This window comes from Desulfoconvexum algidum, assembly GCF_055382125.1.
In genome coordinates this window covers 5,590,827-5,648,497 of record NZ_AP042394.1, presented here as the reverse complement: position 1 = coordinate 5,648,497, position 57,671 = coordinate 5,590,827, and the positions used below count along the sequence as shown (strand labels likewise).

The following is a 57,671-nucleotide window of genomic DNA, read 5'->3' as shown; positions in this document are numbered from 1 at the left end:
CCAACAAAAAAAGGAGACTTTTATGCCGTCCAAGTCTTATCTGAACCAGGCCATTATTTCGCACTTTTTAGAGCTCAAGGCAGATTCACACCCGGATAAAGAGGTGTTGATCTTTGAAAATGGCGAAAATGATGATGACCGGTTAACCTATCAAGATATTTATGAACGCTCCAATAAAATCGCGGGTGCCTTCCTCAAAGCAGGCCTTGAAAAAGGAGATGCCTATGCCGTGTTCATGCGCAACCATGCTGAATTTGTTTTGTCCATGGTGGCGGGCCCGGTCATTGGCGTTATCATGGTTCCCATTGACCCGAGAAGCCGGGGAGATCGTCTGCGGTTTTTATTAAGTAATTCAAATGCGAAAGCCGTGGTCGTATCTGCTGAATTTTTACCCTGGCTGGAAGAGGTTCTTCCCGATACCCCCGACGTTAAGACTGTTTTTGTGGTTAAAAAACCCTTCCATGAGGCAACCGATCAAATTAACCACCCCTTTTTAAACGAAGTTCTGGAACAAGATTCCTGTGACACGGTCAAACAGCAGATCATGGATGTTCGTCATCCCATGCAGATCATATACACCTCCGGGACAACCGGGGATCCCAAAGGTGTCATGATTCGCAACAACCGGTTTGGCATGTTCACCATTGTGACCCGGCTGGTGTGGAAATACAAACCCTCTGATATCCTTTATACAGGTCTTTCCCTTACCCATGGGAATGCCCAGGCCGTAACCCTTTTTCCGGCATTGGGAACCGGCGTCCCCGCCGTGATCAGCCCCAAATTTACCAAAAGCCGGATCTGGGATATCTGCAGGGAATACGGGTGTACCAGCTTTTCCCTTCTGGGTGGCATGATGGCGGGGATTTTTAACGAGCCCCCAAAAGAGACAGATGGGGATAATCCGGTGAAAACGGTCATCAGTGCCGGCACCCCCAAAGCGATCTGGGAGGATTTTGAAAACCGGTATAAGGTAAATATTCTGGAATGGTATGGCGCAGTGGAAGGCGGATTTGCCTATAAACCCCCGGGAAAAGGCCCCATCGGCTCTTTTGGAAAACCCCTGCCTGGATTAATGGAATTTAAGATAGTGGATGGGGATGACAATGAAGTTGAAACGGGTGAAACCGGTGAAATGATTGTCAAAATGATCAAAGGAGAGACCAAGGTAGATTACCTGGGGAACAAGGAAGCGTCCGAAGAAAAAACAAAGGGCGGCTGGTTAAGGACGGGAGACGCGGTTACAAAAGATGAAAACGGCTGGTATTTTTTTAAACATAGGATCGGCTCTGAACTTCGTCGTGCCGGCGATTTTATTCAGCCGGATCATATTGAACGGATTATCGGAGAGCATCCCGATGTCAGCGAAGTCTGTGTTTATGGAATCCCTGCCGCATCCGGTGCGCCCGGAGAAAGTGATCTTGTCGCGGCCATCGCGCCATTTGATGGAAAAACCCTGGATCCCGGTATGATCTTTGAAAAATGCAGACAAGATCTTGAGCCGAACTCAGTCCCGTCTTATCTACAAATCACAGCGGTTATCCCGAAAACAATTTCGGAAAAAGCATTGGACCGACTCTTAAAAGCAGCTTTTTCGCCAACGGATGAAAATGTCTTTCCCTTGACCAATTATTAATCATTTTTCTCAAAGGAGCCACCATGAAAGGGTATACGGATTTAAATATAGAACTGACCTCCGAACAGATCGCCATAAAAGAAGAAACCCGGCGGTTTGCAAAAGAAGTGCTGCGCCCTGCAAGCCTTGAATTGGATAAGATGGATGATCCCCAAAAAATGATGGACAGTCCCCTTTTCAAACAGGTGTTTAAAAAAGGATATGAACTGGGATACCATACCGTGTTTTTACCTGATTCCTGGGGAGGGCTGGGGTCCGATCCCCTGGAGACCCATATTATTTTTGAAGAACTGGGCTGGGGCAGTATGGATTTTGCCGTGGGCATAGGGGTCTCGTGTTTCCCTTCTTTTTTTGCCTCAATGGTACCAAGTGACCGCCTGGCCGATGAAATCATCACCCCCTTTTGTGAGAACAAGGATGGATCCATAATCGGGTGCTGGGGAATCACTGAACCTGATCATGGAACCGATACCCTATCGCCGTTCACGCCGGGATTTTCCAACCCCAAGATTTCAGGTCAGGCCACTGCCACACGGGATGGGGATGAATACATTATCCAGGGCCAGAAAGCGGCATGGGTTTCCAATGCGACCATTGCCACCCATTGTCTTCTCTATCCCACCATTGATGCTTCCATGGGTATGGCCGGTGGCGGGATCTGTATTGTTCCCCTGGATCTGCCCGGGGTAAAAAGAGGAAAACCCTTGGATAAACTGGGCCAGCGTGCCCTTAACCAGGGAGAACTTTTTTTTGACAATGTCAGGATTCCTGCTGAATATATGCTCGTGGATGAAGAAAGTTATGAAGCCATGCTGGACATCACCTTGTCCACGGCCAACGCCGCAATTGCCGCCATGTCCGTGGGACTTGCACGGGCGGCCTACGAAGAGGCCCTGGCCTATGCAAAACAGCGGGTCCAGGGAGGAAAAGCCTTGTTTGAGCACCAGATGATCAAACATAAATTGTTCAATATGTTCACAAAAATTGAAGCCGCCCGATCCCTTTCCCGCGCTGCCATGATTTACAACTACAACAACACGCCGCCGATGATCGAGTATTCCATTGCATCAAAAGTATTCTGCACGGATGTGGCCTTTGAAGTTGCCAATGCAGCGGTTCAGATTTTTGGTGGAAACGGAATGAGCCGGGAATATCCCGTTGAAAAATTTTTAAGGGATGCCAGGGCCTGCCTGATTGAAGATGGGGCCAACGACAGTTTAATGATTACCGCAGCTTATCATCTTTAATTTACCGCATTTAACTCATAGCAAAGGATAAATCAATGAATGAGGTTTATATTATCGGTCTTGGTATGATCCGGTTCAATAAATATCTGGACAGGGATGTCAGGGATATGGCCCATGAGGTCACCCGGCTGGCGCTTGAAGATGCTCAAATTGACAAAGCAGCCCTGGAATCCGCTTTTTTTTCAAACACATTCTGGGGCTTTTTTGGGAACCAGCATTCCATAAGAGGCCAGGTTGTTTTGCGGTCCATGGGCATTGATAAAATTCCCGTAACCAATGTTGAAAACGCCTGTGCCAGTGGTTCCACCGCCCTTCACATGGCCTATACCAGTATAAGGGCGGGCCTGCATGATGTGGTACTGGCCTTGGGATCGGAGAAGATTTCCAATCCAAACAAAGCCATGTCTCTGGGGGCCTATGCCTCGTGCATGGATGTGGGCAATTTTGAAGCCCACCTTGCCATGCTGGACAAGGTAAACAAAAGCTTAACAATCAAAATCCCCGAAGACCAGACATCTCCTGGAAAAGACAGGAGTGTCTTTATGGACGCCTATGCCATGGGGGCAAGATGGCACATGAGTAGGTATGGGTCCACCCAGCGACAATTGGCTGCCATCTGCTCCAAAAACCATTTTCATGCCTCTTTGAATCCCTTGTCCCAATACCAGCAGCCCATGACCATTGAAGAGGTCATGGCAGACAAGCCTGTGGCCTACCCCTTGACAAGATCCATGTGTTCACCCGTGGGGGACGGGGCTGCAGCTGTTATTGTCTGTTCAAAAAAATATCTGAAAACACTGACGGGTGCAAGACCCCTTAGAATAAGGGCATCTATACTGGGGAGTGGAACCGACAGGGATCTTGACGGAATCGATATCGGAGAACGCCTGGCAAACCAGGCCTATGAGATGGCAGGCGTGGGGCCTAAAGACATCCACCTTGCCGAGCTTCATGATGCCACTGCCTATGGAGAGCTTCACCAGACCGAAGCCATGGGATTTTGTCCCCATGGAGAAGGGGGCCCCCATGCAGAATCTGGTGCCACCATATTGGGGGGGGCACAGCCGATAAACACCAGTGGCGGATTGGAATGCCGCGGTCATCCCATTGGCGCCTCGGGTCTTGCCCAGATTTATGAAATCGGGGAACAGCTCAGGGGCAATGCCGGTAAACGCCAGGTTCAAGAAGCCCGTCTGGGGTTGGCCGAGAACGGCGGCGGCAATATCGGGGTTGAAGAAGCGGCCATGTGTATCCATATCCTTGAAAAAGTTTAACAGGGAAACGCCCATGAAAAATATATTTATCACCGGGGTGTCCGGATATATCGGCAGCAAAATTGCCCGGGCATTGTCCACCCATGAAAGGGTCAACACCATTACCGGGATTGATATACGAGAACCGAGGACGGCAATTAAAAATCTTACCTTTATCCGGCAGGATGTCCGGGAATCGGTTCTTGATACTTTAAAAACCCATGATATCGATACGATCATTCATGCTGCCTATGTTCTTCCGCCGGGCCATGACACCAAACGAATCGAGGATATCAATATTTCAGGAACCCAAAATATTTTATCGTGTTCCAAAAGAATGGGTATAGCGCGGCTCTTGTATACCAGTTCAACAACCGCCTATGGATTCCATCCGGACAACGACAACCCCTTGACAGAGACCTCTGTGTTAAGGGGGAATGATGATTTTATTTATAGTAAGAACAAAAAAGAGATTGAGGCTATTTTTAAAGCGTTTATTCAGGAAAATAAAGAGATCTGTGTCACCATTCTCCGGCCCTGCTATGTTGCAGGGCCGGGACTTGACAACCCGCTGTCAACCCATTTAAAAAAACGGTTTGTTCCGCTTCCCCAAAACAGCTGCCCGTTCCAGTTTGTCCATGAAGAGGATTTGATCCGTATCATGATCCTGTGTCTTGAAAATAATCTGGCGGGCATTTTCAATGTCACCGGGCAAGGGACGATTTCCTTTGATGAAATGGTCAGACGTCTTGGAAATACACCCATCTTTCTTCCGGATTTTTTAATCCGGATGTTTAATGGGCTGGCCTGGCATCTTCGGTTGAAATTTTTGACTGAGTTTCCCAACTCCGGCCTGAATCTGATGAAATACCCTTGGATCGCAACCTCTGAAAAACTTATCAAAGAAACCGATTTTCAGTTTAAATACACGACAAAAAGCGCATTTGAAGATTTTGCAAACTATATTTTGAATGCTCAAAACAGCAGATAAAAGGAGACAAATGAAAAAAGCCATCATGATCACTGGCGCTGCCAGCGGCATCGGCCGGGCCACTGCTCTTTATTTTGCTTCAAAAAACTGGTTTGTAGGCCTCTTTGATCTCAATGTTAAGGGACTTGAAACCCTTTCAAAAACCATAGGAGATGATAATTGTTGTTTTTTGCACATGGATGTCACCTCTGTTGAAAGCGTTGGCGCCTGTGCAGATTTCATGGCCGAGAAAACAGGCCATAAACTTGATTTATTATTCAATTGCGCCGGTGTCTTGTTCATGGGCCCCAATGCGTCCATTGATATTTTACTTCAAAAAAAAACCGTGGACATCAATCTGTTCGGTATTTTAAATTGTATTGATGCCTGCCTGCCCCTGGTCAAACAAACCAAAGATTCGGTTATCGTCAACATGTCCTCGGCATCGGCCGTATACGGCACACCGGAACTGGCTGTCTACTCGGCAACCAAGCATGCGGTACGGGGGCTGACCGAAGCCTTAAACATAGAGCTTGCACCAAAAGGGATTCATGTCTGTGATATCATGGCACCCTATGTCAGCACGCCAATGATTCTTGATGCCAAAATCAAAGCCACCAGCGTATCCCGACTGAAAGTATCGATGACACCTGAACAGGTGGCCGCAATCGTTTTTCAGGCCTATGGCCAAAAAAAAATCCATTGGCATGCGGGGGGGCTGTTAAAATTGCTGATCGGTGTGACAACCCTATTGCCGTTTGCAAAACGTTTCTTGATCAAAACCCTTGCCTTTTCAGATAAATAAACGGTAAAGGGGGTCTCATCATGGTGTCTCTCGGCTGTGACGCCGACAAACATTTTATTGGCCCCCTCAATGTAGTGGCTCAGGTTGTGGGCCGGGGCCACGATGTGTTCAATGCCGGCATCCCTGAGAGCGCGGACCGTTTGACGGGTCCTTTCCGGATTGTGTTCAAGGATGAAGCCTATGGATCTTTATCATTGGAATACCAGGCAATTTTAGATGCCGCCTGCACCCAGGTCAACAATTGGACAACCCAGGGGGAATTCCTTTTCGCTTCATCATAAAGGGCTGTATCCCCCTGGGGTTTATCTTGTTTTTTTCCCAGGGAATTTCCATGTTTATTCGTAATCTGCACATCGTCCTGGGTGTCCCCAATGAAAATCAAGAGGGTGAAAACCAGGAGGGTGAAAATTGATGGGATCCATGAAAAATGTGGTTCTAATTGCAGTTCCCCTATTTGTATTCATGGGGGTGACCCTTGAAAAATCAGGACTGGCCGAAGAATTGCTGGAAACAATGGGAATGTTGTTCCAAAAAATCAGGGGAGGCCTGGCCCTTTTGATTCGGTGAAATGGTTTTATTGGGAACCTCGCAATATTTAAATTTAAACCCACCGGTTTTAAATTGGTGGTTGGTTAGTAAAAGTAATTAAAGGTTTAAACATATTATGTTTCTTATTTTCCATCATCCAGAATACTTTTTCCATTTCGTCAAACTTGAAGTGGTGGCTGGTCATTTTAGTAGGATCCACGCGATCGGTTTGGATTAGCCTTAATAAACGGCTCATTCGGTCACTACCACCGGTGCAAAGTGAGGTTTTTATATTTTTTTCAGCCAGTCCTGCTCCCCATTCTAAGCGTGGAATTTTAAGGTACTCTCCTTCCCTATGATATCCTATGTTGGCGATTGTGCCGCCGGGGCGAGTCACTTTAATACAATTTTCAAAAGAAGCCTGGGTACCCATGGTTTCCATGACTGAATCCACGCCGTCACCATTGGTGAGCCTTAGAATCTCTTTCACGACATCCGTTTCATTGAAATTAATGAGGACATCTGCTCCATATTCTTTTGAGAGCTCCAAGCGTTTGGGGGCATTGTCTACGGCGATGATCAAACCCGCACCTAAAAGCCGGGCACCCGCAATAGCCATCTGTCCCACCGGATTGAGGCCGAACACAACGGCTGAGCTGCCAAGGATAATATCGGCATCTTCCGCGCCTTGGAAACCTTCGGACATAATGGATGTGGCGTAACATGCAGCTTCGTCGGACACACCATCAGGAATCAAGGCTAAATTGGTATCGGCATCATTAACATGAAAGTATTCTGCAAAATTTCCATCTTTAATAGTTGAATACTCCCAGCTGCCAAGGAACTCCTTGCATTGGGATGAAAAGCCTCTCTGACAATTGTTGCACCTATAACATGGGGTGATCGCAGCAGCTGCAATTCTATCGCCTGGTTTAACAAATGTTACAGCACTTCCCACTTGATGGACTATACCGCACGCTTCATGTCCTAATGTTAGATCTGTTCTATCTCCACAAGCACCTTTTATGGTGTTTAAATCGGAAAAGCACACCAGTGCGGCTGTTGTTTTAATGATGGCATCGTTCGGGCCGGGGTCTGTGGGAACAGGTTTTTCAATAATTCCAGCTTCGCCAATCTTTTTCATTACGAAAGCTTTCATTGTTTTTGACATAAAGACGTTCCTTTTATCTACTGGTTAGTGTTTTGGATGCTACTATATATAATGGGGAGAGTATTGTAAATCCAGGAAGGCAACCCTTTCCATAAAAGGGGAGTGTACTTTATTCGGAAGTATCTCTATAGGTTTTCATTCTAATCGGATAAAAGGCTATTCATTTTTCTCATTCGGAAATAATTTTCATCAAACCCCATTTCACAAAGGTATGCGTACAGTTCAGGGCAGATTCCTTTTGTCAAAAGCATTTGCAGATAAATCAGATCGTCAATAGGATATTCTCCCGTGTATAGAGGGGGAGGGGAGTCCGACAACCAATAATCATCCGTGATAAGGCCCTGTTTTTTTGACAGTTTGTACTGATCAGTGCCTGGCAGGATTGTGGTAATTCCTATGATGGGTAGTGCGGTTGGGCGGATTTCGAGAATGAGATTTATGGTTTCGGAGATGGTTTCAGGATTTTCTCCCGGGTTGCCGACCATCAAAAAACAGCAAGGCTCTATTCCCGCCTCGTGGGTTATCTTAAAAGCCGTTTGCACCTGGTTTACCGTAAATCCCTTGTTAATTGATTTTAATATTTTGGGGCTGCCGGACTCCACTCCGTAATAGACCCTGTAACATCCAGCCTTTCTCATCCAGGAAAGCATTTCTTCATTTACGCAGTCAACTCTTGTTTCGGCCATCCAGACAAAATTCAGTCGGCGGTTTAGAATTTCATGGCAAATGGCGATTGTCCTGTCGTGATTGAGCGTAAACAAATCATCGGAAAAATATATATGCCTCACTCCGAGTGTATGAATCAGCGTTTCAACTTCATCAACCACATTTTCAGGAGATCTGAATGCCCACTTTCCACCGAAAAAATGATGTACTGAACAAAATTTGCATTGAAACGGGCATCCCCGGGATGTAATAACGTGTGTTCCAGGCAAATCACTGTATTGGGGTGGTATTTCGGGAGAGTTGTATTCGTTTATATCAAACGCATCATATGCAGGAAATTTTAATTCATCAAGGCTCTTAACACGGGATCGTGGTAAAGTATGATAAATTTGACCGTTCTTTTTGTAAGCAATCCCTTTGATTTGATCAAGATTTCTTTTTTCAGCCAAACATCCTGCCAGTTCGACTATCGTTACCTCTCCTTCGCCCAGGACAACAATATCTACGCCTTCGTTCATGAGAATCTGTTCGGGGAAAAACGTGGCATGGGGGCCACCCATAACCACTGTAACGTCCGGGTTAATCCGCTTGGCCAGGGCTGCGACCTTGAGCGCTTCAATTCGACCAAACGTAAAGCAAGAGATTCCGATTACGTCCGGTGAAATATCTGAAATCAGTCGTTCAACTTGGTTCCACTCATAGTCGTGGAGATCCTTGAGTTCTACATCGAAACCGCCTGCACGTAATGAAGTTGCCAGGTATGCGATCCCAAGCGGAACCCATGTCTTCGAAGGCTTTAAGTCTGCCTCCAAAGACATGGGGTTCATTATACGTGCCGCTGGTGGTGTGAAAAGGGATATTTTCATATTAGGCAGGCAGTTTAAATGCTCTGGTTTCAAAGTTTTTTATAACATCGGACATTCCAAGTTTTTCTAAGGTTGAGCGTTTGGGAAGGCCTGTCTGTGTATCCCAGCCAAAAAGCTTATAGTACTCAACCTTTGTTTCTTCAAATAATTTTTTACTCAACGGAGGATGAGGCTCAGCTGCCGGTGGATGGGGAGCTAACAATCTGGTTTCAGAAGGTATAAAAAAATGATCCGGAAGTTGATCATGCTCTTTTCTCAGGTTGACCGCCTTACCACCTCCCCACTCCATCGCGGTTATAAGCCTGTGCAAGTTCCAGATTCTGGCAGCCCTTTTATCCAGATCTTCCTGGGTCGTCTTTTCACCAGTGACCAATTCGAAGAGCTGATGCTCCACCGATACGTCGCCGGCATATCCTCTGTCCTTGCGTCCACTGGTCATGATGGGAAATGCCCAGTCACAGACAGGGATGCTGTCCTTAATGCAGGCCCTGTCATGAATAAATTTGGCAAGGACGGCATTTGCATGAGCAGATTTTTTTCCGTTCCATGTGAGTGAAAGATTGCGTGCCCGAAATATATCGCTGAGACCATTGTCAGCCACTTCATCTCCCCATATTTTTTTCCCAATGGGCAGTGCCTGCTCAAATGAAAGTCCTGTCCATTCCAACAGGTTTGTCATGGAATGCCTGTTGGGGTCTCTGTTTTCCATTGCAAAATTGACCGCCCAATAGTAACCATACGTCCTGGGATCATAGTGAGCAGACATGCCTCTGCCACCATTGCCGCCAACAACTCCGCCCATGATACCTTCCATGTTTTCGAAATCTTGAACCTTGACCGCAATTTTTTTCATGCCAAGTTCGTTTAATTTGGCGTGGATGATGTCCACGGCTCTGCGGAAACCCTCAGCCAAGCTGTCACCCAAAAAGCTCTGACGATAGACGATCATATTTATAAGGGTTTCCAGCCCGGCCGCATTCAGTTTGCCCTTGGGCGGATAGTGACCCTCTTCCAGGCCAGCCTGGAGTTTTGAGCTAACCAGATCCTTGTCGCGCATGTGCTGAAGAATACTTTTGCCATCAACAACCGTATCCTGCAGGTACCAGACAAACTGGATCATGGGGAACATTTCAAATGTATCTACACCCAGTTTATTTGCCAGTTGATTGGCAAGAAAGGTGGCCTTATCAGTGTTGCCCATCCACGAATAGAACCACTGGGTGCAACTGACTGCACCCGCACCCATTCCTTTAATATTCATGTAGGAATAACACCCCTGGGGACAGGCGTAACAAGATTGTGATTTGATGTGGTATTCATTCAGCCACGGCGCACAGCTCTTGGTTTGATCGAAACGCAATGCCTGGCTGTTAATATCAGAGGGATCAATGTGCTTTTCAGTCCAGCTCAAGGCTCCCGTGGACAGCGGTGTAGAGCCAAGCGGCCCCGGCTGGAATTTGCGGACACTTTTTACATACTGGATGAGTTCTTTTTTCTGTGCAACTTTTACCCCGTTTGTTCCTCTTATTGAAATAGCCTTGAGGTTTTTGGAACCCATGACTGCACCGAATCCACCCTGACCTGCTGCATTGCCGATTCGGTGAAGAATTGGAGCAATTCTGACAAGGTTTTCACCAGAAGGTCCGATCACTGCAATTTGGACCTTTTCGTCTTTCAACTCTTCTTTTATTTTATCCTGTGCCTCGAAGGTATCAAGCCCCCACAGGGAATTGGCGTCTTTTATTTCAACTTTATCATCGTTAACAGATATATAAACCGGTTTTTCAGCCTTTCCCTGGACGATGATGGCATCATAACCCGCAAACTTGAGTTCTGCGCCCCAGTAACCGCCAAAACCGCTTCTGGTAACCAGAGGTTTTTTCGATTCGGGTGCATATACATGCGGAGAAATTGATATAACCTCGGATCGTCCCGAGCATGGTGCTATGCTGCCGACCATTGGGCCAGCAGCAAATATGATCCTGTTTTCCGGGCTAAATGGTTCGGCTGTGGGCGCCTCGTCGAAAATAACCTTGAAGCCAATGCCGATACCACCTGTATAATCAATATATTTAGATGTTTCTTCCTTGGTAATAATGCCACTATCCAAATCTACTCTTAATATTTTTCCAGTCCAACCGTTCATATTAGAATTCCTTTTTATCTAAGCTCTATATACTTGATCGCATTAGCAGGGCAAAATTCAACACATTGAGGATCTCCACCACAAAGATCGCATTTAGAGTATTTGTCTGTGCTTTTATTGTATACGATCATATCCCAGGGACATGCTGCCAGGCATTCTCCACAACCTACGCATTTGTCTGGGTTGATGATTCTTGCACCGGTTTTTTTATCGATGACAAGGGCATCATACTCGCAAGCCAGGTAGCAGTCCGCCATGTTGCATTGTTTGCATACATCCGGCATCACGGCAATCATGGCCAGTGTTTTATAGGGATCATATGTAGTTTTAATTCTGCTTAGCGCAGGGTTACATTCCCCGTCATGGGTCAGGGAACAGATGATTTCACATGTCCTGCAACCTACGCATTGAGTTGGATCTATGGTCAGCCACGCTTTGGAGTTTGGTAATTCTTCAGGCGTGATTCCCCGGTTATAATGTTTCGGATTGAAATTTTTTGGCGCTGCGATAGCCATGCCGACGGCCATGGATCCTGCAGCAGCCTGTACGCCGAAAAACTTAAGCATCGTTCTCCGACTAATTTTTCTATCTTTCCTTGGCAAAGTTTCTTCTTCGTGTTCTAACTCTGTTGTTTTTTTGCCTAACACATTTTTTAGTTTCTCCGTGAATTTTTTTTTCACAAGTTACCTCCCGTTCTGATAAATATTTTTGTCGAATCTAAAAACAAAATTCGACTCATTTTTTGGAACTACCGGAAATAAAAAATGGACCCTGCAGATAGATATATCGTGAGGGGGGTCTTTGTATATCCGGGAAGGTACTCATTTATTTAAAAAGGGGTTTGTACTTTATTCGGGAGTATTTCCCTATTTTAAACAAGGGGAAAATCCCGCGAAACGCTTAAAAAACAAAAAGAATAATAAAGGTTTACAGGACGCAATTTTGGAAAAGGGATGGAATTGTGTTAAAAAACAATTAGCGGCTTGATCATATTGTCCTCTTTGGTCCCCATCATCTCAAATGCCTTATCCAGTTCGTGGAATTTAAATTTATGGGTTGTCAGTTTTGTCGGATCAATCCGTTTCATCTCGATCAGTTTTAATAATCGTTGCATTCTATCCCTTCCGCCGGGACAGAGTACGCTGCGAATTGTAAGCGCCTTCATTTCAACGCTGCGAGGGGTATTGAGGACGTCAATTGTGGGACCGTCGCTATGAATGCCCAAATTGACAATGTTGCCACCGGAGCGAGTAACACGAACACAGGAATCTAAAGCCATTTGTGATCCAATCGCTTCCAGTGATGCGTCCACGCCGATGCCGTTGGTAATATCCAGGATTTCTTCATCCGGATCGACTTCCGTAAAATTGAGGGTGATATCGGCACCGAAAAATTTTGAGAGCTCCAGCCGATTAGGCCGCTTATCCACGGCAATGATGGTTGCTGCTCCTAAAAGACGGGCGGCCGCAGTGGCCATAAGTCCCACCGGACCTTGAGCAAAGATAGCAACGCTTCCGCCAATGGGAATTCTGGCCTCCTCAATACCTTTAAAGCCGATTGACATCATATCTGTGGTATAGCATGCAGCCTCATCTGAAACCGAATCGGGAATAAGGGCTAAATTAGCATCCGCATCATTAACATGAAAATATTCTGCAAAGCTTCCGTCTTTTGAGTGAGACATTTTCCAACCGCCCATCAATCCATTGCATTGCGATGTGTGCCCTCTTTGACAAGCATGGCAACGAAAACAGGGTGTGGTGGCATTGACAGCCACCCGCTGACCCTTTTCCAGCGTTCTGACGGCGGTGCCTACTTCGTGGACGATTCCCACGGCCTCGTGGCCCAGTGTGATATTGGGCAGTGTTCCTAATGTTCCGGCCACTAAATGGCAATCTGTAGTGCAGACCAATGCAACTGTCGTTTTTATAATCGCGTCATTGGGTCCCGGCACCGGGATCGGTTTTTCCATAAATCCCGTTCCACCGAGTCCAAACATCACAAAGGCCTTCATAGTTTGGATGTTCGTATTTGCACTCACTCAGATTGACTCCGTTCTAATTAATATTAATTATTCCTAATTTGGCAGCGTATTTTACCAGATCAACGAGGCTGTCCATTTCTAATTTTTCCATTATTTTTGTACGGTGGTTTTCTACGGTTTTTGGGCTGATGAATAGCTTGGGACCAATTTCCTTGGATGAGAGTCCTTTGGCCACAAGCCGCATGACCTCCTGCTCCCGGCGGGTCAGCCGGTCATAGTGTCCTTCCGATAAAGAAGGACGTTTATCTTTTTGTTCCAATATGAATTGAACAATCTCGTCCAAAGCCTGGTAATCGAAAAAATAGTTTCCCCGGGTGACGGTATCTAATGCACCCAGCAGCTTGTCGGGTGTGGTGTCTTTCAGGAGATATCCACAAGCGCCGGCCTGAATTGCGGCAATTATATAATCCATTTTGGAATGCATACTTATCACGACAACCTTTACTTTGGGAAGTTGCTCTATAAGTAATCGCGTTCCCTCTATCCCATTGATACCGGGCATGGCGATATCCATCACCACAAGATCAGGCTTAAGTTCAAGTGCTTTTGCAAGTGCCTCTTCAATCATTCCGGCTTCCCCAACTACCTTGAATGATGGGCTCTGTTCAATCAAGCCTTTCAAGCCTTCCCGAAATAAGGTGTGATCATCTACCAGGAGAATCCTTTGAGTCTGGTCGGAATAGTTCGTTTTCATTCTACTAATTCCCATAATAGGGGATATCGAAAATAAGGGTCGTACTGACCTTTTCCTTGGATTCGATATTCATTTGTCCGTTTAATAACGCGACCCGCTCTTTCATACTCCAAATCCCCATGCATCCTTTTTCGGTTACTGTTTCTGTCAACTTGTCCGTATCAAATCCTATGCCGTTGTCTTCGATACGTAGAATAATATTAGGATAGGAATAGACCATCCGAATATTAGCCATCGTGGCCTGTGCATGTTTTGCAATGTTGTTCAGGCTTTCCTGTACGAGGCGATAAATCGCAATTTTTATATCAAAATTAAGATCCAGAGAGTCGATTCCCGCAGTCGTAAAATCAACCTTAAAACCATAAATTTGTGAAATATTTTTGCACAAGTTGTGAGTTGTTTTTGATATTCCTAACGTTTCAAGACCGGTAGGATGAATATTAAAAACCATCTTACGAACATCCGCAAAAATTTTCTGCAGGGAATCCAGAAGTTCCGAAGTTTCCACGGAAAATTTTTCATCCGGCAGCGCCTGTTTTAAAAAACTCGACAACTGAATATTGAACGAATATAGATTCTGAGCCAGTTCATCGTGTAGATTCCTGGCGATACGGCTCCGTTCGACTTCCTGCGCCCTGATGAGTTTTTGAGAGAGTTTTTGAATTCGTTTCTCGGTTTTTTTCCGCGTTGATATATTTCGGATATAGCTGATGGTGCCCGGCACTTGATTGTCGGCATCCACAAAAAGTGAACTTGAAATTAACAAAGGGACAACCGACCCGTCTGGAATACGGGCCTCTATTTCATAATTGGATGCCGGGGCATGCTCCAATATAATTTTAAACATATCGGCATCCTGATGGGGATGGTTTTTCATAATATCGCTGATAAAACGCCCAATCAACTCCTGGCGTTTTTCATGAAACAATAATTCGGCACCCCTGTTGACCAGAGTGATAACACCTTTATCATTCGTAACGATGATGGCATCGATGCAGCTTTCAAGGATACTTTCCAGGTAGCCTTTTGAACCGATGAGATCCTTCATTTCGGTTACATCACGCACGATACCCTCAATTGCTTTGGGTGTGCCATTCCCATCGCACATAACAACCCAACGATCATGCATCCATCTGACACTTCCATCACCCGCTATATATCGATATTCTATTTCACTTCCTTTTGTTTGGTGTGATAAAGCGGCTTTAATTCTCTCCTTAAGTTTGAATCGATCTTCAGGCAGTATTTTTGTTATGACCGAGTCAGTGGTCACGATATCCTTACAGGGGTGTCCAAACATTTTTATAAAGGAAGGATTTGTATATACATATTTGTTTATAGAAAGATTTAGTGTGTATATGCCGTCCTGGGTCCGATTGGAAAGGCTGTAAAATCTCTGTTTTGTTTCTTTTAGTGCTTCGTTCTTTTCTTTGTATAGCTGATATTCTCTTGCCAGAACATCATATTTATTTTGTAGCTCATCGTGGGATGTTTTTCGGTACATTGATTAGCTCGTTGGATAGGTTGGTTTGAAGAAAAATGTATTCGATGTTTTGTTATTTTTCATTTTTTCACATTCAATGGTAAGGACGCCTGTTTTTTTATAATCGCTATTTGATTTTATCCATTTGTTAAGGAACCATCTTATATAAAATAATAAGTTATTTTTTGTCAACAGTATAAAAAACATTGAGCAAAATAAGGGTATGGATCAGTTTAAATATTTTGTCCAGCTGAACAGCTCGAGCCTGTCAGACAGGGTAGGTCCCTTTTTGTATTTCACCGGTTTCAGTGATAATGTGATCAATAAGTTCCAGATCCACAAGGTCGTGGGAATGAGTGGTCATATTAAAATTCATATTGGCACTATAGGTTTGTTCCTGCTCCTCATAGATCTCCTGGTGGGTTGAATCCCTGTGGGAATAGTGCAGGCTGTTGGCAAACAAATGCACACAAATCTTATTGAGATGACAGAGGCTTACGGTTCCTGCTGTACCGGTCGGGGCCACTATCTTATGATCAGAGGTGATGGTCAGGGCGCCGACAAACATTTTATTGGCCCCCTCAATGTAGTGGCTCAGGTTTTGGGCCGGGGCCACGATGTGTTCAATGCCGGCATCCCTGAGAGCGCGGACCGTTTGACGGGTCCTTTCTGGATTGTGTTCAAGGATGATGACTTTGAAGCACCGGTTTAATTTCTTCTTGGCCTGGACAAGAATGGTTGTCACCACGGAACTGGCTGAGTGGACAATGATCACATCTTTGTCGTTAATGTAATTCAGGCCGTTTTCCGTTACCCGGGCAGCATTGCTCTGGAACAGTTCGATCTTTTTTTGAAGGATCTCAATGGTTTTTTGCCGACGTGTTTCCAGGTCCATATCAGACGTAAGGCTTTCCTGCATTTCATTTTCAAATTGTTCCAGAAGATGCATCAGGGGAATAATATTGGGCTGGGAATTTTTTAAGGCATTGGCAAGTTCAAAATAAAGGGGCAGTGTTTCTTTCTTGGTACATTTTAATTGCCGTATGGATTCAATAAAACTGTTTAAGGACAAAATTGTCATTGTGGCAATGCCGTGAACGTTGCCAAGCTCTCTGAGCAGTTTGTACATGGTTTTATTGTTTTTATTAATCATAGGGATAACCATAAATAGGATGTAAGGAACACTGACGCTATGATCAGTGTAATGATTGTAATTGTCGCACTTGCTTTCATGAACTCAAGAAAACTGATATGCACATTTGCCTGTTTGGCCATGCCAACGGAGACAATATTGGCAGACGCTCCGATCATGGTCAGGTTGCCTCCGAAACATGCTCCCAGTGCCAGCGCCCACCATAGGATGTTGTTGGGAATGGGCGTTGCTTCCAGCATGAGCCTTACAATGGGAATCATGGTGATGGTAAAGGGAATGTTGTCAAGAAATCCTGAAACAATCCCAGAGACCCAGAGCACTGTCAACACCATTACATAGGGATTATCTCCGATTTTCAGGAAGATGTTTTGGGCCAGCCATTCAATGACACCCTTGTGCTCCAGGACACCGACCAGGATAAAGAGTCCGGCAAAAAACAGCAGGGTGCTCCATTCCACCTCCTCCATCATCTGTTCAACATTCACTCCGGAGATGGTAAAAAGGATCATGGCCATGAAAACCGCCACCACACCCGGCGACATTTTGGTGATGGTCTGGGTAACAAAGAGCAGAATGGCTATGGCCAGGCAGGAGAGGCCCTTGACCATGATTTTTTTGTCAATTTTGGTATTGAGAAATTCGATCCGGATTTTTTCAAGGAGCAGCTGAACACTGAAAAGCTTGGCCAGGTTGCTGTCAATGGGTTTAAATTTTTCCCGGTTGGTTAACCATATATATAACAAGGTGACGATAAGTGAGATGATGACAGGTATGGTCAGGTTGACAATGAACTGGTTAAAGGTCAATCCAACCTTGGAACCGATAATGATATTGGGGGGATCTCCGATCAGGGTGGCTGTTCCGCCGATATTGGAGATGATGGCCTGGCTGATGACATAAATCTTGGGATCCAGCCCCATTCCCCTTGTCAGCTCAATAATGATGGGAATGATGATGAGTACGGTGGTGACATTATCCAGAAATGCCGACAATACGGCAGTAACAATGGAAAAAAGAATCAAAATTTTAATCGGACTGCCCTTGGTCAGGGACGCAATCTTAACGGAAATAATGGAAAAAAGGCCTGATTTCCTGAGTACGGCAACAATGGACATCATTCCCAGCAGCAGCATGATGGTCTCAAAATCGATCAACGCTGCAGCTTCATGCTCAGGCACAACATGGAGTATCAACAATACCATGACCCCCAGGAGTGCTGATACAGCTTTGTTGACCAGTTCAAGGGTTATTGCCACATAAACAATTAAAAATACAACTATAGGTATTAACGCGCCTTCCATAGACCGGTCCTTTATTTTAAAACGCTCACTCGGTCCTGGTTTTGGCTTCAGGTGGGGAGAAAAGCAGTTATGATTACGGGGTTATTTAGCAGGTATAAAAAGAGTCCCCTTCGTTAAACAGTTAGCCTTTTTCCTTATTTTTATAAATAGGCAAGATCAAAATTAAAAAACGATTTATTCTACAAAAAAAACAGTGTTGTTGCAACGCCAAAATTTAATAGTTCACATGAAACTGACAATGAGTTCATGCGTGGTGGATGGTTTTGTAATCAAGGGTAAGCTGACTTTTTCTGGTAGGTATCCTTTATGTAGTCGACAAATCGTTGTTCCGGGGAAAATCCGAGCAGGGTCTGTCCATTGGAGACAAAATTTGAGTAGGGGTTGAAATCATAAAAACACGGTCTCCCGGTTTTGGTGTCCATGAGATATTCGACACCGCCAAGATCGGCATTGGCACTTTGTATGATGGATATAACCTGTGCAACAATTGTTTCATCGGCTTCAAAGGTCTGAATACGGGCTTCCTGGTTGAGGGCACAATGGTCAAAGGATGCAGCTTTAGCCTCCGGCGCCCGGGTGACGGAGCAGCCGTCTGCAGCACAATAGTTAAAGGTATGGGCCATCATTTTTTGTTTAATGCTATAAAAAAGACGGTTACCCAGAATTTCAATCCGGTAAACATATCCATCGGAATGGATGTATTCTTGAACCAGACCTGTGCCGTCAATACCCAAATCAACCTTGCCTGATTTAACAGCGGTTTCCAATTCATTATAGCTGTCATATCTGGCAATTCCGCTTCCGGAACCACCGATATTGGGTTTGATAATGAGAGGGAACCCAATTGATTCAGCGGCTTTCAGAATATCTTGGGCCTGATAGACGGCAACTGCCTGGGGGCAATGGAGTCCCAGTTTTGAGAACAGGCCGTTTTGAAGCGCTTTGGAGGCACCGGCAAAGTGAGCCTGACTACCGTTGACAATGGTGACCCCCATGGTCTCCAGCCAGTTCAGGTAATGGAGCGTGTGGAAAACAACCGATGGATTTCTTCCCGAAGACGGCATCATATTAACACGATTGACAGCGAAATCAAAATTGGGACGCTCTATATCCGGGCGGAAAGAAAGGTCTGCAACATTGATCAATTTCAAATCAATACCATTGGATCTAAATGTTTCAATCAAGGCATCCGACCAGGTCGGATGTTCATATAAAAGCGCTATACTCATAAGATTCCTTTTTGTTTTATTTGGCTGTTTTCCAGGTCATTCCCTTAAACTCCAGAAGAATTCTGAAAAGACAATTTAAAAATGTATCGTTATCACAACCGTTAACCAATATCAATTATGATGGTCCGGCCCTTGTTCTTTAATGGCGTTCGGGTTATTTTATAGTTCATCACCTTTAATGCAAGGCTGAAAAAACAAGCGACCGCCTAAATCCGATGGGAGACAACATGTGATTGATTCAATTTTTGTAAAACAAAAAGCTATGAAACTGGGCGCTGATATTTGCAATATCGCTGCGGTGGACAGATTTAAAGACGCACCCAAAGGATTTCATCCCCAAGATATTTATCCTGAATGCCAGTCTGTCGTGGTCTTTTTATCGCATTTTCCTTTAAGCTCTCTTGAATGCAAGTCATTAGCACCCTATACCTTTATCAGAAATATGATGGTAAAAAAAATTGAAGACATCACCTTTAGGCTCTGTGATGAACTTGAACAGGCAGGCGCGCCTGCCAATCCAATTCCCTGTGATGAGCCCTATGAATACTGGGATGATGAAAAAAAACATGGAAGAGGTATTTTATCTTTAAAACATGCTGGAATGTTGGCAGGCCTTGGAACAATCGGTAAGAACACATTGCTGATCAATAAACAGTTCGGAAATATGATGTGGATCGGTGCCGTGCTTACTTCAATAAAGCTTGAATCTGATCCAATGGTCGGTTATGAAGGATGTATTGACGGGTGCACACAATGCCTTGATGCCTGCCCGTGTGGCGCCCTTGATGGTACAACAATCATACAGAAGTCGTGCCGAGACGCCTCTTTTTCATGGTCCCCCGGCGGTGGTGCCATGTATGAGTGCAATGCCTGTCGAACCATCTGCCCAAACTGCACGGGTATTTTATAAGTCAGATGAGTCGCAAATGGGTGGGGCGATCCTGCTGGTGGTAGGAAAGGACTTCAGTAATTTTTTGAATGGTCTGTTCAAATTCTTCCTTATATTTGATAATTATTAATATAGGAAGATTCTAAATACAACCCGTCAAAGGAGGTGCCCTATGGAAATTTACAACCCAGAACAAGCATTGTTAAATGCCCGAAGAGAATTTGGAGAACACGGCGGTGTTGCCCCGTCCATTTCACGATCCGCCACATTCACGGTCATGCATCCTGGGACCATGCCGGAAATTTTCAGCGGTTTGAAAGGGCCGGAACAAGGCGGATGTTTTCTGTACAGCCGCCAATTTAATCCGACAGTGGATGTATTGTCACGGTACCTGGCCGCCATGGAAGGAACACAATCGGCCATTTGCACGGCCAGCGGGATGTCCGCGATATCCTGTGCCGTCATGCAGATCTGTAAAAGCGGGGATCACATTGTGGCCAGTGAAAGTATTTATGGGGGAACCCATGCCCTGTTTGAATCCCTTTTGCCCCAGATGAAAATCAAGACCACTTTTGTAGATATTACAAATCTTGAAGCCGTCAAGGCAGCCATCACCAAAGAAACAAAAATCATTTACACGGAAACCATGGGCAACCCGACCCTCAAGATTGCAGATATCCCGGCCCTCAAAAAAGAAGCACTCAAACACAATATCAAGCTGGTGGTAGACAATACGTTTTCACCCTTAATTTTCACGCCGAAGATTCTGGGGGCTGATGTGGTGGTGTATTCACTGACCAAGTATATCAACGGGGCCAGTGACCTGATCGCCGGCGCCATCTGTGGAGACCAGTCCTTTATTCAGGAGTTGATGGACCTTCATACCGGCCGGGTCATGCTGCTGGGGCCGACCATGGATCCTCGTGTGGCGTTTGACGTGCTTCAAAGGATCCCCCATTTGCCCATCCGGATGCGGGAACACAGTCGCAGAGGGCTGGCCATGGCTGAAATGCTTAAAAAAATGAAGGTGAAGGTTTCCTATCCGGGCCTGCCCGACCACCCCCAATATGAAAAAGCCAAGGAACTGGGGAATGACGGATACGGTGCAGGCGGTATTCTGGCCATTGACTGCGAGACGAGGGAGAAGGCCGAAGAACTCATGGAAGTCCTGCAGAATGAAGAATCTTTCGGCATGATCGCAGTGTCACTGGGGTATTTTGATACCCTGATCAGTTGTTCCGGTTCTTCAACCTCTTCGGAAATTGACATCGAAGACCAGCAAAAAATGGGATTATCTCCAGGGTTACTCAGGATCGCTTTGGGATATACGGGTGATCTGGAAACCCGTATGGAGCAGCTGAAAAGGGCCGTAAAAAAAGTTTTAAAGCGTTAAACCAGGCCGTGAATGATGGCTTTGGTTAAATCACGCCACTTTTTTGTCCATGGCCATCATCTGTTTAAAATTGGTTTCCAGGGGTACCTGGCAGGTCTAACCTGCCAGGGGTTTGGCCGCCTGGCCCATATTGCCGGACCTTTCGTTTTATGATCAGGGCTTTTGGCTTTCGCCTTCCAATTCCTCATCACGGAGCACTCGCCGCAGGATTTTGCCCACATTGGACATGGGAATTTCATCCCTGAATTCGATTTGGCGCGGTCGTTTGTACCCGGCCAGGTTTTCTTTGCAGAATGCCATGATTTCTTGTTCAGTTGCAGTTTCTCCCTCTTTAAGCTTAAGGTAGGCCTTGACCTGTTCTCCGCTTTTTTCGTGGGGGATACCGATGACGGCAGCCAGTTCCACCTTGGGGTGGGTAAACAGGATGTCTTCCACATCTCTTGGGTAGACATTGAAGCCCCCCACCAGGATCATATCTTTTTTCCGGTCTGTGATTACCACATACCCGTCCTCGTCTATGTGTCCGATATCGCCGGTGAGAAAATACCGGTTTCCGTCAATGAAGACAAAAGCGGTTTCATTGGCATCGGGCCGGTTCCAATATCCTTTCATGACCTGGGGGCCGCAGCCGGCAAGCTCACCGTCTTCTCCCCGGGGCATTTCTATTGTGGGGTCGTCAATATTCAGGATTTTCATGTCTGTTTCAGGCAGGGGAAAGCCGATGGAGCCGATTTTACGGGTGTCGGTGAAGGTGGGGTTGGCTGTCAGCGCCGGCGATGTTTCTGTCAGCCCATAGGCCTCAAAAATAATGGCACCGGTTTTGTCTTCAAAATCCCGGCAGACTTCAGGGGGAAGCGGGGCACCTCCTGAGATACATCCCATGAAAGAAGAAAGATCATATTTTTTTAAATCAGGGTGGTTGGCAAAGGCCACAAAGATGGTGGGAACCGCTGACATAAAGGTGGTCCGATATTTTTGCACGGACTGGAGTACTTCTGTAAATGGGGGGGTGCCAGCTCTTGGATCTGGAATACATACGATTTTGGCTCCGAGACGGCAGGCCACCAGCATGGCGCCGGTGAGGCCGAAACTGTGGTACCAGGGCAAAACACCCAGGATGCAGTGAAAATCGCCTTCTCGAAGGGTTTCGGGTTTCCCGCCCGGTTCCTGGATCAACCGGCACCATTCAAGGGAGGCCATGGTATTGTAAGTGAAATTGGTATGAACCAGCTCTGCACCCTTGGGAAGCCCTGTGGTCCCGCCCGTATACAGCATGATGGCGGTATCATTTTCAGGATCAATGGAAACATCCGGCGGATTGGGGGAGGCAGCGGCTACCACATCGTCAAGCATCAGGTGGCCGGGTTCAATGGTGTCCGCTTTGGGGATTTTGCCCAGAAGCCCGCCGATAAACCCTTTGAGCTTGGGCAGGTATGATTTGATATTGCAGACCACAACCGTTTCCACCCCGGTTCCCTTGACAGCCCCGGCAGTGCTTTTATAAAATTGGGGATGATCCATGCAAAAGACCATTTTGGCCTGGGAGTCATTGAGCTGGTGGTTGAGTTCCGGAGCGGTGTAAATGGGGTTGCAGTTGACCGCGATGGCGCCGGCTTTTAGGATGCCGAATAAAATTTCAGGAAACTGGGGCAGATTGGGCAGAAAGATCGCCACCTTATCTCCTTTTTTAATGCCCTTGCCAGCCAGAAAATTGGCAATCCGGTCTGCTGTATCCTTGACCTGGGCATATGTTTTGGATTTCCCTGCAAAAATGGTAAATACGTTGTCAGGATATTTTCGGGCAGAGTCGTCCAGAAATTGAAACAGGGGGAATTTGTAATCTTGTATGGTGCGGGATACGCCTTCGGGCCAAAACGGGGTTTGCCATTCCTGTAGGGTCATTGTTCCTCCTGGTATTAGATGTTGTTTATATTACGCCTCTTTTTTGTGCCATGGTCATCATCTGTTCAAGGCTGCTTTTTGGGGGGACCTGGTAGGTCTGTTCATCTTTTTGCTCAAGGACAATGGCCTCGGTGGGGCAGGTGGTGACGCAGAGACCGCAGCCGATACATCTGTCTCTATTCACCACAGCATGCACATCTTCATTGATGAAGATCGCATCCATCTGGCACCTTTCCAGGCAGGTTTCACACCCGGTACAAAGCGCCTCGTCCACCCTAGCATAATGGTTGGAAAAAACCAATTCCGCCGGTTTGGGATGACCCTTGAGAGAGGTTAACGGGCCGCAGCAGTCCCCGCAGCAATTGCACATGCCGCTGGGGTTCTGTGAGGTGGCCGGCTGGGTGATAAGTCCCGCGTCATGGGCCATGGTCAGGATTTCTCCGGCCTCTTTAATATCTATTTTGCGTCCCATGTCATGGTCCAGGTAGTATTGCCCCATGGACCCGAGCATGAAACAAACTTCGATCGGCTTTTCACAGGCGTTGCCGATGAGCCTGGCAGATTTCCGGCAGGAGCAGTCTGAGATAACGATGGGATCGGATTTTTCCAGAATTTGGATGGCATCTTCATAGGCTGCCACCTGGGTCCGGGTCTCCAATGATTTATGGACCGGAATCACCCGTAAAAAATCAGCCAGGGAAGAGGACAGGGCATCCTTGAACTCCTCATCCATATATTGGCGGACCATGGCGGCCAGTTCCCGGTCCATTTTGTTGATCTGAAATTCGAAAAGCCCGTGTACAAAGGGAATCGCTCCGTACCGGATCAGATCCCCTTTTTTAAGGGAAAAGAGCAGCCCTCTTTGGGCCATATCCGCCAGGATGCCGGATGTTTCCTCCGGGGATTTTCCAACTCTTGAAGAGACTTTATCGGGGGTTTCAAGCATGGGGCTCAGTTGAAGGAACATTTTGGCATCATCAATTGAAAACAATTTTTCCAGGATTTTGATTTCAATACCGGATTCAGTCTTTGGAAATCCCATTGAATACTGATCCAGCCTTTCTTGTAGTGTTCTGAAAATCGGGTTGCTCATTTTTTATCCTCCGGTATCAAATTGAAGACCCTCCCTGGGCCCTCTCTGTAATTTATGCCATTTCTTTGCTTGCGGCTGCGATGGCCATCCTTTCCTTTGCCATGCGGACACTCATCTCAATGGCATTGTCCGGGACATCCGGGAACACCGCATTTTCGACCATGGTGATGGCGTTCTGGGGGCAGGTTCCCACACACAGACCGCAGCCGATACAGCGGTCTGTATCCACTCGCTGGACAAATCTTTTTTTGGCGGCCGGGATATCAGTCTGAACGATGGCATCAATCTGGCATTTTTTCGAGCATTTTTTACAACCAATGCAGGCATCGGCATCAATGGCGGCATGGAAGGCAGCATGGACCTCTTGTGCAGGTTTGGGAAATTTGCCCAGATTCCGGAACAATTGACAAGAATCCTTGTCGCACATGCACATGTTGACAATCTCCTTGGAATTGGTGCTGAAAGGGACCAGGTTGGCCGCTTCGCATTCGTCAATTTTTTCCATGAGCTGATCCTGGGTCAGGGGCTTGCCGATCCCATTTTCAATATAGTACTGGGCCACCAGGCCGAAGGTCAGACAGGTCTCCAAGGGGCGGGTGACCTCGTTGCCCTTTTTGATCTGCTCCACCCGGCAGATACAGGGGGCTACGGCATAGGGGCCTTTTCCCGGCCCTTTGACCAGGTCACGGATCATGTCATAGCTTTTTACTGTATCTTTACCCGAGACAGAGGTTCCTACGGGCACCACCCTGAGCTGTTTGGTCTTCCGATTTTTCCAATGATGTTCAAACAGGCCTTCGTAAATATCATCTGCCAGTTCGGCCACTTCTTTGTCCACGGCATGGACATGCCATTCGTAGAGCCCCATGATGAAATTGGGATGGCGAAACAGGGCACCGTCGGGAGTGGTAATCCTGAACAGGCTTCCCTGGGATGCCATGGTCTGGATTTGTGTCACCGCTTCTTTCTCATCCATATCAAGGCGTGCGGCAATGGCCTGGGCGGTTTCCGGCATGGGGCCGATGCTCAAGGCAATCTGGGCCTGGAGGGGGGTATAAAATTTTTTCAACATTTTGATCTCAGCACCGGAATCAGTGGCCGGGTATCCGGCCGGCATACTGTCGATATGTTCCCGCAGCCGGGTATAGATTTCGTCTCCCATTTTTTTCTCCTTTGAATAATATTGTACAATCGTACAAATACTTCTCATGGGCCGCGCCCGGTGTCAACAGGTTTTTGTACAAGTGTATAAAAAAGTTGAATCCCGGCCGACCCTGTGATAGATTAGGCTATCCAAAATTGGAGAATGAACACGGAATGAAGAAAAAGAAAACAGATGCCAAACAGACCCGGCAGGCCATTCTGGATGCCGCCATCCATGTATTTGCCCAAAAATCATACACAGCAGCTTCAATCCGGATGATTGCAACCCAGGGCGGGGTTCCCCATGCCCTGATTCGGTATTATTTCTCCACCAAGGGAGACCTTTTTGATGCTGTCGCCCAAAGTATTTGTGCCGACCTTTACCAGGCTGCCAAAATGGCTGTTCTTGAGGTAAGGACTATGGACCGGGCCCATGGCTTTTCCCTCTATGTCACCAGGCTCATTGAGTTTTCACGTCAAAAACCCTGGACCTTCAGAATTTTATTGCTGAACCTTTCGGCTGAAACAGTGGAAACCGTTCCCGGAAGAACCCGGTTCATCGATACCGTGGAATCGGTCCGGGAACAGATGGCCGGCTCCCTGAAATTCAAGGCCTCCCATGAGGATCTCTGCCGCCTTACCGACAGTTTCAATGCCCTGTTGTTTTACTACCTGGGAACCCCGGAGAGCGCGGCCTGGCTTCTTCACCTGGATCCGGATTCAGATTCCTATTACCAATGGGTCCATCAGACCCTTGTGGATATTTTTCTTCCGGCCCTGGACGCTCTCTTCCAGGGAGGAGAAAAATAAAATGCTATATCTATACGTGACAATTGCCATCATTAGTATGACCTGTAAACAGGTATGGAACATACAGGCTCTCAAGCTATTGATCTGCTTTTTCCTCAATCTGAGCCCCCCCAGGAGAAAGGGGCCATTGGTGCGGCAGTCCTGGCCTCTCAGCTGGGTAATAATGACAAATAAAACAAGTGTTTGAATAGGAGAAACCCATGGACACACCTATCCTTTTTAATGTTGAAAACCAGGTGGCAGTGGTCACCTTGAACCGGCCGGAAAAACGAAATTCAATAAATCAAGCCTTGCTGACAGGGCTCTATGACGCCATCGAAAAGATTGAAGCATCCAAAACCATCCGGGTCGGCGTGATTACGGGGAAGGGGAAATCCTTTTGCGCCGGCATTGATCTGTCCGCCCTTGCAACGGAGAATCTTTTTGATCCAAGAGGCGACAAAAAGGACATGCCCGAAATTTTCTCAAATTGCACAAAGCCTTTGATCTGTGCCGTCAACGGCCATGCCATTACCGGAGGGTTTGAGATTGCCCTGAACTGTGATTTTATGATTGCCTCGGAAAATGCCTCTTTTGCCGACACCCATGCCAAAGTAGGAATCCATCCGGGGTGGGGGATGACCCAGCTGCTTCAGCAGGCCATCGGCCAGAGGCGGGCGCGGCAGATGTCATTTGGCTGTGAATTTATTTCTGCGGCCACAGCCCTTCAATGGGGACTTGTAAATGAAATGGTTCATCTTTCAATGCTGATGCCAAGAGCCCTGCAGATGGCCCATAATATCTGTAATGTGACTGCTGACCACCTTCAGACAATGAGACGCCTGATTAATGCACGAAACCAGACCACCATGGAAAAAGCACTTGCAAAGGAAAAGGAGGGGTTTGAAAAATTTATTGCCGGGCAAATGCAATGACGTCCCCCTTGCCTTGGGGAAATAGGATCTCTCCAAAATGAAATAACCTCCTTTCAAGTTCAAAGGACTCTTTTTTTCCGGGACATTGCCAGAACGGCTGATTTTTGTTACGGTTGGCTGCGGTATCCACTGTCCACATTGGGGTATTAACCATGGAAAGGCTGTTCTATGAAGCAAGAGGAAACCTACAGGCAGATTAAAGAGATCATTCTGGGCCGAGGCTGGCTTGAAACCGTGGAAAAGGTGTCGTTCCTGGCCGCCGGCGAGTACAATGAAAATTATGTGGTCGCATCCAAAGATCATCAATATGTCTTTCGCATTAACCACGGCAGTCAGCTCAATCAAACTAACCCACAAGATCAGATCCTCTATGAGTTCCATGTGCTACAGACGGTGGCGCCTTCGGGGGTTACCCCCGCTGTTTTTCAGGTGGCTTCGGATACGGCCCTGGGGGGAGTGTTGCTCATGGCCTTTATTGACGGCCGGCCCTTTGATTTTAAACGGGACCTTTCAACGGTGCCCAACATATTTGCCGCCATCCATTCCCTGCCGCTGCCCCTGAACCCTGAAACCGCTTTGGCCGGGGAGACCCTTCCCCCCCTGATCTGCCAGGCGGATCCAGTGGGGGATATTGCCCGTGAAAGTATTGGCCTCATCAATCGTTTTGCCAACCATCCCTTAAAAAAAGAAAAAACACGTCTTCAAGCATACCATGAACAAATATTAACCCTGGGGCAAACCCATGGGGATCTCTTTAAGCAAGAACCCCTTTGCATTGTCAACACAGAGGTCAACTCCGGCAACTTTATCATCCAGGAAAACAAGGGCTTTCTGGTGGATTGGGAAAAGGCAGTGATCTCCTGTCGGTACCAGGACCTTGCCCACTTTATCATTCCCACCACCACCCTGTGGAAGTCAGATTTCAGGTTTACCCCCGACCAGCGCATCCATTTTCTAAAACAGTATTACAACTTGATCTTGCCTGGGCTTTCCTTTGAAGCGCTGGAGTTTAAAACCACCCTCCTTGAAAAAACCATTCTGCTGCGGGCTTTAAGCTGGTGTCTCATGGCCTGGTATGAGTATACAGGCAGTCAGAGAACGCTGACCCATGACACCACCTTTAACAAGATCAAGAGCTACCTGGAGAACATTGAATGTTTTTTGAAGTAAAGCAATTGCACAAATCCTTTGAAGGGAAAAAATTGCTGAAAAATATTAATTTTACTGCGAACCAAGGCGAAATCATCTCGTTTGTGGGACCATCCGGCGTGGGCAAGACCACCCTTTTAAAGATCATTGCAGGGTTGGAAACCCCGGATTCCGGAGAGATCTTGTTCAACAACCGTCACAAGGAAAAAAACCCGGCGGTCATGGTGTTCCAGGATTTTTTGCTGTTTCCCAACATGACCGTGTTTGACAATGTCGCCTTTGGGCTGAGGGCCGCAAAAACCAATAAAATTCGCATCCGGGAACGGGTAATGGAGATGCTGGATTGCTTTCAGATCAAAGAGAAAATGGATCAATATCCCAAGGCATTGAGTGCCGGCCAGCAGCAGCGGGCGGCACTGGCCCGGGCCATGGTCATCAACCCTTCCATTTTGCTTTTGGATGAACCCTTTGCCAATCTGGATAAAAACCTCAAGGCGGAAACCGCCGCATTCATCCATAGCACCCAGAAGCGATTTGGCACCACCACCATTTCTGTCATGCACGACCAGGAAGAGGCCTTTCACATGTCCGACAAGATCGGGGTGATACTGGAAGGCAAGCTTGTTCAGTTTGATGCGGTGAGTAAGATTTTCCATGAACCCATTTCGATCAAGGCGGCTTCTTTTCTGGGCCAGGTCAACGTTGTGACCCCCAAGGCCATTGCCCATATTGACGTTGCCCTTGACATTGGCGAGAGGTTTGATTTTCATACATATCGCTATTATTTTCGTGCCGAAGCCGCCACCTTATCTGCCAATCCCCAGGGGAAATGGAAAATCAAAGAGATCGTTTTCTTTGGCACCACTATCCGGTATCATATCCAGAAAAATGGGTTAAATTTTCACATCAGCAGTCTGGGCAATCATTTAAAGACAGGAGAAAGGGTCGATCTTAGCATCCGTCGCATTCTCAAAGAGACTATAAAATAATGCTAAGTTTCATCACCGATCTCTCAATATTTTTTAATTATGGCGCACCATAAGGAGAAACAAATGAAAAAATGGGCAATGATTTTTTGTGGGGTTCTTTTCCTCTTTTCCTGCCAGGCGCAAAGCCCGGAGCAGGTCCCCTTAACCTATGACCAGGCCTTAAAGCAAGCCCGGGGCACCTCGGTGAACTTCTACATGTGGGGCGGATCAGCCACCATCAACGCCTGGGTGGACGGCTATGTGGCCCACTCTTTGAAAGACAAATTTGACATCACCTTGAACCGGGTTCCCATGGATGCGTCGGTGTTTGTGAACAAACTTCTCACGGAAAAACAGGCGGGCAAAAAGAAAGGCGCTATTGATCTCATGTGGATCAACGGAGAGAATTTTAAAAATGCCCGGGAAGCCGATCTTCTTCATGGACCGGTGGCCAATAAACTGCCCAGCGTCACCCAGTATATTGATGCAAAAAGTGTTGCCTTTGATTTCGGGTTTCCCGTTGAAAACTATGAAGTGCCCTATGGTAAGGCCCAGTTTGTCTTTATCTATGATGCGGCCAAAATCCCCACCCCGCCCAACAGCTTTGCATCGCTCAAAACCTGGATCATGGAAAATCCCGGAAAATTTACCTACCCCCAGCCTCCTGATTTCACGGGATCTGCCTTTATCCGCCAGGCGTTCTACGCCACCACCGGCGGCCATGAACAATATATGAACGGCTTTGACGAACAGCTCTATGTGGAAAAATCCAAGGATTTATGGGCATACCTTAAAGAGATAAAGCCCTATCTATGGCAAAAGGCAGCCGCCTATCCCAAGGATATCGCCGCCTTGGATTTGTTGTTTGAAAGGGGGGAGGTGTCCCTGAACATGTCCTATCACCAGGCCAACGCTTCCAGCAAGATCACGGAGGGAAAATATCCCGACACAGTCCGCACCTTTGTGATGAGCGGCGGGTCCATTTACAACACCCACTTCACCGCCATTGCCTTTAATGCCCCCAACATTGCCGGCGCCATGGTCACGGCTGATTTCCTGGCATCACCCGCCGCCCAACTGTCCAAAAACACCCCCAAAAACTGGGGAGATTTCACGGTGCTGGACATGGCAAAGCTGGATGATACATCAAAGAAAGCCTTTGCCAAACTGGACCTGGGTGTGGCCACTCTGCCCCTTGATGTGCTGAACCAGCATGGGGTGCCGGAGATTCCATCGGCCTATCTCTCCCGGCTTGAAGCCGACTGGCTGCGAATCATTTTGGGAAAAGAATAGTCCATCACCCCATGAAACCCTATTACAAACTGCTGCCGGCATTGCTGCCCTTTGTGCTGTTCTTTGCCGGCGGCATTGTTCTCACCGGACTCCAGTCCCTGGGGATGATGAATCCCCTTGTCCATTACACCTCCATGTGGACGGCGTACAAAATAGTCTTGACCCACAGTCACTTTCTGGTGTCAATCCTCTTTTCGTTTTATGTGGCCTTTGTCTCGTCCACCATTGCCACGGTTTTGGGCACCCTGCTTGCCTACACCATGTGGAAACTGCCCCTGGGACTGAAAAGCAAAACCGTAGTCTACAAGATCCCCCTGGTGCTGCCCCACATTGCCGTAGCCTTTATTACCATGATTTTTTTAAGCCGATCCGGTGTTTTCTCTTCCCTGTGTTACCACCTGGGGATCACAGCGACCATGGAAGAATTCCCCAACCTGATTTTCAGCCGCTACGGCGTGGGGGAGATCATCGCTTACAGCATCAAAGAGACCTCCTTTGTGGCGTTGATGGCCGTTTCCGTGTTGATGAAGTTTGACAAGCGCTACCTCCAGACCGCCCGGCAACTGGGGGCAGGAGAGATACGCATCTTTTTTTTTGTGGTGCTGCCCCACCTGAAAGAGACCTTGACCACCACGTTTCTGATTTTGTTTATTTACAGTTTTGGTGCCTTTGAAATTCCCTATATCCTGGGCAACAGTAGCCCTGGCATGCTCAGCTTGCAGGTATACGACTACTACTTCAAGCATGACCTGTCCCAACGGCCGGTGGCCATGGCGCTGCTGGTGATTCTGTTTTTGGTTTCCTCATTGTTGGCCTACCTTTATTTTAAAATAAGCAATAAGCTGGACAAGGGGGGGATGTGAACAGAGATCAACTCAAGGTGGCGGGGCTGTGGTTTTTGTTTTTGTTTCCCCTGGTGGTGTTGGTGATATACAGCTTTGCAGGGCGCTGGACCTTCCCCTCCCTGATACCCGACACCATGAACTTTCGCACCCTGACCTATTTTAAAGCCAATGGCTATAAGATTCTCACCCATTTGGGGTCCTCTTTTTTATACTCCATTGTGGCGGTGGTGCTGTCGGTGTGCTATTCCCTGGTGCCGGCGCAATTTTTAAGCCGGGCTGATTTCAAAGGGAAAAAGCTGGTGGAAAGCTTGCTGTTGGCGCCAGCGGTGCTGCCCGTCATGACCTTTTCTGTGGGCATTCATATCATTTTCATCCGACTGGGCCTTGCCGATACCCACTTCGGGGTGGCCTTAATTCTTTCGGTTTACAGCTATCCCTATATGTTGAGAGCCCTGATTTCCGGATATAAAACCATCCACCCCGATACCCTTGTGTGTGCCAGGAATTTGGGGGCAGGATTCTGGCAGATTCTCTGGGGAATTGAGATCCCCATGCTGCTGCCCGCCCTCACCGCCGGGGCTTCCATCGTGTTTCTGGTGGCATTTTCCGATTATTTTCTGGTCTTTCTCATTGGCGGGGGATCGGTGCCCTCCTATTCCGGGTATCTGTTTCCCTTTCTCAATTCGTCGGACTGGTCCCTGGCATCGGGATTAACCTTGCTTTTTATCCTGCTGCCGGTGTTTTTATTTGTGGTGCTGGACCTCACCGTGAACCGGCTTTATCGAAAATGGATATAGCACCCCAAGGGAACGAGCCGTTGGGGCCAAGGGGATACGGGGAAAAAATCCTACGCCACTTCCCACCATTGATGTCTATATCCAGTCTTTCAAGAGTACAGTTTTATCGCCTTATGTAACAATATGATTTAAAAGAGAATTAATCGATGTCCCTCTTTTGCGACTGCCCCTTTTTTGCGACAAGCCTTATGGTTTGCTGAAATTAATCTATGATTTCAGTTGGTCAATACATCCCAGACAATAAATTTGTCCTAAAATAGAGACAATCTGCCCTAAAATTCAAAAAGTAACGTTTTTTAACTAACTGAAATACAAGCATTTTTACTTTTTTATTGCTGGCACAAAACTTGTAATGTCTATACCTATAATTAAATAAATATTTTAATTCTGTAATAAAGGAGGCTCAAAATGGAGCAGATTATCACAGTTATCAAAGACGGCAAAAAGACCAAACCCATGAAAAAAACAATTCTAACCGCTTTATTATCCAACAGTCATAACGTCAAATCATACCCAGCCATCGGCTTTGTGCCATTCGATTTTTCATATCCAGAAGACATCTATCTGTATACTGTAAACGGTATTGAAATGGGGGTAATGGGATCATGAAACTAAAATCGTGCCCATTTTGTAAATCAAACAATCTCGTGGGAACCATGGGAGACCATTGGGTACACTGTTTAAATTGCACAAGATCATCCATTATGACGGCATCAAAAGAAGAAGCCGTCTATTCTTGAAACCGCAGAAAAAGCGATAAAAAAAATACGTGGGCTGGGTATGCAAGGCGGGCAGGCGTATGATCAAAATTCGCAGGGTAGAGGTTATAATTTGACAAAAAATAGGCCCACCCCCCAAATAGACGATTTTTCCGGATCCACCGTTGGACTATATACACACGAATCATCACAGCGAAAAAACCTGGGACACCGTTTCGCATCCATTGGACTGTGGGGAGGGGGCTCACTGCTCATCCTTACCTATATTATTGCGGCATCGGCGTTTCTCTCCCTTAACCACCAGGCGATCCTTGGCCTTTCCCTTCTGGCCTTTATCTTTGTCGCATCCAAACTGCCCAGCCGGCTGAGCCGGTTTGTCAAAATTTTTATCATGGTTCTTTGCTGCTTTTTGAGCCTTCGGTACTGGATTTTCAGAACCACGGTGACACTTACATTTGTGGGGCCCATGGATTCGGTTTTTGCCATTTTGCTCTACCTTGCCGAAACCTATGGCATCATGGTCTATCTGCTGGGCATGTTTGTAAATGCTTGGCCCATCACCCGAAAATCCCCCGGGTTGCCGGAATCCCCGGAAGACCTTCCCACCATTGATGTTTATATTCCCACCTACAATGAACCTGAAGATGTGGTGAAAATCACAGCCATTGCATGCACCCAGATGTTCTACCCCAGAGACCGGCTGAACATATACATACTCGATGACGGTGGGACCGTTCAAAAACGCAGCGACCCTGACCCTGAAAAAGCCGCCGGGGCCATACAAAGAGCCGAAAACCTCAAGACCCTGGCCGGGGAACTGGGCATCATCTATGCCACCCGGGACGAAAACCGCCACGCCAAAGCCGGAAATATCAACGAAACCTTTATGAGCTGTGAATGTCGACTGGATGAGGAGGCCTTTGATCAGATTTCATGTGTCAACCATGGAATAGAACAAGGCTGCGGGGAACTGATCCTGATTTTAGACTGCGACCATGTGCCGGCACGCAATTTTCTCGAAAAGACTGTTGGATTTTTTAACCAGGACCCCAAACTATTTTTGCTGCAAACCCCCCATTTCTTTATCAACCCGGACCCGGTTGAAAAAAATCTTGGGATTTTCAGACAAGGCCCCAGTGAAAACGAAATGTTTTACGGGGCGATTCATCCGGGGCTTGATTTCTGGAATGCCTCATTTTTCTGTGGGTCCGCAGCGGTGATCCGCCGCAAGTACCTCATGGAAGTGGGGGGCATTGCGGGCGATACCATAACCGAAGATGCTGAGACAGCACTTGAGCTGCACGCACGAGGGTACAACAGTGCTTACCTGAACGAACCGTTGATCATTGGCCTGACGCCGGAAACATTTGATGATTTTATCCTCCAACGCAGCCGCTGGGCCCAGGGTATGATCCAGATTTTTATTCTTAAGAATCCATTGTTTCAAAAAGGACTCTCCCTCTACCAGAAGATTTGTTATTTTAATACCTGTTTTTTTTGGTTCTTCAGCATTGCACGGGTTATTTTCTTTTTTTCCCCCCTGGTGCTGCTCTTTTTCGGCCTGCGCATCTATAATGCCTCTCTGGTCCAGGTCTTTGCCTATGCGGGTCCCCATCTGGTGGCGGCCTATTTTCTGTCCAATTATCTCTTTGGAAAATTCAGGCATCCGTTTTTTTCTGAGCTCTACGAAACCATTCAGAGTATTTATCTTCTGCCGGCCATTATCTCAGCCATTGCCAATCCCCGATCCCCGGTTTTTAAAGTTACGCCCAAGGGCGTGTCTCTCCATGAGGATTTTTTAAGCCACCTGGCGGTGCCGTTTTACCTGATGCTGTTTACCGCTTTTCTGGCCTATCTGGTGGGCATATACAAATGGGTAACAATGCCCTGGCTGGGCGATTCCATTGCCCTGTGCATGGCATGGAACACCTTTAATATGATTATTTTGCTCTCCTGCCTTGGGGTGGTATGGGAAAAACGCCAGGTCAGAAGAATGCACCGTTACCCAACCAACGAGGCGGTTGAACTTGAAATCACAGGCAATGAAACCAGGCTGTCAGCAAAGATCATAGACCTTTCAATTTCTGGGGCCGGCATTCTCGTGGCGGCATCGGAACGAAACTGGATGTCGGGTACGATCACCCTCCACACCAGGGACAGTTACGGAAAACAATTTGTCCTCCCGGCCACGGTTGTCAACAGCCGGCAGCAGGGACAGCATACCCTGTTGGGCTGTGAGTTCCAGGGTAATGATCCTGAAATACGAACTGAAATTATCAATTTTGTCTACGGCGATAGCAGCCGATGGCAGTTAAGAGGGCAGGGCCGTCTGGCGAAACCCGTCAGCAACATTGTCGGGTTGTTCAGAATATTGAAAATTGGAATCCACGGGGCCGTATTTAATTTCAAAGGCGTATGGCGCATCCTGACCCGGAAACTTTTTATCATTTTATCGGGTATGACGACATCATTTATTCAAGGAAAGAGAAAAAAATTATGAAACGATTCAGCCAGTTCGTATTACTGATCATGGTGTTTGCCATTCCCCCAAATTTGCAGGCTCAAATTATTGATCTTCCTTTAAAAGAGATCCTGCAGGTGGAAAACATCCGCCTTGAGGGGGTCAATGGCAACACGGATAAGTATGAATTCAGCCTGCCTATTCCCCGGCGGTGGTCAATCAACAAGGCCATTCTCTCCTTTGGCTACACAAATTCCACCGCCTTGATTAAAAGCAGGTCTCGCCTGGTCTTTTCCTTAAATGGAAATCCGCTTGCCCAGGTGCGTCTGGATCCCCAGACCCCCCAGGGGCTTGTCAGCGTTCCCATACCGGTCAAGCTGTTGACACCCGGTTACCATCCGTTCCGATTTGAGGTGGCCCAGCATTCTGTTCAAGGAAACTGTGAAGACCCCTCTGCCCCTGAACTGTGGACATGGGTGGAACTGTCTGAGGCTAAAATTTCATTTGATGTCACCCTGAAATCCGTTCCTGAAAGGCTTTCGGCCATCTCCGATTTTCTTTTTGATCCTAGAAACCCGGCGGTTCCCCCTGTGAACCTGATCTTTCCCAAGGTCACGGAGGCGGCCATGAAACCGGTTGCCCTGTGCGCTTCTGGGGTGGCTCTGCGCTATGACTACCGGGGGGTGCCCTTTGCATCAACCGATGACTTTCGGTCAGGCATGGATACGATTCTCGTGGGACCTGAAGCCTTTATAAAAACCCGGCTGGCCCCCCTGGATCTCCTGGATGCCGATTGGAGCGCCAACGGACCGTTGCTGTCCATCCGCCGTCTGCCCCTGAAAAAAATAATGGAATCGGGTCAGCCCAAACTCCTGACCGATCCAACCCATTGCCTTGTGATTGTAACCGGCAAGGACTGGGACGATGTCCTGGAAGCGGCAAAAGCATTTTCCCTTGTTTCGCTGCCCCTGCCCGACAGCCCCCGGGCCTTTGTGCGAGAGTTGATCATTCCGGAAATAGACCCGTATACACTGAAAAACGGACTGACTCAGAACAAAGCGTATACCCTGTCAAACCTGGGATTCTCCACAACAACATTCAAGGGGACCCACCCTGTTCCCCAGGGGTTCGGGTTTCGACTTGCCTCTGACAGTTACCTCCCCCCCAACAGCCAGGCCTTCCTTTCACTGAATTTGGCCTATGGTGCCAACATGCGCACAGATTCTGTCATGAATATCCTGTTGAACGACAAATTTGTTGCGGCCATCCCCTGCAGCGACCAATCCGGCGGCAACTACAGTCATTACAAGATCCGGCTGCTCCTCTCCTCCATGAAGCCCGGATACAACACGCTCACGTTTTCGCCCGTCCTCACGCCCCTGATAACGGATAATTGCACCATGATACAAACCGGCAACCTCAGACTGACCCTGTTTGATGATTCCACTTTTTCGTTGCCAACCATTGACCAGTGGATCGAGATGCCCCAACTCAAAGCCTTTATGATAGATGGATTTCCCTTTGGCCGGTTCCCGGATATGAGAAACACAACGATTGTCGTTCCTGACAAAACCCGGCAATCGTTCCTCACCGCCCTGAACCTGGTGGCACTGGCCGCCCAGAAAACAGGTTTTCCTCCCCTGGAAGCCTCCTGGCGGCTGACACCGCCTGAAACATCTGACAAGAATATTCTTCTCGTATCAACGGCAGATACCATTCCCGACCTTTATTCAACCAGGGCCCCATTGGATCTCTCACCATCGGGCGCCTTGCGTTATCCCCATCTGACCCGCCCCAGGGGATATGATCCCGGGCAAGACGAGGGCTTCTGGTCTAAACTCCTTGGGCATAAAGGCGCCAGGGTGGTTGATGTCTCCTTCCAGGATACCCAGCTTGTGGTCACACGTTTCGACCCCTTTCTGATGGTCAACCGGGCGGCATTGATGCAATTTCAGTCTCCGTTTAAAAAGGACAGAACCGTGATGATGCTGACAGCCCATACCCTTGATGATATGGCGGCTGCCGGAAAGGCTCTCTGGGATAATGGGTTACAGTCTTCCAGCAGTGGGGACACCCTGCTCATTGATCTTTCCGACTCCGCCTATAAAACAACGGCATTGAAACTAGGCCCGAGTTATTATCTTGGGAACGTGAGTTCAACTCCTTTTATCGAGTATTACACCAACACCTATCCGAAACAGTTTATTCTTCTTTTGCTGGGACTCTCCCTGGCAACGGCCCTTTTGATTTATATTCTTCTGAAACGAAGAAAACGCCGGAGAATTGTTGATGAATAGAATGAAAAAAACACTGCTGGCCGTGGTAATTGCGCTCTTATCCTTTAGCGGCCAGAGCGATGCCCAGCCCGGCACCTGGGCCTATTATAAGGCACACTTCATCTCCAGTGATGGACGTGTTATTGATTACCATCAGAACCGAATAAGCCATTCAGAGGGCCAGGGTTACGGCCTGCTGCTGGCGCTGAGCAACAACGATAAATCCACATTCCAGACCATCAACAACTGGACACAGCTCAATCTTAAGGTAAGACAGGATGCACTTTTTGCCTGGAGCTGGGGCAAACGCGTCACCGGAGACTGGGGCGTCATTGACTATAACAATGCAACGGACGGAGATATCCTGATTGCCTGGGCTTTGATGGACGCCGGGGAAAAATGGCATCGCCCGGACTACACGGCATCCGCCCTGGAAATTATAAAAACCGTAAAACAGCTGCTGGTTGTCCAGCGCAAGAAAAGCCTGCTTCTGCCCAGCTATTTCGGGTTCGACCATGGAGACGAGATCAAACTAAACCCCAGCTATTTTGTCTATCCGGCCTTTGCTATGTTTGCCCGATCAGATGATGCGGTTTTCTGGGAGCGCCTTTACGCAGACTGTTTGCAGTTGTCCCTCCGGTCCTCCTATACCCGTTTAAAACTGCCGGCGGACTGGGTGACCCTGGATAAAGCCGGTCAACCGTCCATGGTCGACAATAAAAAAGGACGGTTCGGATACGAAGCCATCCGTGTGCCCCTTTACCTGGCACTGGCCAAAGAGACCACGGCCCTTGAATCGTTTAAATCGTATTTGACGCTGGCTGAACAGCTCAACTATCTTCCGTTGTCGGTGAATCTTTTTGATGAAACCATTTCACTCAAAGAAGCGCCGGCAGGATTTTATGCAATCATGGGACTGTGTTCAAAATTAATCGGACACAAGGCTGCTGCCGATGACTTGCTTGCCAAGGCAACCGCCAAGATTACGTATGAACCCGATGATTATTATTCCAACACCTTGTATTTACTTGCCATGACAGGGGTCACCCCATGAAAATACATCGATTGCTGCTGACAGTTTTCTGCCTTGTTACACTGACGTTCACCTGGCCCGTCCAGACGGCGAATTCAGGTCAAACCCAGGACATGTCAACCGCCTGGAACTACTACAATAATGGTCAATATTCAAAAGCCGACGCACTCTTTTTAAAAATCTCATCCGGTGGTGAGGCGGCCCTGTCCAGTGAGGCCCTGCTCGGCCTTGCTTACACCCGCCTTAAATCAGGGCGGACACAATCAGCGATGGCCATTTTAAATGCCCTGGTTGAAAAAAAATACAAGCTTGCTGAAACACTTCCTGCACTCATGGGGATTTTGAGCGGACTTCCCGGTGCATTTTCCCCTGAAACGGCACTGGCTATGGTCAATCAGCAGATCAAACAGCACCCGGGGCTATCCGTGGATCCATATGCCAAGGAAATGAAACGCCTGAAGATACGGCTTTTGCAATCAACTCTGAATACGTTTCCCCCAGGATCGAACAGCCGCATGGTTGTGATCAAACAAATTCTTGATTTAGACCCCGGTAATCGCGTTGGCCTAACCGAGTCCGGCTGGCATTTTTACCACACGAACGACTATGACCGTGCAATCTTGTGTTTTCAGCAACTGATGGCCCTGGAACCAGAAAATATGGACCATGTCCTTGGACGGGGCTATAGCCTCTATCAATTAAAACGGTTTGATGAAGCTGCCGTGCTCATGGAGGCGGATCAGATCAAGGAAACAAAAAAAATCCTTGAACTCAAAGCCCTTGTTTACCATGCCATGGCACAGGACGCTCTGGCCAGGGGGGACAAGGCACGGGCAGACATGCTCATGGTCGTTTTTGAAGGGCTGTTTGACAAGACCGGTTCGCCCGCTGTGGCCCAACAGCTTCTTTCCCTTTACAGTGACGGTGACACAAAAAAAGGATGGCAATTGGCCCGGCGGCTGGCCGCTGAAGCGTCTCAACCCCTTAAATCAGAAGCCGCGGCCTATTATTATAATCATAACAGTCCGATTTTAGCATCCCAGACAACAGATGAGCCCGACAGATGTTTTACCAATGCAGATTCCCCAAGGATTCACGTGGCCACCCGTTATAGAAGCAAGGATGGGGATGAGGGGACATCCCAACTGGATGAAACCGCTTTTATAGCGCAATTGGTCGTTCCCTATTCCCCCGGCTACCAATGGAGTGTCTCTTTTAAATCAAACCGCCTGTCGAGCGGTTCCGCCCCTCCGATCTATAGTGTGGGCAGTTTTTACCGATACCTGAACGGACAAGAACCGTTGGCCCCCGTTACAACAGACGAGACGGTCTCCCACCTGGCCGTTGGGTGGAAGAAGGAGGGACCGATCCTGTGGGATCTCCTTGTGGGCACGTCTCCCATGAATGGCCCAGTGGAGGTGACTCCGGTCTTTAGCGTCAAGGCGGAAATGGACAAATGGGAATTTGAAATACACAGAACCAGTGTCACGGAATCCATCCTGTCCTATACCGGTCTTGAAGATCCCTTTGGCAACGAACCATGGGGACGGGTTGTCAAAAACGGCTTTGAAGCAGCCAAATCATTTGATCTGGGAAGCCGATACTGGTTGAGCACCAGAGCCGGGGCTGACATCTTCCGGGGAGAGAATGTAGGGGACAACAGCGCCTGGCATGTAAATACCGCTGTGGGACAAAGCCTGCCCTGGAACAACCACTTTGATATCACCTATGGCCTATACCTTGCCGGCATGGGGTTTGAAAACAATACAAACTTTTTTACCTATGGTCATGGCGGATATTACAGCCCGGATTTTATGGTGTCGGGCGGCCCTATTTTCAGAATTAAAACGCCTGTCTGCGAGGACTATTGGCTGGATCTTCAACTTTCTGTCGGTTGGATGACCGAACGAACCTCAGACAGCCCCCGGTACCCCCTTGGCAATGAACCCACGACCGCCTTGAACTCCGCCGCCCTTGACGAGTTTCAGGGTCGCTATCAGGGAGAAACCAATTCCAGACTGGCCTACTCCGTAAATTTTGAGGCCTGGAAACTTCTGACACGCCACCTGGCCCTGGGAGCGAATATCTCAATGGGGAGATCCTCGGCCCATTCCGAGTGGGAAACATGGATTGGCTTTGAACTGTTCTTTAATCCCCAGAACGCTTTTTGGCGTCAGCGGTCCCTTGCTCACCGATCCGTCCTCTATCGAGATTAACCTGTTTAATAACCCTTCCCGCATGACCACGTACAATATATACGCATTCTTATATTGTTTTTATCATATTGCGTAAGTTATTAAATTATAATAAAAATTATTCATGGTAATACTAAAACAGAACATCGCATTTTTATAGTGGTTTGAATGATTTAACCGGCATCGGGATAAACACCATGAGCAATACCCCAAAAGAATTCAACACCCAAGTCAAACCTGAGCTTTTCAGGGAGCTTGCCCCCCAGAAAATTCGGGAGATACTTCTCATTTCGAGTTCCTACAACATATATAACATGGAAGAAGACGGCAGCCTCACCTCAAAAATGGTGAATGAATACAAGGGACTGAACCTCGCCTGCCCCCCCAGGATTACCGGGGTCTCTTCGGTTGAACAAGCCCTGTTGCTTTTGAAAGAAAACCACTTTGATCTGGTTTTTATGGTCCCCCATCTGGATGGGATGGCCCCCCTGTCCCTGGGCCGGCAAATCAAAGAGAGCTGTCCTGATATTCCGGTTATCCTTTTGTTGCCCGGTGCCCGGGGGATCCTGCCTGAATTAAAACAGCATAAAATTGAAGGGATTGACTGGACCTTTACCTGGTCCGGCAACACGGATTTGCTGCCGGCCATGGTGAAACTCACCGAAGACCGCCTCAACGCCCGCCACGATACCGGGTTGGCCAATGTCCGGGTGATCCTCCTGGTGGAGGACTCACCCGAATATGCGGCGTGTTTGCTGCCCATGATCTACAGGGAAATCCTCGCCCAGACCCAGTCCCTTATTAAAACCGGATGCAACGACAGCCTCAAACTTGCGGCCATGGGCAAAAGGCCCAAGGTTCTGCTGGCAACCACCTATGAACAAGCCATGACCCTCTATGATCAATATGGTTCCCATCTGCTATGCGTGATCTCTGATACCCAGCTTCCCAGAGCAGAAAAAGAGGATGCCGGGGCAGGTATCTCCATTTTGTCGAAAATCCGGAGGGGTATCCCTGAAATTCCGTTGCTGCTGATGAGTACCGAAACAAAAAACAAGGAAAAAGCCCGGCAGATACCCGCGGTGTTCCTGGATAAAAATGTTTCCGACCTGAACCAGGAACTGCGTCATTTTTTCCGGAACCACCTGGGCTTTGGTGATTTTGTGTTCCGTACCCCTGAGGGCCGTCAGATTGACCGGGCATCCAACCTTAAGGAATTTGAAAAAAAATTGACCGCCATTCCGGATGAATCTGTCCTCTTCCATGCCGTTAGAAACCATTTTTCAACCTGGCTCATGGCCCGGTGTGAAATTGGAGCAGGGCTTGAGATCAGGGCGGTAAAAGTTTCTGATTTCAATACCATTGACGGGCTGCGCTGCCACATCCTCAGGCAGATCCGTGACCTCAGAACCCGGAATTACAAAGGCCTCACCCTCCAATTTGATTCCGATCTGTTTGATGCCGAGATCATGGGGTTTGCAAAAATAGGCCAGGGCTCCATTGGCGGCAAGGCCAGGGGTCTGGCCTTTATGGCGGACCTGTTGAACCGCCACCCTGAGGCCCAGGACCGCTGCCCTGAAATAAAGATTCAAATTCCGAAAACCCTGGTGCTTTGTACGGATATTTTTGACGGTTTTGTGGCGGACAACCAGCTTAAGGCCGTTGCCCAAAAGGGGCTCCCGGTAGAAGCGGTGGTCCAGAAATTTATAGACGCCCCCTTGCCCGACCACCTGACCCAAAAACTTGAAACTTTCCTTGATCAGGTGAGGGTGCCCCTGGCCGTAAGATCCTCAAGCCAGCTGGAAGATGACCCGTTTGCGCCCTATGCCGGGCTATACAAAACCTATAAGATTCCCAATAATAATGATGATCCGGCTGTCCGGCTGGACCATCTGGTTACCGCGGTAAAGCTGGTCTACGCCTCTACCTATTACAAACATGCCCGCACTTTTTGCAAAAACACCTCCGCCTTGCCCCTTGACGACACCATGGCCGTTATGATCCAGGAACTTGCGGGCAGTCCCTATGGAGATTATTTTTATCCGGGTCTTTCCGGGACGGCCCAGTCTTCCAATTTTTATCCGTTTTCACACATGACGGCTGAAGACGGGGTGGTCCATATGGCTTTGGGGTTGGGAAAAACGGTTTCGGAAGGGGGGAAAAGCTTTCGGTTTTGTCCCCGGTATCCCAGGATCACACCCCAGCTGTCAACGGCCAAAGACTTTTTAACCCACACCCAGGACAGTTTCTATGCCTTAAAAATCAAAGGATACCCAGAGGGACTTCATTTTTCCACTCTGTCCAACCTGGAACATAGGCAGCTTGCGGACGCCCTGGAAGAGCCTGCTGTAAAGGCGTTTGCCAGCACCTATGTTGCCGGTGAAAATAGGATACGCGATAGCTGGTATAGTCCGGGGCCCAAGGTGCTTACCTTTGCCCGGGTATTGAAATATGAAGACCCGCCCCTGGCAGGGGTGATCAACGACCTTTTGTCCCTTGGAAAAGAGGGGATGGGGGCGGCTGTGGAAATTGAATTTGCAGTCAACCTGCCGGACCAGAAGGATAGTCCCTGGGAGTTTTTCATCCTCCAGGTCCGGCCCATGACCTCCCCCGGGGACCAGAGCAGGGTCGCCATTTCCCGGGACGATCAGGAGCACGCGCTTTGTGTGTCGGACATGGCCCTGGGTCACGGAACCGTTGACACCATCCAGGATATTATTTATGTGAGGCCTGGCAGGTTTAAAAGGGACAAAACCCGGATAATGGCCCGGGAAATCAGCCGGATCAACGGGCACCTTATTCGGGAAAATAAACCCTTTCTCCTGGCAGGACCGGGACGGTGGGGAAGTTCGGATCACTGGCTGGGTATCCCCGTAAACTGGCCTGATATTTCCGGTGTCGGCGCCATTGTGGAAATAAGAAACACTGCCATCCACGCAGACCCGTCCAGGGGCTCTCATTTTTATCATAATATTACCTCAATGGGGATTCCCTATATCACGGTCGATGAAATCTGTAGCCCTGGCGGGGACCGCTTCAGCTTCCAGGGATTGGCCGGGGTGGAGGTGGATCATGGAACCGAATTTATCGGCCACCTGCGCTTGAATTTTCCTTTGGTTATTAAAATCGACGGAAAACATTCCCGGTGCGTCATACTGGAGACTCAAACAGATATCAATACAATTGCAGCTTAGAGCAAGTTCACTCTCAATATTTTACCATTATTAAGAAAGGCAATGAAATGTCAGAAGAATTACAGCGAATAATTGACAAGGATCCGGAACAAAAAGAATTTCACCAGGCCGTTCAGGAGGTTCTAGAAACGGTACAGCCGGTTCTTGACCGCCATCCCGAATACCGCCAGGCCAGAATCCTTGAGCGTCTCGCCGAACCCGAGCGGGTTATCATGTTCAAGGTGTCCTGGATGGATGATACCGGAGGAGTTCAGGTGAACCGGGGGTTCAGGATTCAAATGAATTCCGCCATAGGACCCTACAAGGGAGGGCTGCGGTTCCATCCCTCCGTCAACCTGAGTATCCTCAAGTTTTTGGCATTTGAGCAGGTCTTTAAAAATGCCCTGACCACCCTGCCCATGGGCGGCGGTAAAGGTGGCTCTGATTTTGATCCCAAGGGCAAATCCGACAATGAAGTCATGCGGTTCTGCCAGGCCTTTATGTCGGAACTTTACCGTCATATCGGTCCCAACACAGATGTTCCTGCAGGAGATATCGGCGTCGGCGGCCGGGAAATAGGATATCTGTTCGGGATGTACAAAAAAATGACCAATGAATTTTCCAGCGTCCTGACCGGCAAGGGCCTCAGCTGGGGTGGCAGCCTGATCCGGCCTGAAGCAACCGGTTACGGTTGTGTCTATTTTGCCGCTGAGATGCTGGCCACCCAAAATGACTCCTTAGAGGGGAAAACCTGCTTGGTTTCAGGGTCTGGAAATGTGGCCCAGTACACAGTGGAAAAGATTATAGACCTGAAGGGAAAGGTCGTGACCCTATCGGATTCATCCGGTTTCATCTATGACGAAAAGGGCATTGACAGGGAAAAACTGGCCTGGGTGATGGCGCTTAAAAATATCAAACGGGGCAGAATTGATGCATATGCAGAAAAATACCCGGAAGCGGTTTACACAAAAATTGACCCATCCCTTGATTATAATCCTCTCTGGGACATAAAGGCGGATTGCGCCTTCCCAAGCGCCACCCAGAACGAAATCAATGGAAAAGACGGGGCCAACCTGATTCAGAACGGGGTATTTGTTGTGGCAGAAGGCGCCAACATGCCTTCAACCCCCAAGGCTGTGGATCTGTTTCTGGAAAAAAAGATTTTTTATGCTCCGGGAAAGGCCGCCAATGCGGGGGGCGTCGCCGTATCCGGCCTTGAAATGTCCCAGAACGCCATGCGGATCGCCTGGACCCGGGAAGAGGTGGACAGCCGGCTCAAGCAGATCATGAAAAGTATCCATACCGCCTGTGTCGATGCATCGGCAGAGTACGGACACCCTGGCAATTACGTTGTCGGCGCCAATATTGCGGGCTTTGTCAAGGTTGTTGACGCCATGCTCGACCAGGGACTTGTATAAGGGGGTAAATCCTGGTATAGAATTCTCCGGGTTTTAACCGCATAATTATCCCCTTTTTTTCGCACCCGTTGCGGAAAAAAGGGGTAAAATGAAGAGAACATGATTGATACCAACACCCCAGGGCAGGACAGTGCAGGGCAGCAGGATATAGACGAGATTCTCAAGCGGAATCTGGAACTGGAAAAACTGGAACATGAGCACAGGCTCATGGAAGTCACCCTTAAAAACCAGACCCGTGACCTCAAGGAACGGATCAAGGAGATCAACTGCCTTTACGGTATTTCAAAGATTCTGGAGCAGACTGGACTTTCCCTTGAAATCACCTTTCAGCAAGTGGTGGAGCTGATACCCGATTCCTGGCAATTCCCGGAAATTACCTGTGCCCAGCTTCTCCTCAATGACCATAGTTTTCGCACCCACAACTATAAAAATACTTTTTGGAAGCAACAGACCGAAGTGGTGGCCTATGGGGAGTCCATTGGTGTCTTGACGGTGTGTTATCTGGAAAATTGTCCCGAAGAGGAAGAAGGCCCTTTCTTAAAGGAAGAGCGGTCCCTTCTCAATGCCATTGCCGAGTTGCTTGGCAGGACCAGTGAACGTAAACAGGCCGAAAAAGACTTGAGTGAAAGCAAACAAAAACTCAAGGCACAGAACCTCTTGTTAAAGGAGAAGAACATTGCCTTAAGGGAGGTGATGAATCAGCTTATCGAAGAAAAAGAGAGCCTTGAGACAAAGGTCATGGCCAATGTGGACAACCTTTTGCTCCCCCTGATCAGGAGAATGGACAACAGGGGATCCGAGATAGAAAGAGAATATCTGATGCTGCTGGAAGAAAATATTAAACAACTGACCTCATCCTTCGGTACTAGGATATCCCAGCCCAGCCACCGGCTCACCCCTAGGGAGAACGAGATCTGCACAATGATCCGGGGCGGCCTCAGCTCCAAGGAAATTGCTAAATTGCTCAATCTATCCTACCGAAGCATTGAGACTTATCGAAATCACATCCGTAAAAAATTGGGGATCACCAATAAGAAAATTAATCTGGTCAGTTACCTGGCAAATATATAGACGCTGACGAGGGGCCGCCGTCCGGCCCAGGCATCAGCGACAAGAGATGGAGGATATTCCCTGTGAAAACCCGCGTTACAGACGCTGTTTCCCACCCCCCCCACATCATTGACAAGGCAGAAAGCGTAAACCTGGATATCAGGGTGCTTTACAAGGCCGTTATTGATCTTTCCGCCGAAGGCCTGGTCACGGCAAATTGTATCAACATGGCCGCCGGAATTCTGCTCAACGACCTGGGACTGCCCAATTATTTTTTTGAAAATATCACCAAAGCTTCGCTGACACATCTTTTGGCCTCCATTGCCTCAAGCATTGCAGTTCAGGATAATAGGGTGATCCTAGTGGGCCGGGTGGCTCACATCACCTTTGATCTGGCCCACGGCAACGATGTCCAGCGGGTGAGGATTGCCACCCGGGAAACCCGGGATAGCATGGAAAACGTGATTGAGAGCCTTATTTCCGGCCACAGGCGGGAGTATTATTACGGTAAGGAGAACGGGTACTACACCTATATTATCCGTCCGGAAACCGTGAATGATTATACGAATAATGAGTTTAAGACCTCCAGGTTCCTCTTTAATTTGGCCGGGGATTACACGGTCACCCCGGAACCCACCCGCCGGCGGTATGAGAAATTTTTGACGGATGCCAAGGCTTCGGTCACCCCGTTGATAGAGAGTTTTAATCTGCCGGTGACAGGGGAAACCCGTTTCATGTTCAACTCGGATTTTGCCTCCCCACAGATTCCCATCTTCAGGCAATTGTTCAAAGACCACGGCCTCACGCTGATGCGGGCCTATTGGGAACCGTATTGGGATGGGGCAAACATACCCTCGTCCATCTGTTCCCTTTATATACAGGGAGAAATTTCAAGAACCCGGGAAGCGCAGATCATTGATGACATTCGTGCCTTCCTGGCCTTTAGTGTCAACCCGGTCACACAACTCTATGTACAGGGAAAACTAAGGTTTAAAGAGATGCTTTTTGCCGGCAATGCCATGGACTTTGCCCGCATGTTCATATTTGCCGAAGGTGAAGATGCAATTGACAGGAAGATTATGTCAAGGCTCGGGAGCCGTGCCTATGAAGATGTATTTGCCCAGAGGGTCCACAACGCCAATCGGGCCGCCTTTGATATGGAGACAATCCGGTCAACGGCCATGGCCCATCCGGACCTGCTTAAATTTTTATACACTCTGTTTGAACATCGGTTTGATCCGGCCCTGGCCTCCCTTTCCCCGGCCCCGGATCCCGGGGAAAGGCTCGCTGAATTTCAACGGCTCCTGGACACCCGGTTCATGGATTTTGAGCTGGGCAGACAACTTTTTCTTTTCATGTCAAAACTTATCTCTTCCACTTTGAAAACCAATTTTTACCGGCCGGAGAAGCGTTCTTTTGGTTTCAGGCTGGACAGCAAAATTTTAGATCCGCTGGTATTTCGGGGGCCCGTATTCGGCATCTTTTTTGTCAATGGCCACTATGCCTGCGCCACCCATATGAGGGCAGGCAACATCTCAAACGGAGGGTTGCGGTTGTTGAAGATTACGCCTGCCAACCACGCCGGCAAACTGGACAATGCCGTACTTCTCAATTATGACCTGGGTCCCAGGGCCCAACGGCTCAAACACAAGGAGATTTGTGAAAACGGTTCAGCCGGAATTGTTATTCCCCATGCCGTCTATGGGGAATACGCCAAAGACGCCCTGTATGACTTTACTGAGGGCATCCTGGATCTTGTGCTCTCCCATGATAGTGTTGTGGATTACCACGGCAGGCCGGAGATGCTTTTTTTCGGCCCGGGCCAGGGGACAACTCGATTCATGGATGATCTGGCACTGAGGGGAAAAGAACGGGGATATCCCCACTGGCGAACCCTGTCCTCGGGCAAAAGTTTCGGCATTTCCCACAATACCTACGGTATTCTGGACAATGGAAAGCTGTTTGGCCTTGTGGACGCAGGTGATGAGGGAATAAACCTGCAGGTCAGCGGTAAATCCCGGGTCATCACCCATGACATGGAACCGATTCAGCGGGAAATAGGAGGGAGAATACAGGCCTGGGGCATGGCAGGCACCGGCATCATGGCGGCATTCAGAACCCTTATTTCCCACTATCATTTAAAGGAAAAAGACCTCAATCTGGCGATTATCGGCGGTCCGAACGGTATTTTGGGTGCAGGCCCGCTTCTGGGGTACCAGGGCAGAATTTGCCTTGTCATGGATGAAACAGCCCTTGTTTTTGACCCCCAGGGACTGGACAGAACAGAACTTGAGAAAATAGCCTTCATGGGCTGTCTGGCTTCCGGATCAAGCACCCAGGATTTTTCAGCTGAAAAACTTTCTCCCCAGGGGTTTAAAGTCCCTGGTGGGGAAAAATATCTGACCCTGCCCGACGGCAGGGTGGTTGAGGACGGTGCCGTATTTCTTCGCAATTTTATTTTTGACCCTGCAAACCAACCCTATATCCGTGAGGCCGATATCCAGGCTTGCATTCCCTGGGGCGGATTCAAGGACATGGTCACCCATAAAAATGTAACCCCCTTTCTTGAAAATTTCCCGGATCTTAAGTTCATTGTGGAGGGTAGTGGCCTCTTTTTTAACGATGCGGCAAGACAGTGCATTGCCACTGAAACCGGGATCAGGCAGATCAAGGATTCCACCGCAGACAAAGGCGCTGCTTTCTCAAGCGCCATTGGCGAGGTCCTGACCGGATTACTCCTGACCGATGCCTATGAAACCCGGCTTTTGAACGATACCAAAGCCCGGTGGGACTTGATCCGGGAAATTTTGACCCGGGTTGAGGCCTGTTCCTCAGCAGAAACCCGGATGCTCATCGGTATTCATAAACGAAATCCAGAAATCCCTCTGTTCATCCTGTCGGATAAGGCCGGGGAAGATATCCTGGCCCTCCAGGCCCTCATTAAAGGGCAGCTCAATTTACTCCTGAAGAAAAAGGGGCTTGTCTGGCAGATCATGGAGGCATATCTTCCAAAGGTGCTGATCAAAACGCTGGGTAAAAAACAGATCATGATCCTTTTGAATGCAGATCCACTGCAGGAGTACCGGGATGCCATCATCACCAAAAAACTGGCATCCCTGGCCTATTACCGATTCGGCCTTGAGTGGGACCCCTTTCTTGACAGGCTCAATATTGATTTTTTTGCAGCAGTGAACAGTGTGCTTGCCCAAATTTCTGAACCGCTTGAGCTTTGACTGAATCGTCCATATATTTAGATTGTTCCGCCTTGCAATGCGTTTGTTAATTTTTGTTCTTGTTTAAACAAAATCCAGATTATTCCCTTCTCACCATGGCACATTTTATGCTTTTAAATCTTCAAGTTAGAATAACCTGTTTGTTTAAAAAGTGAGAAAGGGTACGAATATGCGTTTTGATAAATTTATCATTAAATCTCAGGAATTAATTCAAAAAAATCATAATAACAAAGCTCCATAAAGTTTTTGTGGAAATCCTTGGTGAATAATTATAATCCATCCCCAAAAGAGGTAAAAATGACACTAACCGTAAATAGATTGCCGAATAAATTTTATCCGGACCCCACAAGGGTCATTGCCAGATTTTATATGCCCGGTGACAAAGACAGGACGAACACAATAATTAAGCGAATATTGGATCTCTCCAGGCAGGAAGTGGATTTAATGTTAAATCAGGTGCTGAAGGATTTTTCAAAGCGGCACCGCAATATCTCAAAAATTTTTGAGAACCATTACGATAACCTGTGCCACGTTCTGGAACCGGATTTTCATGTTTCTCCAGATTCCCTGTCATTAGAAAGAAGATTACTGATCGGTTCCTATTTTACATCGGAATACGCGATTGAGGCGGCCGCCTTCTTTAATCCTTCCATCGTCGAAGACCCTGATCAGGGTACCCTGGAAGAAGGACAAAAACGCGTTATTGTCAGTTTTCGGGCGATCGGGGAGGGGCATATCTCATCCATCGTATTCAGAAGCGGTGTCATTACCCGAAATAATGAATTGGTCTTCACCCCGGCCGGGAAATTCGTTGATTTGCCGGAAGCCTTAAAGCGCCATGTATATGACAAAAAACAATTTTTGGAAAAATTGCACGAGATGGACATCCACAAAGATATCATCGAACCGATTATGGATAAACTGGGAGATGGATTCATCTATCGTGAATTGCAGGAAAGTATTGCCGCAAGCACCAAAAACATAGAACTAAGCTATAGTAAAAAAAAGGTGATCGATTCGATAAACTGGCTGGCCAATTCTCATTATGAAATCAGCTTTTCACTGGATACCGCTATATCGGAACGCGTCATTTTCCCTGTCTCGGCCCATGAAAGCAACGGTATTGAAGATGCACGATTCGTCAAATTTATGGATGATGACGGCAGTATCACTTATTTTGCAACCTACACGGCGTATAACGGATATACCATTTTACCAAAATGCATCAAAACAAAAGATTTTTATCATTTTCAGGTATTCCCGATCCACGGTGAGTATACCCAAAACAAGAATCTGGCTCTGTTTCCGAAAAAAATTAAGGGGCAATACGCCATGATTTCCCGCCACGACGGGGTGAATAACTACCTTATGTTTTCCGATGACATCCATGCCTGGCATGATGCCCAAAAAATACAAGAGCCTAAATATCCCTGGGAATTTATTCAACTGGGCAATTGCGGCTCTCCCATTGAAACCGCAAAAGGGTGGCTGATGCTCACCCATGGGGTGGGTCCCATGAGAAGGTATTGTTTAGGGGCCGTACTGTTGGATTCGGAAGATCCCTCCAAAATCATCGGTCAACTCCAGGAGCCCTTGTTGGTTCCAAATACGGAAGAAAGGGAAGGGTATGTGCCAAATGTCGTCTATTCCTGCGGATCGATTATTCATAACGGTACGCTGATTATACCCTACGGGATGTCCGATTCTGCATCGGGCTTTGCGGCGGTGTCTGTGGATGAACTTTTGAATAAATTATTAAATGGTTGAGAATGCTGTTTGTCTGTGGTCCGTTGACTGTTGCCCAAAATGGTAGCCTTTCGCAACGGACCACCACAACGATCAAGGGACAGGATATAGTGTTCTATTCCGCAGACATCGGCCTCACTGTAATTGATAAATTTAGCCGCCTTTAGATAATCATCGTTGATGGTTCTGCTGGATAATGCATTTTATTTTTTCCGGGTAAGAATAGCTCTGGTCTGGATCGTCTTACCAGAAAAGCACCTTCCGAAATATCCGTCCCCCTTTCGATATACTCGTACATGTCTGTCGACGAGCGATAGCACAGTCCAAAATCATTATCTGGAAGTCTATCGGAATCGCCATCGGTGAGCATCGGGCCGACAATTTTCTGCAAGTCCACAAATTTCTTGTCAAACAATAACGATTCCTGCGGCGCAGGAAAAATTCCGGCAAGGTCCGTTTCTCTTTTAATGATCTATGGTGCAACTCATTAAAATAATATGAAATATAAGCATTGTAATTTTTTGGCACACCCTATGCTAAGTAATGAACATTAACGGCTGTTTACCGGCCGCAACGGACCATGGGGAGGCCACGTGAACGGAAATCAAAATGTTTGAATATTCGCGTGTATTCACGATTATAACCGTGAAAAATAAAGGGAGAATGCGCAGGTGCTTGACAGCGCAGGCAAAGCGTAAGGAGCCATCATGAATATTATGCTGTTACAAGCCGGTATCCAGCACTATGTCTGGGGAGATAAAAGGTTCATTCCCGATCTTCTGGGCGTGGAGAATCCGGAAGACCGGCCCTTTGCGGAGCTCTGGATGGGTGCCCACCCCGACCTTCCATCCAAAATTGAGGTAAAGGATCGACTGGTAGCGCTCAACGAGGTCATCACAGCATCGGCCAAAGAGGTCCTTGGGCCGGTGGTCACCCGAGAATTTCAAGGCCAGCTGCCCTATCTCTTTAAGGTTCTATCGGCTGCCGCACCACTTTCCATCCAGGTCCACCCGTCGAAGGCGCTTGCCAGGGAAGGTTTCATCCGCGAGAATGCCGCCGGTATTCCGCTTTCCGTCGAGCACCGCAACTACCGCGACATCAACCACAAGCCGGAACTGATCGCCGCACTCACCGATTTTTATGGCCTACGGGGCTTTCAGCCATTGACCCAGATCGCCCAGGTGCTTACCGATATTCCGGAGTTTCAGTCATTGCAGCTGGATTTCGAACCGACTTCCGCCGGTCTCAAGTCGTTTTATGAGCATCTGATGAATCTTTCCCAGGACCGCCTGGATGCTGTTTTAGACCCCATGATAGAGCGGCTGACGGAAGCCGACCGAAAAAGGGCCTTTATCCGTGATGATCGCCAGTTCTGGATCCTACGGGCGGACCGGGAATATTCAAAGCAATGCCATCGGGATCGCGGAATCTTTTCCATCTATCTGCTGAATTTGGTCCATCTCAAACCGGGTGAAGCCATGTACCTGCCCGCCGGGGTGTTGCATGCCTATCTGGAGGGAGCGGGTATGGAAATCATGGCCAGCTCGAACAACGTTATCCGGGGCGGACTGACGTCCAAACACATTGACGTTCCTGAACTATTAAATAATGTGATCTTTGAAGGATCGGAGCCTGAGATCCTTCATCCTACAAGACTTCCGGGTAGCCGGGAATGGGTATTCAAAACACCCGTTACCGAGTTCGAGCTTCGGCGTATCGAGGTGACAGAGGCGCAATCTTACCGAAATGGGTCAGATCACAGCGCGGAAATTCTCATCCTCGTGGATGTCAATAGATATGCCCATGTGGCCGTCACCTCCGGCGAGTTAAGCCTGAATCTGCAAAAGGGCAGTTCTTTTTTTGTTCCCTTCGGCGTCGGTTATACCATCCGTGCCGACCATACGGCGGTGCTCTATAAGGCTACCGTGCCCCAGAGTTCTTCGAGCTTTTTCCGATTCCGGCGTGGATGTGATTGTGACCAGGGACCATACCAGGAACGTATCCGATAAAAAGCTTATTCAGTATGGTTATCTATTTTTCAGGTGGGATCTTATCCGGTAAATCATAGGGGATCTCATCTTCTTCGGATTCGAGTAAATTTTCGGTGTAAGGTTCCTCATCGTATAACATTTTTTCATATGGTGTTTGATCCGGCTCAACGGTGCCCGGGGTAACATCCTCCCGTTCCCAATCCAACGCATCAATCTGAATGCGCTCGATAATTGACCTAAGGCCCATCACATCGGTCAAGGTGCGCAACAGGATTTGATGTTCGGTCTCGCTGGGGATTATTCCTTCCAGGTAAACCACGCCCTTGCGGCATGAGATTTTAAGTTCTTCCAGATCAAGGCGACCATCATTTTGTAGATTATCCAGAATGGATAATTTCAGGTCCCGATCATTCGAGCTCTGATAATCGGCTGGCGAATGCACTGTTTTTTTTGGGGCCATGTGATTTCCTCCTTTCAAACTGGTTTTAATTCTTACGATAAGAAGTCTTGCAACTCATGTGCCAGATTAAAGATCAAAACAAATTATATTAGGGCTATTCAATGGCATGCATTATGCCTTTTATTAGTTAAGATAGAACAGCCTGTTTGTATGACTGGCAGGCAATTCGGAACGCCCTGTTTCGAGCAGAAGTACCCGAAATACTGGGCTACCATGACACGAGGATAGAGATTGACGTTTGAAACTTTGTACTTTACGATAAAAAGGAAGGAAAGAATTCAAAAGGAGGATACAGCTATGGATCTAAATGAAAATGATATTTTGGTACCCTTGGATGTCCCAAAGGCAGAAAGAGAAAATTATATCCACAATTATTTGGCGATAACCCAAAAATGCGGACGGTTGATGTCGTTTGCAGGCGATCAAAAAATCGAGCACTTGAATAACGATTTTTATGGCGAAGGGATTCACCCGGATGACGGAGATCCTGAACATCTTTTCAGGATGTGCAATGCCATTCATGCTATTACCGTGGATGGGAAAACGGTAAATGAAGCGATGAAAATCTATACTGAGGCATAGCAGGGTATCAGCATGAAGCAACTAATACTATTGCGGCATGGACAGAGCCTGTGGAATTTGGAGAACAAGTTTACCGGCTGGACAGATGTGGATCTATCCGATCATGGAAAGTTGGAAGCACGAAGAGCAGGTCAGATGTTAAAGGCTGCAGGCTACTCCTTTGATGTGGCGTACACATCTGTCCTCAAACGTGCTATCCGAACATTGTGGATACTGATGGATGAAATGGATCTTATGTATATTCCGGTGTATCCCTCCTGGCGGCTCAATGAAAGACACTATGGCGCCCTACAAGGTCTTAATAAACAGGATATGGCCAAAAAATACAGTCCGGAACAGGTCCTGAAATGGAGACGCAGCTATGACATTCGGCCACCTGACCTGACCCGATCAGATAGGCGTCACTCAAAATTCGATCCTCGTTATGCGCATCTGCAAGAGGAGGAAATACCTGGTGCCGAATCCCTCAAAGATACACTCCATCGTGTCCTTCCTTACTGGCACGAGACAATCGTACCCAATTTGAAAGCGGGCAAAAAAGTGCTAATCTCGGCTCATGGGAATAGTTTGCGAGCTTTAGTAAAATATCTGGACAATATCTCTGATGACGAGGTTGTCGGGTTCAATATTCCTACAGGTTTACCATTGATTTATGAATTAACGGATGACCTGAAAACCAAGGATCATTATTACCTATAAATCTTCGATAACAAGCAATATTTTTATGGCCACAATTTATCTCTAATGTCCGTCCTTTAAGCTTCCCTTTATCGATTTTTCAATGGAATCTCCCGTACAGTTTGTTTCAAAGGCCGGCTCCGTTCGGGTCAACATTTTGTAAATGACGGCGATTACCTCATCGGCACCATTTTCCAGATCGCCGATAAAGCGCGGATGGAGCTTGTGGGCTTTGACCAGTAAAGCCGAATCCTTGACTGTTAAAAGCACAATAGTGGGTGCATCCTCAAGCAGATGCCGGATAGACATAAGCGTCGATAGCTCTTTCTCGTCTGCGGCAGCCAGAACAATGATCACACCCTGGGTCGGTGTATGCCGCAGTCGAGTGCACAAAGCCGTCATGGATGTATATACCATGATTTGAGGAAACGATGAGCAAAGCATTTCTTCAAAATCTTTTGCGGTCCTTTTATTTCGATATAAAATGATCTCCATATAACCTTACCTCTAAGATAAAATAATCTATTTATAACTTGAGAAAGCATCAACCGTGCCAGAAGGCGCAGGGAGTGCGATCAGGCGGGCCATAAGTCAAAAAGGGAACATAACCCGCCAATCGAATAGTGGCGATGATCGCATGGCGCTACAATTTTCCTGATGCGCAGGAAAATTTACTGCCAGTTAGGAATGTCTATCGATATCGTGTTTTTTCATTAAGGCGTACAGGCGGGACTGGGACAGACCGGATATGCGGATGGCTTCTTTGATATCGTTGGAGGCTATATCCATCAGGTCTGCCAGATACTGCCGCTCGGCCCGGATATATATCGATTCGCGAAAATCCTGTAACGGCGGCAGATTTTTTAGGTGTGTGGTGATCGAATGCTCTTCTGTCAGCTGATGGTGATCGTCTAAAGATTTGCGGGCCACCTGGATGCGGATTTTCGGCGGTAGGTGTGTGGGGAACAAGGTCGGCTCAAAGCGGGCGGCAGCCAGGGAGCGATCTATGGTATTAACCAGTTCCCGGATGTTTCCCGGCCAGGTGTAGGCTGCCAGTATATCGAGAAAATCAGGCGAAAAACCCTTGGAATCGATACCCATGCGCTCACAGAGCCGGTTGGTTTGAAATCTGGCCAGCGCTTTGATGTCGGAAGGTCGCTTTTTCAGCGGTGGTAGTTCAATGGTAAAGGCGCTGATGCGGTAGAGTAAATCGTTGCGGAACGTCCCCTCGGCCACCATGGTTTCAAGGCGGCGGTTGGTGGCTGCCACCAGACGAAAGTCACTTTCGACTTCGCGTTTACTGCCGATAGGGCGGAAGCGGTGCTCCTGGAGAACGCGTAAAAATGCTTTCTGCAGCGATAAGGGCAGTTCGCCCACCTCGTCCAGAAACAGCGTCCCGCCATTAGCCTGCCGGATCAATCCCTCACGATCCTTATCGGCACCGGTGAAACTCCCTTTGACATGGCCGAACAACAGGCTTTCCACCAGTGTATCGGGCAGGGCCGCGCAATCCACCACGATAAAACTGCTTTGCGAGCGCGCACTGTTGTTATGAACGGCCTGTGCAAACAATTCCTTGCCGGTTCCGGTCTCGCCGGTAATCAATACATTAATATCGCTCAGGGCCGCCTGGGCCACCATGTCCAGACAGGCGTGGATCTGGGGGCTTTCACCGATAATTTTTTTACGCCGAAGGTTCTTTACGACATTGGCAACGGTGGTGGTCTTCTTTTCTTTCCGGTATTGCAGGGCCCGAGAGAGAGAGAGGCGAATGGTTTTGGACGGGGCCGATTTTTCAATATAATCCCAGGCGCCACTGTTGATGGCCAGTTCGGCCCCGTCGGCATCGCCGTATCCGGTGCTGATGATCACTTCGGGCGCCCCGGAAGAGGCCTGAATTTGCGGCAGGACGTCCAGTCCGTTGCCGTCAGGCATCCGGACATCGAGAAATACGACATCCACGTCTTCGGTGTTTACTTTCTCCAGGCCTTCCTTCAGGGTAACGGCACACTCGGCTTCATGGTCCATGCTCCGGGCAAGTCGGCATAGTGCGTAGCAAATATTTTCGTCGTCGTCTATAATGAGGATTTTGGCCATGGTTTAACGTTCCTGTGCCGGTTTATCGGTACCATCTTCCAGGGCGGCACGGATCGACCCGGCGATTTCTGTCCGGGTGAATGGTTTTTGTATAAAAGAGCGGATGCCCAAATTTCCTGCCAGCGCTGCCGTTTGGAGAGTTTTGGGATCGGTTCGAAATCCGCTGCACAAAAT

47 protein-coding genes (1 of these 47 only partly in view) are annotated in these 57,671 nt (G+C 47.9%); 29 read left to right on the top strand and 18 right to left on the bottom strand.

Annotated features, from left to right (window positions below; genetic code table 11):
• Window positions 1-22: 22 nt before the first annotated feature.
• From ACZ45G_RS25500 to ACZ45G_RS25470, 7 genes are all read left to right on the top strand, one after another.
• Complete coding sequence (locus ACZ45G_RS25500; RefSeq protein ID WP_464173396.1) at window positions 23-1,633, top strand: AMP-binding protein; 1,611 nt, start codon at window positions 23-25, stop codon at window positions 1,631-1,633.
• Between the two features lie 23 nt (window positions 1,634-1,656).
• On the top strand, window positions 1,657-2,880 hold the full coding sequence (locus ACZ45G_RS25495) for an acyl-CoA dehydrogenase family protein (RefSeq protein ID WP_464173395.1): 1,224 nt from the start codon (window positions 1,657-1,659) through the stop codon (window positions 2,878-2,880).
• A 35-nt stretch (window positions 2,881-2,915) separates the two neighbouring features.
• Window positions 2,916-4,154, top strand: coding sequence for a thiolase family protein (locus ACZ45G_RS25490; RefSeq protein ID WP_464173394.1), 1,239 nt, complete (start codon window positions 2,916-2,918; stop codon window positions 4,152-4,154).
• A 13-nt stretch (window positions 4,155-4,167) separates the two neighbouring features.
• On the top strand, window positions 4,168-5,124 hold the full coding sequence (locus tag ACZ45G_RS25485) for an NAD-dependent epimerase/dehydratase family protein (protein ID WP_464173393.1): 957 nt from the start codon (window positions 4,168-4,170) through the stop codon (window positions 5,122-5,124).
• A 10-nt stretch (window positions 5,125-5,134) separates the two neighbouring features.
• Window positions 5,135-5,908 (top strand): SDR family oxidoreductase, encoded by a 774-nt coding sequence (locus ACZ45G_RS25480; protein WP_464173392.1) that lies wholly within the window; start codon window positions 5,135-5,137, stop codon window positions 5,906-5,908.
• Between the two features lie 20 nt (window positions 5,909-5,928).
• The gene (locus tag ACZ45G_RS25475; protein ID WP_464173390.1) at window positions 5,929-6,189 is read left to right on the top strand and encodes a hypothetical protein; all 261 of its coding nucleotides are present in this window, start codon (window positions 5,929-5,931) and stop codon (window positions 6,187-6,189) included.
• Window positions 6,190-6,319: 130 nt separating this feature from the next.
• Entirely contained in the window at window positions 6,320-6,475 is a 156-nt protein-coding gene (locus ACZ45G_RS25470) for a TRAP transporter large permease subunit (RefSeq protein ID WP_464173389.1), read from the top strand.
• 49 nt (window positions 6,476-6,524) lie between these two features.
• Here ACZ45G_RS25470 and ACZ45G_RS25465 read toward each other — a convergent pair whose 3' ends face one another.
• The 10 genes from ACZ45G_RS25465 to ACZ45G_RS25420 form a co-directional block, all read right to left on the bottom strand.
• On the bottom strand, window positions 6,525-7,607 hold the full coding sequence (locus tag ACZ45G_RS25465; RefSeq protein ID WP_464173388.1) for an NAD(P)-dependent alcohol dehydrogenase: 1,083 nt from the start codon (window positions 7,605-7,607) through the stop codon (window positions 6,525-6,527).
• Window positions 7,608-7,747: 140 nt separating this feature from the next.
• Window positions 7,748-9,100: a B12-binding domain-containing radical SAM protein gene (locus ACZ45G_RS25460; protein ID WP_464173386.1), complete on the bottom strand. Its 1,353-nt coding sequence runs from the start codon at window positions 9,098-9,100 to the stop codon at window positions 7,748-7,750.
• Between the two features lie 40 nt (window positions 9,101-9,140).
• Window positions 9,141-11,285 (bottom strand): aldehyde ferredoxin oxidoreductase N-terminal domain-containing protein, encoded by a 2,145-nt coding sequence (locus ACZ45G_RS25455; RefSeq protein ID WP_464173385.1) that lies wholly within the window; start codon window positions 11,283-11,285, stop codon window positions 9,141-9,143.
• Between the two features lie 14 nt (window positions 11,286-11,299).
• On the bottom strand, window positions 11,300-11,851 hold the full coding sequence (locus ACZ45G_RS25450) for a 4Fe-4S dicluster domain-containing protein (RefSeq protein ID WP_464173384.1): 552 nt from the start codon (window positions 11,849-11,851) through the stop codon (window positions 11,300-11,302).
• A 398-nt stretch (window positions 11,852-12,249) separates the two neighbouring features.
• Entirely contained in the window at window positions 12,250-13,284 is a 1,035-nt protein-coding gene (locus ACZ45G_RS25445; RefSeq protein WP_464180015.1) for a zinc-binding dehydrogenase, read from the bottom strand.
• 58 nt (window positions 13,285-13,342) lie between these two features.
• The gene (locus ACZ45G_RS25440; protein WP_464173382.1) at window positions 13,343-14,023 is read right to left on the bottom strand and encodes a response regulator transcription factor; all 681 of its coding nucleotides are present in this window, start codon (window positions 14,021-14,023) and stop codon (window positions 13,343-13,345) included.
• Between the two features lie 4 nt (window positions 14,024-14,027).
• Window positions 14,028-15,527, bottom strand: a complete 1,500-nt coding sequence (locus ACZ45G_RS25435; RefSeq protein ID WP_464173381.1) for a PAS domain-containing sensor histidine kinase — start codon at window positions 15,525-15,527, stop codon at window positions 14,028-14,030.
• Between the two features lie 247 nt (window positions 15,528-15,774).
• The gene (locus ACZ45G_RS25430; protein WP_464173380.1) at window positions 15,775-16,659 is read right to left on the bottom strand and encodes an IF-2B domain-containing protein; all 885 of its coding nucleotides are present in this window, start codon (window positions 16,657-16,659) and stop codon (window positions 15,775-15,777) included.
• On the bottom strand, window positions 16,656-17,960 hold the full coding sequence (locus ACZ45G_RS25425; RefSeq protein WP_464173378.1) for an ArsB/NhaD family transporter: 1,305 nt from the start codon (window positions 17,958-17,960) through the stop codon (window positions 16,656-16,658). Before ACZ45G_RS25425 ends, ACZ45G_RS25430 begins: the two co-directional genes overlap by 4 nt.
• A gap of 269 nt (window positions 17,961-18,229) precedes the next feature.
• Window positions 18,230-19,189, bottom strand: a complete 960-nt coding sequence (locus ACZ45G_RS25420) for an ATP-grasp domain-containing protein (protein ID WP_464173377.1) — start codon at window positions 19,187-19,189, stop codon at window positions 18,230-18,232.
• A 229-nt stretch (window positions 19,190-19,418) separates the two neighbouring features.
• Between ACZ45G_RS25420 and ACZ45G_RS25415 the strand changes: the two genes are divergently transcribed.
• Both ACZ45G_RS25415 and ACZ45G_RS25410 read left to right on the top strand, forming a co-directional pair.
• The gene (locus tag ACZ45G_RS25415) at window positions 19,419-20,099 is read left to right on the top strand and encodes a hypothetical protein (RefSeq protein ID WP_464173376.1); all 681 of its coding nucleotides are present in this window, start codon (window positions 19,419-19,421) and stop codon (window positions 20,097-20,099) included.
• Window positions 20,100-20,250: 151 nt separating this feature from the next.
• Window positions 20,251-21,471, top strand: coding sequence for an aminotransferase class I/II-fold pyridoxal phosphate-dependent enzyme (locus ACZ45G_RS25410; RefSeq protein WP_464173374.1), 1,221 nt, complete (start codon window positions 20,251-20,253; stop codon window positions 21,469-21,471).
• A 153-nt stretch (window positions 21,472-21,624) separates the two neighbouring features.
• Here ACZ45G_RS25410 and ACZ45G_RS25405 read toward each other — a convergent pair whose 3' ends face one another.
• The 3 genes from ACZ45G_RS25405 to ACZ45G_RS25395 are packed head-to-tail and all read right to left on the bottom strand — an operon-like array spanning window position 21,625 to window position 25,628.
• Window positions 21,625-23,373 (bottom strand): long-chain-fatty-acid--CoA ligase, encoded by a 1,749-nt coding sequence (locus ACZ45G_RS25405; RefSeq protein ID WP_464173373.1) that lies wholly within the window; start codon window positions 23,371-23,373, stop codon window positions 21,625-21,627.
• A gap of 25 nt (window positions 23,374-23,398) precedes the next feature.
• The gene (locus tag ACZ45G_RS25400; RefSeq protein WP_464173372.1) at window positions 23,399-24,466 is read right to left on the bottom strand and encodes a 4Fe-4S binding protein; all 1,068 of its coding nucleotides are present in this window, start codon (window positions 24,464-24,466) and stop codon (window positions 23,399-23,401) included.
• A gap of 52 nt (window positions 24,467-24,518) precedes the next feature.
• Window positions 24,519-25,628: a 4Fe-4S binding protein gene (locus ACZ45G_RS25395; RefSeq protein WP_464173371.1), complete on the bottom strand. Its 1,110-nt coding sequence runs from the start codon at window positions 25,626-25,628 to the stop codon at window positions 24,519-24,521.
• Between the two features lie 155 nt (window positions 25,629-25,783).
• Between ACZ45G_RS25395 and ACZ45G_RS25390 the strand changes: the two genes are divergently transcribed.
• The 17 genes from ACZ45G_RS25390 (at window position 25,784) to ACZ45G_RS25310 (ending at window position 51,710) form a co-directional block, all read left to right on the top strand.
• Entirely contained in the window at window positions 25,784-26,419 is a 636-nt protein-coding gene (locus ACZ45G_RS25390; RefSeq protein WP_464173369.1) for a TetR/AcrR family transcriptional regulator, read from the top strand.
• 200 nt (window positions 26,420-26,619) lie between these two features.
• A complete protein-coding gene (locus tag ACZ45G_RS25385) occupies window positions 26,620-27,333 on the top strand; it encodes an enoyl-CoA hydratase (protein WP_464173368.1) in 714 nt (237 codons plus the stop codon).
• A gap of 168 nt (window positions 27,334-27,501) precedes the next feature.
• Window positions 27,502-28,503 (top strand): aminoglycoside phosphotransferase family protein, encoded by a 1,002-nt coding sequence (locus tag ACZ45G_RS25380; protein ID WP_464173367.1) that lies wholly within the window; start codon window positions 27,502-27,504, stop codon window positions 28,501-28,503.
• Window positions 28,488-29,471, top strand: coding sequence for an ABC transporter ATP-binding protein (locus tag ACZ45G_RS25375; protein WP_464173365.1), 984 nt, complete (start codon window positions 28,488-28,490; stop codon window positions 29,469-29,471). Before ACZ45G_RS25380 ends, ACZ45G_RS25375 begins: the two co-directional genes overlap by 16 nt.
• 63 nt (window positions 29,472-29,534) lie before the next feature.
• Window positions 29,535-30,743: an ABC transporter substrate-binding protein gene (locus ACZ45G_RS25370; RefSeq protein WP_464173364.1), complete on the top strand. Its 1,209-nt coding sequence runs from the start codon at window positions 29,535-29,537 to the stop codon at window positions 30,741-30,743.
• An 11-nt stretch (window positions 30,744-30,754) separates the two neighbouring features.
• Entirely contained in the window at window positions 30,755-31,606 is an 852-nt protein-coding gene (locus tag ACZ45G_RS25365) for an ABC transporter permease (RefSeq protein ID WP_464173363.1), read from the top strand.
• A complete protein-coding gene (locus ACZ45G_RS25360) occupies window positions 31,603-32,385 on the top strand; it encodes an ABC transporter permease (RefSeq protein WP_464173361.1) in 783 nt (260 codons plus the stop codon). The genes ACZ45G_RS25365 and ACZ45G_RS25360 overlap by 4 nt, the downstream gene beginning before the upstream one ends.
• A 408-nt stretch (window positions 32,386-32,793) precedes the next feature.
• On the top strand, window positions 32,794-32,994 hold the full coding sequence (locus ACZ45G_RS25355; RefSeq protein ID WP_464173360.1) for a hypothetical protein: 201 nt from the start codon (window positions 32,794-32,796) through the stop codon (window positions 32,992-32,994).
• A gap of 222 nt (window positions 32,995-33,216) precedes the next feature.
• Window positions 33,217-35,604 (top strand): glycosyltransferase family 2 protein, encoded by a 2,388-nt coding sequence (locus ACZ45G_RS25350; protein WP_464173359.1) that lies wholly within the window; start codon window positions 33,217-33,219, stop codon window positions 35,602-35,604.
• Entirely contained in the window at window positions 35,601-37,862 is a 2,262-nt protein-coding gene (locus ACZ45G_RS25345; RefSeq protein WP_464173357.1) for a cellulose biosynthesis cyclic di-GMP-binding regulatory protein BcsB, read from the top strand. The genes ACZ45G_RS25350 and ACZ45G_RS25345 overlap by 4 nt, the downstream gene beginning before the upstream one ends.
• A complete protein-coding gene (locus ACZ45G_RS25340; protein WP_464173356.1) occupies window positions 37,855-38,895 on the top strand; it encodes a glycosyl hydrolase family 8 in 1,041 nt (346 codons plus the stop codon). Before ACZ45G_RS25345 ends, ACZ45G_RS25340 begins: the two co-directional genes overlap by 8 nt.
• The gene (locus ACZ45G_RS25335) at window positions 38,892-41,090 is read left to right on the top strand and encodes a cellulose synthase subunit BcsC-related outer membrane protein (RefSeq protein ID WP_464173355.1); all 2,199 of its coding nucleotides are present in this window, start codon (window positions 38,892-38,894) and stop codon (window positions 41,088-41,090) included. Before ACZ45G_RS25340 ends, ACZ45G_RS25335 begins: the two co-directional genes overlap by 4 nt.
• A gap of 176 nt (window positions 41,091-41,266) precedes the next feature.
• Window positions 41,267-44,263, top strand: coding sequence for a PEP/pyruvate-binding domain-containing protein (locus ACZ45G_RS25330; protein WP_464173354.1), 2,997 nt, complete (start codon window positions 41,267-41,269; stop codon window positions 44,261-44,263).
• A 47-nt stretch (window positions 44,264-44,310) separates the two neighbouring features.
• Window positions 44,311-45,660: an NADP-specific glutamate dehydrogenase gene (gene gdhA, locus ACZ45G_RS25325; RefSeq protein ID WP_464173353.1), complete on the top strand. Its 1,350-nt coding sequence runs from the start codon at window positions 44,311-44,313 to the stop codon at window positions 45,658-45,660.
• A gap of 99 nt (window positions 45,661-45,759) precedes the next feature.
• A complete protein-coding gene (locus ACZ45G_RS25320; RefSeq protein WP_464173352.1) occupies window positions 45,760-46,731 on the top strand; it encodes a helix-turn-helix transcriptional regulator in 972 nt (323 codons plus the stop codon).
• A 62-nt stretch (window positions 46,732-46,793) separates the two neighbouring features.
• Window positions 46,794-49,943 carry an NAD-glutamate dehydrogenase gene (locus ACZ45G_RS25315; protein WP_464173350.1) on the top strand — a complete coding sequence of 1,050 codons (3,150 nt, stop codon included), beginning with the start codon at window positions 46,794-46,796 and terminating at the stop codon, window positions 49,941-49,943.
• Between the two features lie 297 nt (window positions 49,944-50,240).
• Window positions 50,241-51,710, top strand: coding sequence for a glycoside hydrolase family 130 protein (locus tag ACZ45G_RS25310; RefSeq protein WP_464173349.1), 1,470 nt, complete (start codon window positions 50,241-50,243; stop codon window positions 51,708-51,710).
• 142 nt (window positions 51,711-51,852) lie between these two features.
• On the opposite strand, the gene ACZ45G_RS25305 is transcribed toward ACZ45G_RS25310, so the two are convergent.
• Entirely contained in the window at window positions 51,853-52,104 is a 252-nt protein-coding gene (locus ACZ45G_RS25305; RefSeq protein ID WP_464173348.1) for a hypothetical protein, read from the bottom strand.
• Window positions 52,105-52,396: 292 nt separating this feature from the next.
• Here ACZ45G_RS25305 and manA point away from each other — a divergent pair, with 292 nt between their 5' ends.
• Window positions 52,397-53,698, top strand: a complete 1,302-nt coding sequence (gene manA / locus ACZ45G_RS25300; RefSeq protein WP_464173346.1) for a mannose-6-phosphate isomerase, class I — start codon at window positions 52,397-52,399, stop codon at window positions 53,696-53,698.
• Window positions 53,699-53,720: 22 nt separating this feature from the next.
• Here manA and ACZ45G_RS25295 read toward each other — a convergent pair whose 3' ends face one another.
• The gene (locus ACZ45G_RS25295) at window positions 53,721-54,140 is read right to left on the bottom strand and encodes a BON domain-containing protein (RefSeq protein ID WP_464173345.1); all 420 of its coding nucleotides are present in this window, start codon (window positions 54,138-54,140) and stop codon (window positions 53,721-53,723) included.
• Window positions 54,141-54,437: 297 nt separating this feature from the next.
• Here ACZ45G_RS25295 and ACZ45G_RS25290 point away from each other — a divergent pair, with 297 nt between their 5' ends.
• Together ACZ45G_RS25290 and gpmA are read left to right on the top strand one after the other, a co-directional pair.
• Window positions 54,438-54,722: a hypothetical protein gene (locus tag ACZ45G_RS25290; RefSeq protein WP_464173344.1), complete on the top strand. Its 285-nt coding sequence runs from the start codon at window positions 54,438-54,440 to the stop codon at window positions 54,720-54,722.
• Window positions 54,723-54,734: 12 nt separating this feature from the next.
• Window positions 54,735-55,421, top strand: a complete 687-nt coding sequence (gpmA, locus tag ACZ45G_RS25285; protein WP_464173343.1) for a 2,3-diphosphoglycerate-dependent phosphoglycerate mutase — start codon at window positions 54,735-54,737, stop codon at window positions 55,419-55,421.
• A 42-nt stretch (window positions 55,422-55,463) separates the two neighbouring features.
• Here gpmA and ACZ45G_RS25280 read toward each other — a convergent pair whose 3' ends face one another.
• The 3 genes from ACZ45G_RS25280 to ACZ45G_RS25270 form a co-directional block, all read right to left on the bottom strand.
• Window positions 55,464-55,895 (bottom strand): hypothetical protein, encoded by a 432-nt coding sequence (locus ACZ45G_RS25280; protein WP_464173341.1) that lies wholly within the window; start codon window positions 55,893-55,895, stop codon window positions 55,464-55,466.
• A 186-nt stretch (window positions 55,896-56,081) separates the two neighbouring features.
• Window positions 56,082-57,497, bottom strand: coding sequence for a sigma-54-dependent transcriptional regulator (locus tag ACZ45G_RS25275; RefSeq protein ID WP_464173340.1), 1,416 nt, complete (start codon window positions 57,495-57,497; stop codon window positions 56,082-56,084).
• Window positions 57,498-57,500: 3 nt separating this feature from the next.
• Window positions 57,501-57,671, bottom strand: the end of a protein-coding gene (locus ACZ45G_RS25270; RefSeq protein ID WP_464173338.1) for an ATP-binding protein. 1,560 nt of this gene lie beyond the right edge of the window; 171 of the gene's 1,731 nt are visible here — the last part of the coding sequence; its start codon lies off the right edge, out of view; the stop codon is at window positions 57,501-57,503.

Excerpts from the sequence above, each read along its gene's own strand:
- ACZ45G_RS25365 (WP_464173363.1), top strand. The coding sequence starts at position 30,755 with ATGAAACCCTATTACAAACTGCTGCCGGCATTGCTGCCCTTTGTGCTG.
- ACZ45G_RS25425 (WP_464173378.1), bottom strand. The coding sequence starts at position 17,960 with ATGGAAGGCGCGTTAATACCTATAGTTGTATTTTTAATTGTTTATGTG.
- gdhA (WP_464173353.1), top strand. The coding sequence starts at position 44,311 with ATGTCAGAAGAATTACAGCGAATAATTGACAAGGATCCGGAACAAAAA.
- ACZ45G_RS25280 (WP_464173341.1), bottom strand. The coding sequence starts at position 55,895 with ATGGAGATCATTTTATATCGAAATAAAAGGACCGCAAAAGATTTTGAA.
- ACZ45G_RS25295 (WP_464173345.1), bottom strand. The coding sequence starts at position 54,140 with ATGGCCCCAAAAAAAACAGTGCATTCGCCAGCCGATTATCAGAGCTCG.
- ACZ45G_RS25485 (WP_464173393.1), top strand. The coding sequence starts at position 4,168 with ATGAAAAATATATTTATCACCGGGGTGTCCGGATATATCGGCAGCAAA.
- ACZ45G_RS25335 (WP_464173355.1), top strand. The coding sequence starts at position 38,892 with ATGAAAATACATCGATTGCTGCTGACAGTTTTCTGCCTTGTTACACTG.
- ACZ45G_RS25430 (WP_464173380.1), bottom strand. The coding sequence starts at position 16,659 with ATGATTAATAAAAACAATAAAACCATGTACAAACTGCTCAGAGAGCTT.
- ACZ45G_RS25500 (WP_464173396.1), top strand. The coding sequence starts at position 23 with ATGCCGTCCAAGTCTTATCTGAACCAGGCCATTATTTCGCACTTTTTA.
- ACZ45G_RS25405 (WP_464173373.1), bottom strand. The coding sequence starts at position 23,373 with ATGACCCTACAGGAATGGCAAACCCCGTTTTGGCCCGAAGGCGTATCC.
- ACZ45G_RS25340 (WP_464173356.1), top strand. The coding sequence starts at position 37,855 with ATGAATAGAATGAAAAAAACACTGCTGGCCGTGGTAATTGCGCTCTTA.
- ACZ45G_RS25370 (WP_464173364.1), top strand. The coding sequence starts at position 29,535 with ATGAAAAAATGGGCAATGATTTTTTGTGGGGTTCTTTTCCTCTTTTCC.
- ACZ45G_RS25480 (WP_464173392.1), top strand. The coding sequence starts at position 5,135 with ATGAAAAAAGCCATCATGATCACTGGCGCTGCCAGCGGCATCGGCCGG.
- ACZ45G_RS25410 (WP_464173374.1), top strand. The coding sequence starts at position 20,251 with ATGGAAATTTACAACCCAGAACAAGCATTGTTAAATGCCCGAAGAGAA.
- ACZ45G_RS25470 (WP_464173389.1), top strand. The coding sequence starts at position 6,320 with ATGGGATCCATGAAAAATGTGGTTCTAATTGCAGTTCCCCTATTTGTA.
- ACZ45G_RS25460 (WP_464173386.1), bottom strand. The coding sequence starts at position 9,100 with ATGAACCCCATGTCTTTGGAGGCAGACTTAAAGCCTTCGAAGACATGG.
- ACZ45G_RS25320 (WP_464173352.1), top strand. The coding sequence starts at position 45,760 with ATGATTGATACCAACACCCCAGGGCAGGACAGTGCAGGGCAGCAGGAT.
- ACZ45G_RS25345 (WP_464173357.1), top strand. The coding sequence starts at position 35,601 with ATGAAACGATTCAGCCAGTTCGTATTACTGATCATGGTGTTTGCCATT.
- ACZ45G_RS25375 (WP_464173365.1), top strand. The coding sequence starts at position 28,488 with ATGTTTTTTGAAGTAAAGCAATTGCACAAATCCTTTGAAGGGAAAAAA.
- ACZ45G_RS25380 (WP_464173367.1), top strand. The coding sequence starts at position 27,502 with ATGAAGCAAGAGGAAACCTACAGGCAGATTAAAGAGATCATTCTGGGC.
- ACZ45G_RS25420 (WP_464173377.1), bottom strand. The coding sequence starts at position 19,189 with ATGAGTATAGCGCTTTTATATGAACATCCGACCTGGTCGGATGCCTTG.
- ACZ45G_RS25395 (WP_464173371.1), bottom strand. The coding sequence starts at position 25,628 with ATGGGAGACGAAATCTATACCCGGCTGCGGGAACATATCGACAGTATG.
- ACZ45G_RS25385 (WP_464173368.1), top strand. The coding sequence starts at position 26,620 with ATGGACACACCTATCCTTTTTAATGTTGAAAACCAGGTGGCAGTGGTC.
- gpmA (WP_464173343.1), top strand. The coding sequence starts at position 54,735 with ATGAAGCAACTAATACTATTGCGGCATGGACAGAGCCTGTGGAATTTG.
- ACZ45G_RS25275 (WP_464173340.1), bottom strand. The coding sequence starts at position 57,497 with ATGGCCAAAATCCTCATTATAGACGACGACGAAAATATTTGCTACGCA.
- ACZ45G_RS25450 (WP_464173384.1), bottom strand. The coding sequence starts at position 11,851 with ATGCTTAAGTTTTTCGGCGTACAGGCTGCTGCAGGATCCATGGCCGTC.
- ACZ45G_RS25310 (WP_464173349.1), top strand. The coding sequence starts at position 50,241 with ATGACACTAACCGTAAATAGATTGCCGAATAAATTTTATCCGGACCCC.
- ACZ45G_RS25495 (WP_464173395.1), top strand. The coding sequence starts at position 1,657 with ATGAAAGGGTATACGGATTTAAATATAGAACTGACCTCCGAACAGATC.
- ACZ45G_RS25400 (WP_464173372.1), bottom strand. The coding sequence starts at position 24,466 with ATGAGCAACCCGATTTTCAGAACACTACAAGAAAGGCTGGATCAGTAT.
- manA (WP_464173346.1), top strand. The coding sequence starts at position 52,397 with ATGAATATTATGCTGTTACAAGCCGGTATCCAGCACTATGTCTGGGGA.
- ACZ45G_RS25465 (WP_464173388.1), bottom strand. The coding sequence starts at position 7,607 with ATGTCAAAAACAATGAAAGCTTTCGTAATGAAAAAGATTGGCGAAGCT.
- ACZ45G_RS25355 (WP_464173360.1), top strand. The coding sequence starts at position 32,794 with ATGGAGCAGATTATCACAGTTATCAAAGACGGCAAAAAGACCAAACCC.
- ACZ45G_RS25435 (WP_464173381.1), bottom strand. The coding sequence starts at position 15,527 with ATGTACCGAAAAACATCCCACGATGAGCTACAAAATAAATATGATGTT.
- ACZ45G_RS25290 (WP_464173344.1), top strand. The coding sequence starts at position 54,438 with ATGGATCTAAATGAAAATGATATTTTGGTACCCTTGGATGTCCCAAAG.
- ACZ45G_RS25445 (WP_464180015.1), bottom strand. The coding sequence starts at position 13,284 with ATGTTTGGACTCGGTGGAACGGGATTTATGGAAAAACCGATCCCGGTG.
- ACZ45G_RS25490 (WP_464173394.1), top strand. The coding sequence starts at position 2,916 with ATGAATGAGGTTTATATTATCGGTCTTGGTATGATCCGGTTCAATAAA.
- ACZ45G_RS25455 (WP_464173385.1), bottom strand. The coding sequence starts at position 11,285 with ATGAACGGTTGGACTGGAAAAATATTAAGAGTAGATTTGGATAGTGGC.
- ACZ45G_RS25475 (WP_464173390.1), top strand. The coding sequence starts at position 5,929 with ATGGTGTCTCTCGGCTGTGACGCCGACAAACATTTTATTGGCCCCCTC.
- ACZ45G_RS25440 (WP_464173382.1), bottom strand. The coding sequence starts at position 14,023 with ATGAAAACGAACTATTCCGACCAGACTCAAAGGATTCTCCTGGTAGAT.
- ACZ45G_RS25330 (WP_464173354.1), top strand. The coding sequence starts at position 41,267 with ATGAGCAATACCCCAAAAGAATTCAACACCCAAGTCAAACCTGAGCTT.
- ACZ45G_RS25390 (WP_464173369.1), top strand. The coding sequence starts at position 25,784 with ATGAAGAAAAAGAAAACAGATGCCAAACAGACCCGGCAGGCCATTCTG.